General features: G+C 39.7%; 41 protein-coding genes (1 of these 41 only partly in view). 26 read left to right on the top strand and 15 right to left on the bottom strand.

Annotated features, from left to right (window positions below):
• Positions 1-377 precede the first annotated feature (377 nt).
• From MLE13_RS12915 to MLE13_RS12905, 3 genes are read right to left on the bottom strand one after another with little or no spacing between them, the layout of a single operon-like run.
• Positions 378-830, bottom strand: a complete 453-nt coding sequence (locus MLE13_RS12915) for a hypothetical protein (RefSeq protein WP_240750090.1) — start codon at positions 828-830, stop codon at positions 378-380.
• Complete coding sequence (locus MLE13_RS12910; RefSeq protein WP_240750089.1) at positions 814-1,641, bottom strand: DUF3100 domain-containing protein; 828 nt, start codon at positions 1,639-1,641, stop codon at positions 814-816. The genes MLE13_RS12915 and MLE13_RS12910 overlap by 17 nt, the downstream gene beginning before the upstream one ends.
• 46 nt (positions 1,642-1,687) lie before the next feature.
• Positions 1,688-2,884: a M20 family metallopeptidase gene (locus tag MLE13_RS12905; RefSeq protein WP_346429170.1), complete on the bottom strand. Its 1,197-nt coding sequence runs from the start codon at positions 2,882-2,884 to the stop codon at positions 1,688-1,690.
• A 216-nt stretch (positions 2,885-3,100) separates the two neighbouring features.
• Here MLE13_RS12905 and MLE13_RS12900 point away from each other — a divergent pair, with 216 nt between their 5' ends.
• From MLE13_RS12900 to MLE13_RS12890, 3 genes are all read left to right on the top strand, one after another.
• Positions 3,101-5,770 (top strand): HAD-IC family P-type ATPase, encoded by a 2,670-nt coding sequence (locus MLE13_RS12900; protein WP_240750087.1) that lies wholly within the window; start codon positions 3,101-3,103, stop codon positions 5,768-5,770.
• 49 nt (positions 5,771-5,819) lie between these two features.
• Positions 5,820-6,317 (top strand): VOC family protein, encoded by a 498-nt coding sequence (locus MLE13_RS12895; protein WP_240750086.1) that lies wholly within the window; start codon positions 5,820-5,822, stop codon positions 6,315-6,317.
• A 158-nt stretch (positions 6,318-6,475) separates the two neighbouring features.
• The gene (locus MLE13_RS12890) at positions 6,476-7,528 is read left to right on the top strand and encodes a C45 family autoproteolytic acyltransferase/hydolase (RefSeq protein WP_240750085.1); all 1,053 of its coding nucleotides are present in this window, start codon (positions 6,476-6,478) and stop codon (positions 7,526-7,528) included.
• 39 nt (positions 7,529-7,567) lie between these two features.
• On the opposite strand, the gene MLE13_RS12885 is transcribed toward MLE13_RS12890, so the two are convergent.
• Together MLE13_RS12885 and MLE13_RS12880 are read right to left on the bottom strand one after the other, a co-directional pair.
• Entirely contained in the window at positions 7,568-8,611 is a 1,044-nt protein-coding gene (locus tag MLE13_RS12885; RefSeq protein WP_240750084.1) for a C45 family autoproteolytic acyltransferase/hydolase, read from the bottom strand.
• A gap of 171 nt (positions 8,612-8,782) precedes the next feature.
• Positions 8,783-9,445 carry a B3/B4 domain-containing protein gene (locus MLE13_RS12880; protein ID WP_240750083.1) on the bottom strand — a complete coding sequence of 221 codons (663 nt, stop codon included), beginning with the start codon at positions 9,443-9,445 and terminating at the stop codon, positions 8,783-8,785.
• A gap of 64 nt (positions 9,446-9,509) precedes the next feature.
• Between MLE13_RS12880 and queG the strand changes: the two genes are divergently transcribed.
• From queG to MLE13_RS12865, 3 genes are all read left to right on the top strand, one after another.
• Positions 9,510-10,655 (top strand): tRNA epoxyqueuosine(34) reductase QueG, encoded by a 1,146-nt coding sequence (gene queG / locus MLE13_RS12875; RefSeq protein WP_240750082.1) that lies wholly within the window; start codon positions 9,510-9,512, stop codon positions 10,653-10,655.
• Between the two features lie 9 nt (positions 10,656-10,664).
• The gene (trmL, locus tag MLE13_RS12870) at positions 10,665-11,138 is read left to right on the top strand and encodes a tRNA (uridine(34)/cytosine(34)/5-carboxymethylaminomethyluridine(34)-2'-O)-methyltransferase TrmL (protein ID WP_240750081.1); all 474 of its coding nucleotides are present in this window, start codon (positions 10,665-10,667) and stop codon (positions 11,136-11,138) included.
• Positions 11,139-11,447: 309 nt separating this feature from the next.
• Positions 11,448-11,750 (top strand): hypothetical protein, encoded by a 303-nt coding sequence (locus MLE13_RS12865; RefSeq protein WP_240750080.1) that lies wholly within the window; start codon positions 11,448-11,450, stop codon positions 11,748-11,750.
• Positions 11,751-11,791: 41 nt separating this feature from the next.
• On the opposite strand, the gene MLE13_RS12860 is transcribed toward MLE13_RS12865, so the two are convergent.
• Positions 11,792-13,093, bottom strand: coding sequence for an NCS2 family permease (locus tag MLE13_RS12860; protein WP_240750079.1), 1,302 nt, complete (start codon positions 13,091-13,093; stop codon positions 11,792-11,794).
• A 152-nt stretch (positions 13,094-13,245) separates the two neighbouring features.
• Between MLE13_RS12860 and MLE13_RS12855 the strand changes: the two genes are divergently transcribed.
• Positions 13,246-14,076 (top strand): aldo/keto reductase, encoded by an 831-nt coding sequence (locus tag MLE13_RS12855; RefSeq protein ID WP_240750078.1) that lies wholly within the window; start codon positions 13,246-13,248, stop codon positions 14,074-14,076.
• Between the two features lie 119 nt (positions 14,077-14,195).
• Here MLE13_RS12855 and MLE13_RS12850 read toward each other — a convergent pair whose 3' ends face one another.
• The 3 genes from MLE13_RS12850 to MLE13_RS12840 are packed head-to-tail and all read right to left on the bottom strand — an operon-like array spanning position 14,196 to position 15,993.
• A complete protein-coding gene (locus MLE13_RS12850) occupies positions 14,196-15,041 on the bottom strand; it encodes an RluA family pseudouridine synthase (protein WP_058385976.1) in 846 nt (281 codons plus the stop codon).
• 54 nt (positions 15,042-15,095) lie between these two features.
• Positions 15,096-15,566 carry a thioredoxin family protein gene (locus MLE13_RS12845; protein ID WP_240750077.1) on the bottom strand — a complete coding sequence of 157 codons (471 nt, stop codon included), beginning with the start codon at positions 15,564-15,566 and terminating at the stop codon, positions 15,096-15,098.
• A 1-nt stretch (position 15,567) separates the two neighbouring features.
• Positions 15,568-15,993, bottom strand: coding sequence for a disulfide oxidoreductase (locus MLE13_RS12840; protein WP_240750076.1), 426 nt, complete (start codon positions 15,991-15,993; stop codon positions 15,568-15,570).
• Positions 15,994-16,125: 132 nt separating this feature from the next.
• Here MLE13_RS12840 and MLE13_RS12835 point away from each other — a divergent pair, with 132 nt between their 5' ends.
• The 4 genes from MLE13_RS12835 (at position 16,126) to MLE13_RS12820 (ending at position 22,090) form a co-directional block, all read left to right on the top strand.
• Positions 16,126-17,670 (top strand): carbon-nitrogen hydrolase family protein, encoded by a 1,545-nt coding sequence (locus MLE13_RS12835; RefSeq protein WP_008495983.1) that lies wholly within the window; start codon positions 16,126-16,128, stop codon positions 17,668-17,670.
• 201 nt (positions 17,671-17,871) lie between these two features.
• A complete protein-coding gene (locus MLE13_RS12830) occupies positions 17,872-19,572 on the top strand; it encodes a phospho-sugar mutase (RefSeq protein ID WP_240750075.1) in 1,701 nt (566 codons plus the stop codon).
• 750 nt (positions 19,573-20,322) lie between these two features.
• Positions 20,323-21,432: a GAF domain-containing sensor histidine kinase gene (locus tag MLE13_RS12825; RefSeq protein ID WP_346429169.1), complete on the top strand. Its 1,110-nt coding sequence runs from the start codon at positions 20,323-20,325 to the stop codon at positions 21,430-21,432.
• A gap of 16 nt (positions 21,433-21,448) precedes the next feature.
• The gene (locus MLE13_RS12820) at positions 21,449-22,090 is read left to right on the top strand and encodes a response regulator (RefSeq protein WP_240750074.1); all 642 of its coding nucleotides are present in this window, start codon (positions 21,449-21,451) and stop codon (positions 22,088-22,090) included.
• 36 nt (positions 22,091-22,126) lie between these two features.
• Here the strand turns inward: MLE13_RS12820 and rsgA are convergent, their stop codons facing one another.
• The gene (gene rsgA, locus MLE13_RS12815) at positions 22,127-23,182 is read right to left on the bottom strand and encodes a ribosome small subunit-dependent GTPase A (RefSeq protein ID WP_240750073.1); all 1,056 of its coding nucleotides are present in this window, start codon (positions 23,180-23,182) and stop codon (positions 22,127-22,129) included.
• Positions 23,183-23,526: 344 nt separating this feature from the next.
• On the opposite strand from rsgA, the gene MLE13_RS12810 reads away from it, so the two are divergent.
• The 3 genes from MLE13_RS12810 (at position 23,527) to MLE13_RS12800 (ending at position 27,183) form a co-directional block, all read left to right on the top strand.
• Complete coding sequence (locus MLE13_RS12810) at positions 23,527-24,594, top strand: phosphotransferase family protein (RefSeq protein ID WP_240750072.1); 1,068 nt, start codon at positions 23,527-23,529, stop codon at positions 24,592-24,594.
• 197 nt (positions 24,595-24,791) lie between these two features.
• Positions 24,792-26,081: a DUF2254 domain-containing protein gene (locus tag MLE13_RS12805; RefSeq protein ID WP_240750071.1), complete on the top strand. Its 1,290-nt coding sequence runs from the start codon at positions 24,792-24,794 to the stop codon at positions 26,079-26,081.
• Between the two features lie 49 nt (positions 26,082-26,130).
• Positions 26,131-27,183 carry a mechanosensitive ion channel family protein gene (locus MLE13_RS12800; RefSeq protein WP_240750070.1) on the top strand — a complete coding sequence of 351 codons (1,053 nt, stop codon included), beginning with the start codon at positions 26,131-26,133 and terminating at the stop codon, positions 27,181-27,183.
• A 42-nt stretch (positions 27,184-27,225) separates the two neighbouring features.
• On the opposite strand, the gene MLE13_RS12795 is transcribed toward MLE13_RS12800, so the two are convergent.
• Positions 27,226-28,119 (bottom strand): cation diffusion facilitator family transporter, encoded by an 894-nt coding sequence (locus MLE13_RS12795; RefSeq protein ID WP_240750069.1) that lies wholly within the window; start codon positions 28,117-28,119, stop codon positions 27,226-27,228.
• A gap of 334 nt (positions 28,120-28,453) precedes the next feature.
• Here MLE13_RS12795 and chrA point away from each other — a divergent pair, with 334 nt between their 5' ends.
• The 3 genes from chrA to kynB are packed head-to-tail and all read left to right on the top strand — an operon-like array spanning position 28,454 to position 31,520.
• A complete protein-coding gene (chrA, locus tag MLE13_RS12790) occupies positions 28,454-29,626 on the top strand; it encodes a chromate efflux transporter (RefSeq protein WP_240750068.1) in 1,173 nt (390 codons plus the stop codon).
• A 19-nt stretch (positions 29,627-29,645) separates the two neighbouring features.
• Complete coding sequence (gene kynU / locus MLE13_RS12785; RefSeq protein ID WP_240750067.1) at positions 29,646-30,896, top strand: kynureninase; 1,251 nt, start codon at positions 29,646-29,648, stop codon at positions 30,894-30,896.
• Positions 30,897-30,899: 3 nt separating this feature from the next.
• On the top strand, positions 30,900-31,520 hold the full coding sequence (kynB, locus tag MLE13_RS12780; protein ID WP_240750066.1) for an arylformamidase: 621 nt from the start codon (positions 30,900-30,902) through the stop codon (positions 31,518-31,520).
• Positions 31,521-31,567: 47 nt separating this feature from the next.
• Here kynB and MLE13_RS12775 read toward each other — a convergent pair whose 3' ends face one another.
• Together MLE13_RS12775 and MLE13_RS12770 are read right to left on the bottom strand one after the other, a co-directional pair.
• Positions 31,568-32,011 (bottom strand): low molecular weight phosphatase family protein, encoded by a 444-nt coding sequence (locus tag MLE13_RS12775; protein ID WP_240750065.1) that lies wholly within the window; start codon positions 32,009-32,011, stop codon positions 31,568-31,570.
• Positions 32,012-32,180: 169 nt separating this feature from the next.
• A complete protein-coding gene (locus MLE13_RS12770) occupies positions 32,181-32,699 on the bottom strand; it encodes a universal stress protein (RefSeq protein ID WP_008430646.1) in 519 nt (172 codons plus the stop codon).
• Between the two features lie 404 nt (positions 32,700-33,103).
• Here MLE13_RS12770 and MLE13_RS12765 point away from each other — a divergent pair, with 404 nt between their 5' ends.
• Both MLE13_RS12765 and MLE13_RS12760 read left to right on the top strand, forming a co-directional pair.
• Complete coding sequence (locus MLE13_RS12765) at positions 33,104-34,840, top strand: ABC transporter ATP-binding protein (protein ID WP_240750064.1); 1,737 nt, start codon at positions 33,104-33,106, stop codon at positions 34,838-34,840.
• A 2-nt stretch (positions 34,841-34,842) separates the two neighbouring features.
• On the top strand, positions 34,843-36,597 hold the full coding sequence (locus MLE13_RS12760) for an ABC transporter ATP-binding protein (protein ID WP_240750063.1): 1,755 nt from the start codon (positions 34,843-34,845) through the stop codon (positions 36,595-36,597).
• A 107-nt stretch (positions 36,598-36,704) separates the two neighbouring features.
• Here the strand turns inward: MLE13_RS12760 and MLE13_RS12755 are convergent, their stop codons facing one another.
• The gene (locus MLE13_RS12755; protein WP_240750062.1) at positions 36,705-36,908 is read right to left on the bottom strand and encodes a YheE family protein; all 204 of its coding nucleotides are present in this window, start codon (positions 36,906-36,908) and stop codon (positions 36,705-36,707) included.
• Between the two features lie 82 nt (positions 36,909-36,990).
• On the opposite strand from MLE13_RS12755, the gene MLE13_RS12750 reads away from it, so the two are divergent.
• The 3 genes from MLE13_RS12750 to MLE13_RS12740 all read left to right on the top strand — a co-directional run bounded on the left by MLE13_RS12750 (position 36,991) and on the right by MLE13_RS12740 (position 39,370).
• The gene (locus MLE13_RS12750; protein WP_240750061.1) at positions 36,991-38,133 is read left to right on the top strand and encodes a DUF445 domain-containing protein; all 1,143 of its coding nucleotides are present in this window, start codon (positions 36,991-36,993) and stop codon (positions 38,131-38,133) included.
• A 21-nt stretch (positions 38,134-38,154) separates the two neighbouring features.
• Entirely contained in the window at positions 38,155-38,502 is a 348-nt protein-coding gene (locus tag MLE13_RS12745) for a YlbF family regulator (RefSeq protein WP_240750060.1), read from the top strand.
• 88 nt (positions 38,503-38,590) lie between these two features.
• Positions 38,591-39,370: an enoyl-CoA hydratase gene (locus MLE13_RS12740; RefSeq protein WP_240750059.1), complete on the top strand. Its 780-nt coding sequence runs from the start codon at positions 38,591-38,593 to the stop codon at positions 39,368-39,370.
• 39 nt (positions 39,371-39,409) lie between these two features.
• Here MLE13_RS12740 and MLE13_RS12735 read toward each other — a convergent pair whose 3' ends face one another.
• A complete protein-coding gene (locus MLE13_RS12735) occupies positions 39,410-39,595 on the bottom strand; it encodes a YhzD family protein (RefSeq protein WP_240750058.1) in 186 nt (61 codons plus the stop codon).
• A 127-nt stretch (positions 39,596-39,722) separates the two neighbouring features.
• Here MLE13_RS12735 and MLE13_RS12730 point away from each other — a divergent pair, with 127 nt between their 5' ends.
• The 4 genes from MLE13_RS12730 to MLE13_RS12715 form a co-directional block, all read left to right on the top strand.
• Positions 39,723-40,622 carry an ABC transporter ATP-binding protein gene (locus MLE13_RS12730; protein WP_240750057.1) on the top strand — a complete coding sequence of 300 codons (900 nt, stop codon included), beginning with the start codon at positions 39,723-39,725 and terminating at the stop codon, positions 40,620-40,622.
• Entirely contained in the window at positions 40,615-41,865 is a 1,251-nt protein-coding gene (locus tag MLE13_RS12725; protein WP_240750056.1) for an ABC transporter permease, read from the top strand. The genes MLE13_RS12730 and MLE13_RS12725 overlap by 8 nt, the downstream gene beginning before the upstream one ends.
• A gap of 117 nt (positions 41,866-41,982) precedes the next feature.
• Positions 41,983-43,200, top strand: coding sequence for a metallophosphoesterase family protein (locus tag MLE13_RS12720; protein ID WP_240750055.1), 1,218 nt, complete (start codon positions 41,983-41,985; stop codon positions 43,198-43,200).
• A 4-nt stretch (positions 43,201-43,204) separates the two neighbouring features.
• Positions 43,205-45,953, top strand: partial view of an ATP-binding protein gene (locus MLE13_RS12715; RefSeq protein WP_240750054.1) — the 5' portion only. 92 nt of this gene lie beyond the right edge of the window; the window shows 2,749 of its 2,841 coding nt (coding positions 1-2,749); it begins with the start codon at positions 43,205-43,207; its stop codon lies off the right edge, out of view.

The raw sequence follows: 45,953 nt of genomic DNA, 5'->3' as shown, positions 1-45,953 counted from the left end.
GACGTCGATGTTACGGTACTTCTTAATGGATTTTTTGCTCATAGCTAACTGTTTCTCAATACTGTACTTTTGATCTCCTTTGTCGTGATCATGTGGATGGGCACTCACACTGGACAGGGCAGAAAGACTGAGAAATACAATCATGACAAAGATGAAAATTTTCTTCATTTCGCTTCCTCCTTATTATATTTTTGTTCTATGTATTAATAATCTGTTTTTTTACAAAACCTATTATACACTCATTTTTCAGAAATGCAATATAAAAAACTGAATAATTAGATATTTATGAAAAAATATTATTTGAACCAATATTCTGAAACCACAAAAAAGACCGCATCAAATTGAAAGCTTTTGATGCGGTCTTTGAACAGATTAAGTTAAATAATTCCTTGGAAACGTAAAATGATTTCGGCAATAACTGCTGAGCCCAGAAATGTTCCGAATAGAACGAGCATACCAATGACAATGGTTTTCCATCCTAATTGTACAAAATCAAACCATGAACGGCCGATAGATACACCTGCATACGCTAAAATGGGTGTCGCGATAGCCAATAAATTAACTTCCGTTGTATAAGCGGCAATTTGAGCGGAACCTGGCATACCGGGAATTGTTAAAATAAGTCCGATAATACCAATGTAAGCGATACTAGGCAATTGAAAAGGCAATAGGCGATGAATGATTAATCCGGTCAAACTAATACCTATCAGGATTGCTATTCCAGGAAGCGCAGTCCATGGGAGTACATCATAGCCAATCCAATTTCCAATCAGCATGATTACGCCGATGATCATAAAGACTGCTATCCATTCTTTAATGCTTTTTAACATATTCCACGCTTCCTTTCATTGCTTTTTTCTCTTTATTTTTCGACAATATTTCATACATTTTCACAGTTAATGGAAGTCCGACAAAAATACTCATGTACAGACCAGTTACAGAAGAGATTAAATTACTGACACCTGAAAAGGCAGTCAGTGTTTCACTCATTTCAGGAAATGCTGCGATTAATGGTCCAAGAGAAGCGGCTGCCATACTCCCACTGCCAACACCTGTGGCCATTGCAAAAGAAATCGGGTGCAAAGGAGTCACAGTTGCTAAGAAACCAGAAATCATTCCGATAAATATAGAGCCAAAGACTGTTCCAAAAATATACATGGCCATAACGCCGCGGCCTTCTGGTGAAGACAAACCATATTTATCAGTAATCAAAGCGAGATTGGCTTCACGCCCGATTGAATGCGTCATACCAATACTTTCTCTTTTCATACCGAGAAATACTGCTAACGGTAAGGCTAAAAAGATTGTTCCTAAGTTCCCGAACTCTTGTAATAGTAGAGCAGGTCCTGCTTCAATAATCTGTGGAAGTGCGGGTCCAGCTTGAACACCAAATTTTGCAATCAGTATTGAAACCGAAAGAAACACTAAAGGTTCAGCATTAATTGATTGTTTGTCGTTTATCAAAGGGGTAAAGTACAGGGCTAATCCAATTACAACTGCATAAAGCATCGGTAGTAACAGAATGCTACCTGGACCAAGAGGGATTTTGAAGATGCCGATTGATTCGGTAATCGCTACAATACCTAATACAATGACATGTAACCGCCAATCTTTCCATAACGCTAAAGCTTTCTCACTCATTTCACAACGACTCCTTCTATGTAAGAGAATATTTCTCTATGGATACTTAATTTGCGCTAAAAGAGAGCTTATTGTTTTTGGCATATTTTAATGCCGCACTACCTAACACTTTTGCAGCGATCAATAATGCGCGTTCATCAATGTCGAATTTTGGATGGTGATGTGGATAAGTTTCTGTGCTTTCTGGATTTTTGGCGCCTGTAAAGAAAAAAGTTCCTTTTATTTGCTGAAGATAATAGGAGAAATCTTCGCCTCCCATAATGGGTTCTGTTTCTCTCACGTTTGTTACACCAGGGACAGAAGGAGCAAGAGTTGCAACAAAATTCGTTTCGGCTTCATGGTTGACGGTCGTTGGATAGCCGCGTGAATAAGTGTATTCATAATCTGCACCAGAAACGAGGCAAGTTCCTTTAATAACACGGTCAATTTCTTCTTCGATAAAATTACGTATATCTTCTTTAAATGTTCGAACAGTTCCAGTCATTTCAGCCGTATCTGCAATTACATTATAAGGATTTTTTGCTTCGAAATTGCATATAGAGACAACAGCAGATTCAAGAGGATCGATTCGACGGCTGACAATTTGTTGCAAATTGTTGATCAATTGTGCACCTATTACAATACTGTCTTTCGTCTCGTGTGGGCTTGCGCCATGTCCACCTTTTCCGATAATTTTAATGTCGAAGCGATCAGGAGCAGCTTGCAGTGGGCCCGACCGATAACCGATTTCTCCAAGAGGTGTTTGAGCTTGTAGATGTGTTCCGAAAATAACATCGACCCCTTCAAGACAACCATCTTCAATCATGGCAATTGCTCCACCAGGCGGCAATTCTTCTGCATGTTGATGCAAAAATACAATTGTGCCTTCAATTTCTGCCTGCATACTGTTTAATGCTTTCGCCAGACCAAGCAAACTTGCAGTGTGACCATCATGTCCACAAGCATGCATCACTCCATCATTTTTGGATTTATACGGTACATCCGTTTGTTCTTGAATCGGTAATGCGTCAAAATCAGCACGTAAAGCGATTGTAGGACCAGGTTTACCGCCTATTAAATAGGCAAGTACGCCATTACCACCCACATTAGTCTGCACTTTATGTCCGAGGTTTTCATGGAACTGAGCAATGTATTTTGCTGTTTCGACTTCTTCAAAAGACAGTTCAGGGTACTCATGAAGAAACCTTCTAATGCCGACTATTTCATTATATAATTCATCAAGCTTATTAAATAATTGCTCCACAACATAACCTCCTGAGAAATAATATTCTAATCCTATCATAATTATTCATATACAACTATAAGACTTTATACGGAATACAAAAAAAATTCTGATATTTAAACCTATAGTATATGGAAAAAAGGTAGTTCTGTATCAGCAGAGTTTTAGTTAGATGTTATAATAGTTTGAATAATAACTTAATTTATTGTCAATCTGTAGTTGAAAAGAGGAACAATGATGCAAGCGAAAAATTGGTATGGAATAGATACGGTTAACTTGCTGAAAGTACTTGAAACAGATGCAGAAGTTGGATTAAGTGAAGAAAAGGCCAAAAAACGTCATGAGGAATATGGAGCGAATGAGCTGCCAGAACCTAAAAGAGAGCCTAAGCTGATCAAGTTTTTTAAACATTTTAATGATGTATTAATCTATGTATTACTTGCAGCTGCAGTAATTACGTTATTGTTAGGGCATTTAATAGATACGGCTGTGATTTTAATGGTCGTTATAATCAATGCAGTTATTGGTTATATCCAACAAAGCAAAGCGGAAAAGGCATTGGAAAGTATTAAAAAGATGCTGTCATTAAAAGCGATAGTACTGCGGGATTCAGTTAGAAGAGAAGTGCGCTCTGCTGAACTGGTACCTGGAGATCTAGTGGTGCTGTCTGCCGGTGAAAAAAATTCAGCAGATATTCGAATTTTGAAGGCTGCCAATTTAAAAGTGGAGGAGTCCTCTTTGACAGGTGAATCGGAAGCAGTGGAAAAAAATTCAGCAGTATTGCCAAATGATACGGTATTGGGTGATCGATTAAACATGGTGTTTGCAGGAACAACGATAGCCTCTGGTTCAGGAATAGGAGTAGTTGTTGCCATTGGATCAGCTACAGAGCTTGGGCAAATTAGCTCATCAATAGAAGAAGTCGATCGATTACAGACGCCATTATTAAAACAAACAGCAGCTTTTGGTAAAGTAATATCTTTGACCATTATCATTAGCTCTTTTGTCATATTCACCATTGGTTATTTGTTTCATGATTATGCAACAGCTGAATTACTGCTGGCGATTATCGGACTAGCAGTAGCTGCGATTCCAGAAGGCCTACCAGCTGTTCTATCAATCATTTTGGCGATTGGAGTTCAGCGCATGGCAGGACAAAATGCCATTGTCCGCAATTTGCCTTCTGTTGAAACTCTTGGAGCCGTTACTGTAATTTGTTCGGATAAAACAGGGACATTGACTAAGAATGAAATGACCGTTACTTCGGTGATATTAGAAGAAAAAGAATTAACTGTAACTGGAACTGGTTATGCACCAGTGGGCTCTGTTTTTTACAATAAGCAACCGGTTAATCTTGTAGAATATCCAGATTTCAAGGAGTTTCTCACAGCTATTAAAACGGTCAATGAAGCTCATTTGAGATGTGATGAAAAAGGGAATTGGGTCATTAGTGGAGATGCTACGGAAGGTTGCCTTATTACGCTAGCTGAAAAAATGAACGAAGAGGTTCAAAGATTACCAATCTTATCGAAAATTCCTTTTGATTCGGATTATAAGTACATGGCAGCGCTAGTAGAAAAAGAGCAGAGTAAATGGATTTATGTGAAAGGTGCACCTGAAAGTTTATTGGGAATGACCGGTTTGTCAACTTCATATGGAGAAGGGGCTTACTGGCATGAAAAGATGTTTCAACATGCCAATAAAGGCGAGCGGTTGATTGCAGTTGCGACAAAGCAAGTTAGATCTTCTACTTGCTTTATTAATCATGAGGATATGGAATCGGGATTTGGGTTAATCGGTCTGGCAGGAATTATTGATCCTCCAAGGGAAGAAGTCATAGATGCAATTAAACAATGTCGCAAGGCGGGAATCATTGTAAAAATGATTACGGGTGATCATAAAGATACAGCAGTCGCCATAGGTGCCCAAATGGGAATCGGTGATGGGAAACGAGTTCTTGAAGGCAAAGATTTAGATCGAATGGATGAAAAGGAGCTAGCCCAGGCGGCAGTGAATTACGACGTCTTTGCTCGTACTAGTCCGAACAATAAGCTTCAGTTGGTCCAAGCATTACAAGCCGAACAGCATATTTGTGCCATGACTGGAGATGGCGTCAACGATGCGCCAGCACTTAAGCGTGCGGATATTGGTGTAGCGATGGGGATAAAAGGGACGGAAGTATCTAAGGAAGCAGCTGGAATGGTTTTGGTAGACGATAACTTTAGCACAATTGTAAATGCGGTAAAAGAAGGCAGGCGCGTTTATGATAATTTGAAAAAGACCATATTGTTTATTTTGCCAACAAATATATCAGAAGGTGCTTTGATTTTTGTTAGTATTTTGTTTGGTACAGCAATGCCTTTAACAACAGTCCAGATTCTTTGGGTTAACATGATTTCCGCAGTTACTATCTCATTGGCCATTGCTTTTGAAAAATTGGAACCGGGTGCTATGAAGCGGCCCCCGAGAAAGCCAAATGCCAAATTGCTGAGCCCTTATTATATTTTTCGAATCTTTTTTGTTTCATTTATCATCTGCGGTGGAATTCTATTAATGAATATGCTTTTGACTGAACAGCAAATAGATCCATCCATCATTAATACGATGACGTTACAAGCATTGGTAATGGCACAATTGATGTATTTATTTAATTGTCGCAGTGAGACCGAGTTTGCATTAAACCGAAATTTTTTCTCGAATAAAATTGCGTTCATCGTCTCCTTCATTTTAGTTAGTGGGCAGCTTGCGGTGACGTATATGCCATTTATGAATATGTTACTTGGCACCGTGCCATTAAAAGCAGAGGATTGGATATGGCCATTAGCAATCGGTGTGTTGGTATTTGTTATTGTGGAATTTGAGAAATGGATTGTTCGTCGCATTAAAACATCTAAGAAGTTTCGTTAACTTATGATACATAGCCATTGCCTTTTTTTGTAGGAAGAAGGAGGATAATATGGATCGTGTCATTCAAAAAATAACGACGAATTTATGGTTTGATATGAATGCTGAAGAAGCAGTAGAATTCTATACGTCAGTTTTCAATAACTCAAAAGTCGGACGAGTGACATACTATAGTGGTGTAGGTAATGAAAGTCATAATCTTAATGCAGGAAAAGTCATGACAATTGAGTTTCAGATTGAAGGTCAGGAGTTTTTAGCTTTAAATGGTAGCCCAGCGTTTCCATATACCGAAGCAATTTCGTTCATCATCAATTGTGAATCTCAAGAGGAAGTGGATTATTATTGGGATAAACTGACTCAAGGCAGCGATGTAAAAACGCAAATGTGTGGTTGGTTAAAGGATCGGTTTGGAATTACCTGGCAAGTGATTCCGGTCGAATTAAGTAATATGCTGATTGATGGTGAAGCAAAAAAAGTAGAGCGGTTAACAAATGCATTACTGAAAATGAAGAAATTAGATTTAAATGAATTGCGTAGTGCGTATGAATAATAGTAGAGAGCAGTGGCTGTTCCTGCCTTATGGATTTCATAAGGTGGGATTTTTTTCATTAGATTTTTTGAGTTTTCAAATCGGAGTTTTTGAACTTCGTATACGAAATGTGTAAGCTAAAACATATTCGGTAATTTTGCAGTATAAAGGAGAATTAGATGAAAGATATACATAGTGATATTTTAGAATTTAGAGGCAGCCATTATGATTTTGGTGTTAGGCAAGGAGAACTTTTAAAAGATAGTGTGATATTGGATAATCGGAGAAAGCAATGGAAAGCGAAAAGACCAAGATTTGAAATAAACGTGCAGGAGACAGAAGAGGTCTATCGTGAGTTTGCACCAAAAATATGGGACGAATTATTGGGGCTGCAAGAAAGTCTCGGTTTGCCAATGGAAGAAGTGATTCGTGACTTTGGTGGCTACCGAATTGATGCAATGCCTTCCGGTTGTTCAATTGTGACAGGCAAAGATTTTATGGTTCGTAATTATGATTTCCACCCACAAACCTACGAAGGACGCTTTAGTTTGTTTCAGCCGACTGATGGAGGGTATGCCATAATCGGACCAACGTCACGGATTCTTGGACGGATGGACGGGATGAATGAGAAAGGCTTAGCGATGGGCTATAATTTTACACACCGGAAAAAGCCTGGAAATGGCTTTGTTTGCTATTTGATTGGGCGTATTATTTTAGAAACTTGTGCTACGGTAAATGAAGCTGTAGAACTACTGACGAAAATTCCTCACCGAGGATCATTTAGTTATATTGTGACAGATACCAGTGGAGAAACACGTATTATTGAAGCAAGCCCACGTGCAGTTGATGTTCGAATCGGGAATGTTTGTACCAATCATTTCGAGATTCAACAGCACGAAAACCGTAACTATTTGAAAGACTCATTTGATCGACTAGAAGCGGTTCAAACCCAAGAACAGCAAATAAAAGATGTGATGAGTGCGTTCCGTTTATTTAACGACGTGGATAAAGGTGTTTTTTCAACTCTTTATAAAAGTTGGGCAGGAACAATTCACACATCTGCTTATTTACCGAAAGAAAAACAGGTGTGGTTTGCGCTTGGTGGAAACCAACAACCGGTTGTTTTTGACTTTAATAGCTGGCTGCAAGGCAAAAATTTAGCTATTCAAACGATACATGGAGCTGTAGATACCGACATTGGTTTTGCGCATGTTGATAAACAATTTGTATGAAATAAAAACAAGAGCCAGCTAAATGCTGGCTCTTGTTTTTTAAAGTTCTGCCATATGAACAAATGGCAAATGTGTATCTATTTTTCCGTTAATTCGTTTAGCGTATAAGCGCTCGCCTTGCAGCCATTTATCAAAATCTAGCATCAGCGGTAAGCGATCTGGGCCGATAGCAAATCCAACTTTTAAGCTATGTTGGAAGTAAGAAGCGGTGTGAAGAGTGCCTGAAGCTGTGCTGTATTTTTTCGAAAAAACCCCTTTGTCAGAGTCATTTAATAGACGAAAAGCATTGTATGCATCGATTTTTTTATGTTGTTGCAACATCATTTGTTCTCTTCGACGAGAGTCATCGGTTTGGTAGCGGTTTTCTTCAACTAGTAACTCAAAATGATTGGTGGAAACTGCAGATTCACGAACCACTACAGACCGCGGCGATGCTTCGACTACTACTGATTTTCCGGTACGGTCTAATAGTACGTAACTAAAAGAGCGGCGATGAGGCAGTTCTTCTAGCAACGCTACAGCGTCATCAATAGTCGCACAGTTTTCTAAAATCAAACGGCCGATCATATTGCAGATAAACCCATCTTCTGAGTTACGGCGGTTAATAAAATTATAGCCCATGACTAAGCCTTTTTCGTTCATCCCATCTGTGCGTCCAGTAATTTGCATGGTAGGTCCGATTGTCGCAAATCCTCCATCAGTTGGTTGATACAAAGCAAGTCGACCTTCATACCCTTGTGGTGAACTATCGTAATTGCGTACCATGAATTCGGACTCGGTATAAATCGAGCAGCCGCTACGTGTGTATTCCAAGTAATAGCCACCGAATTCTCGAATCGCCTCATGCATTGACCAGTCGAGAGCGTCGGCTAAGCCAGTGATTTCATCCCATACTCTTGGAGCTAAGGTTAATAATATATTTTTTGCGCGTTGTTCATCAATAATTAAATGACGGCTAGAAGCTTTTCTTTGCTTTTGGCGGTTTGGAAGTATCAATGATTCTTTTAGCAATTCTCCTTGCATTCGACCAAATTCATAATGGCTTCCGCGAAATTGAACAATATCGCTATGCACTCGTTTCATGTAAGAATCCCTCTTTTACTTTTCAGTGTAAGAAGAGTTTACTGCAATCATGCAGGAATGGAAAAGAATATGCTTAACATGGAAAACAAAGAGATATAAGTATGAGGTTTCAAAAAACTGGGCAAAAAAATGTGGATGCCTATTTTGAGCATCCACATTTTTATTCGTTTATTACACTACATAAATCTCAGCGTCTCCACCGTTAATGCCAGTAAACATATTCGAAGCAGCGGTGAGAAGTTGCAAAGCTGTATCTTTTTCCATCGAAGGACGTAGATAAAAAATATGCACAGCATTTTTGGTCTGTTCCGTAATAGCAGTCCGTTTAGAATCCACGTAAGGGCTGCCAAAGGCGCCTTGAGCATCTTTGGATACAAGAATGCCAGTTAAGGTGTTGATGCGATTATTCAAGCCTTCGTAGCGGTCTGCGTTAGTCCCGACTGCAATTTCAATATCGCCTTCAACTTTGTCGGCGTCATATAAACCAAGCGGAATTTCGTATTGTAGCGACAAAAAGCTATTCATGTCGACAGCGGAATCGACGACTGATAAATAATTTTGCTTTTTAATACGACGATACAATGCTTCAGCAGATGGTCGGTAACGGCTAGGGTCAGCCCCTAATGCTTTCCAAATTAATTGCCATTCAAGCAGCCCAGGGAAATCTGTAAATTCTTTATCTTCCAACTCAAAGTACAATTGTTCTTGAAAAAGTTGAAGACGGCCTTTTAACATTTGAGGTGAATCGGAAACGGTGATATTGTTATAATGAATGACACCAATTTTAAAGTCACTTAGTGTTTCTTTTATTTGAGGATCGATTGTCAGTTTCATTGCAATCTTCCTTTCATTAGGAGTTTTTATTATCGTATCATAGAATTGAGTGAGGGGTTACGACATGAATCTTGATCAATTTCAAAAAGAACTTGTTGCGTATGCCTCGGATATCGGAATTGATAAAATCGGTTTTGCCTCTGCAGAACCTTTTTATAGCTTAAAGCATCAATTGATTCGCCAGCAACAGTTAAATTACCAGTCTGGATTTGAAGAATCGGACGTGGAAAAGCGTACGCGACCTGAATTATTGTTGAATGAAGCCGTTAGCATTATTTCCATCGCTATCGCTTATCCATCACGGATGACAGATGCACCGCAAGGAGTAAAAGGTGCACGGCGAGGTATATTTTCCAGGTCCTCTTGGGGCAAAGACTACCATGCGGCACTTAGAGAGCGGCTGACGCTGTTAGAAGCGTTTATCGCGTCGCGTTACCCAGAAGCGAGAATGCGGTCAATGGTGGATACCGGTGAGCTGTCTGACCGTGCAGTAGCAGAACGTGCTGGAATAGGCTGGAGTGCCAAAAACACCAATATTATTACACCGGAATTTGGTTCGTATGTGTATTTAGGCGAAATGATAACCAATATTCCGTTTCGATTTGATGAACCGATGGAAGATCAATGCGGCGATTGTCGCTTGTGCATTGATAGCTGTCCGACCGGGGCGATTGTCGAAGGTGGACAGTTAAACGCTCAGCGCTGCATTTCGTTTTTGACGCAAACAAAAGGATTTTTGCCAGATGAGTTTCGTGGTAAAATTGGTAACCGGTTGTATGGTTGTGACACGTGTCAAACGGTGTGTCCAAAAAACAAACGTAAAGCCAATCAAATCCATGCAGAATTCGAACCAGATCCGGAAATTGCCAAACCGTTATTGTTGCCATTATTAACGATTTCCAACAGGGAATTCAAGGATAAGTTTGGATATGTGTCCGGATCGTGGCGAGGCAAAAAGCCGATTCAGCGAAATGCCATTTTGGCGTTAGCACATTTTAAAGAAACGGCTGCTGTACCTGTGTTGATTGGGTTGCTCGAAAGTGATGAGCGGCCAGTCATACGAGGAACCGCGGCATGGGCACTTGGCAAAATCGGAACAGTAGAAGGTTTAGCTGCTCTGCAGCAAGCAGAAGAAAATGAAAAAGAAGTAGAAGTACAAGAGGAAATTCAAAAAGGATTGGCATTTTTTGCTGAAAGATCGAAAGGATAAGTGAAAGATTTGGCTATTCATATTGTGTTGTACCAACCGCTGATTCCAGCAAATACAGGGAATATCGCGCGTTCATGCGCAGGAACAGGTGTGAAATTGCACTTAATACGTCCGCTAGGCTTTTCGACAGATGATAAAATGTTAAAACGTGCTGGACTCGATTATTGGGAGCATGTCGATATTCATTATTACGATGGCTTGCAAGAGTTGTTTGACCGATACAAAGACGGGGCATTCTACTATATTACGAAGTTTGGGGCAAAAACACATACTTCTTACGATTATTCCGATCGAGACAAAGATCATTTCTTTGTTTTTGGACAAGAAACTAAAGGATTGCCAAAAGAATTGATTGAACAAAATCCGGATCATTGTTTACGGATTCCGATGAACGACAATATCCGTTCGCTCAATTTATCAAATACGGCATCAATTTTAATGTACGAAGCGTTACGCCAACAAGATTATCCAGGGTTAGAATAAAAAAAGGACAGCGAATTTCGCTGTCCTTTTAAACTATTCTCTTTCGTTTGTTCCAGGCTTGTCATCGTATCCAGCAGTGAAAATAGCTACTAAGAACGAAACACAAATACCTAAAATAAGGATTAAGTTCATAATAATGACCTCCTTGAAATGTGCATCTTTGTTTAGTATAGCTTACAAGCGGAAAAAATGAAATATACAACATGGCTTGAAATGTGGATAATTTCTGACGGTCTGCAAAAAATGAAACCTTTTCAACACTCAAACGTATAAATAAGACAACAACAGTTATAGAAGGGATGAAATTATATGAAAATGAAAATTTCTGTCGCATTGCTTTGGTTTACAGGACTTGCCGAAGCATTTCTTGCGATTCCGTTAATTGGCGGGGGCTTTGTCATTAGCACAGGCTACTCAGCTTTAGGCATCATGTTCGTGCTTCATGCAATTACGTTGTTCTTTTGCTTCCGTGAATATGCACCAAAAACAGGGTCGATTCTCGGAATTATTACTAGTACCATTGCTTGGATTCCAGGAGTCGGCTGGATATTCCACTTGATCACCGCAGTTGTTTTATTACTGTCAGCAACATTTACAAGAAACCGAGTATAACTAAAAAAACCGCCAAACGGCGGTTTTTTTATGTCTATTCATCAATGAGGTGCGATTAACAATTGAATGGCAAACAAGATAGCAAAGATATAAAGAATCGGATGCACGGATTTACCTTGTCCTTTAAAAACTTTCATCAGTGGATAAGAAATAAATCCGAAAGCAATACCTGTTGCAATACTAGAGGTTAAGGGCATAGCAAGGACAATCAGAAAGGCAGGAAAAGCTTCGTCGAATTTTTCCCATTCAATTTGTTTAACAGAGCCAATCATTAAACTTCCGACGATAATTAGGGCTGGTGCTGTGATAGCTGCGACACTTGATAAAGAACCAACTAATGGTCCAAAAAATGCTGCAACAATAAATAAAATAGCAACCGTTAAACTTGTCAGACCAGTACGTCCTCCAGCTGCCACACCTGCAGAAGATTCTACATAGGCAGAAGTTGGGCTTGTCCCAACCATTGCACCTGCTGTAGCTGCGATTGAATCAGCTAACAAAGCTTGTCGCATTCTCGGCATTTTATTGTCTTTCATAAGACCGGCTTGCTTAGCAACGCCGATCATGGTGCCAGTGGTATCAAATAAAGTAACAAGTAAAAATGAGAAAACGACACCATATAAGCCGAACTCAATAACTAATTGAAGAGCTTCTAAAGGGTTCCAGATAAGAATTCCTTCTGGCAAAGAAGGGAGCTTCATCAGTCCGGCATCGAATTTTAATTGGCCTGTGAAAAAGGCAACGATTCCAGTAATGATCATGCCGTAAAAAATACCACCATGAATGTTTAAGGACATAAAGATTACGGTAATTAGTAAACCGAGTAGCGTTAGTGCGACTAATGGAGACGTTAAATCACCCAATCCGACCAAATTAGCATCATTAGCTACAATCAACCCACTGAGTCTCATACCGATAAAAGCGATAAATAAACCAATTCCCGCTGTAATCGCATGCTTTAAGTTTTCAGGAATGGCTTGAATCAATACTTTTCTCAACGAAGTTAACGACAGTATAATGAAAATGAGACCTGCCACAAACACCGCTGCAAAGGCAGTTACATAGTCGATGGCACCATCTGAACCGAGAACCATCGAAGTGAAATAAGCGTTTAAGCCCATGCCTGGTGCGATGGCGATAGGGTAATTGGCAGCTAAGCCCATCCATAAAGTTCCGATGACAGCGGCGATAATGGTAGCCAAAAACACTTGGTCAAACGGTACACCTGCTGCCCCTAAAATAACGGGATTGACGATGACAATATAAGCCATAGTTAAGAAAGTCGTCATACCGGCAGTGATTTCCGTCTTTATCGTAGAATTATTTTCTTTTAAATGAAACATAGAAAGCTCCTCCTAAAAACACGAACAATTTTAAACAACATGATATATATTATTCGTTTTAATACAAGAGTGCAAGAGGTGGAATCGAAATCCTAAAAGTCGAATTAATCTAATATTATTTGTACAATAGAAAGATGAAAGGATGATGATAAATGGATTTAACAATCAACGCAACAAAACAATTACATAATGGCGTAGAAATGCCACGCTTTGGTCTTGGCGTATACAAAATGACTGATAAAGAAGCGGCAGTAGAAGCGATGATCACAGCGATTGGAGAAGGCTATAAAGCGATTGATACGGCAACTATTTACGATAACGAAGCAGAAGTAGGAGAAGCGGTTCGTAATTCTAGCGTGAAGCGTGAAGACTTATTTATCACGTCGAAAGTTTGGAATACAGATCAAGGCTATGATGAAACATTGCGTGCTTTTGAAGCTTCGTTAAAACGTATCGACTTTGATTATTTAGACCTTTATTTGACTCATTGGGCAATCGAAGGAAAGTACGTAGATACGTATCGGGCGATTCAACGTCTTTACGATGAAAAGCTAATTCGTTCGATTGGTGTCTCGAATCATCATGAACATCACCTAGAGAAAATTTTAGCTACTGCTAATACAAAACCAATGGTCAATCAAATTGAATTACATCCACAACTAACACAAGTGCCATTGCGAAATTATTGTGAGACGAATGACATTGCCGTAACTTCGTGGTCGCCACTCGCTAGAGGTCGTCTTTTAGAAGACCCGGTGTTATCAAAAATCGCAAACCAGCATAACAAGTCAATTGCCCAAGTGATTATTCGCTGGCATTTGCAAAGTGATTTAATCGTTATTCCAAAGTCAGTGACGCCATCACGCATTCAAGAAAATGCTCACGTATTCGATTTTTCATTAACGCAAGAAGAAATGAAGATGATTGATGAGCTAAACCAAGATTGGCGGAGCGGAACAAATCCAGATGACATTACGGTTTAATAAAATCATCTACTGAATTAGATGAAATCAAAAAAGAACGAAGAAAAGGGGATCCTTTTCTTCGTTCTTTTTTGTAATTCCTAAATTCGCTGCAATGGAAATCAGCCACTAGTTTTCTATTATCTTGCAGTATCTTCAACCACTACTTTTTCGTTGGTGAAAGGGTGGATAAATGACATGCGGAATGCGTGTAAATGATAAGCACCATCTTGTGTTGGCGGTCCGTCGTATAATGTATCTCCAACAATCGGATGACCGATATGAGAAAGATGTGTACGAATTTGGTGCGTGCGACCTGTTTCAAGTGTTAAATGAAGCAAAGATTTGCCTTCCATTAATTTTAACACGCGGTAATGAGTAACAGCACTTTGACCAGTTTGTGAAACCATGCGACGCGTTGGGTGATGGCGATCGCGACCAATTGCGAAATCAATTGTGCCGGATTTATTATGAACTTTGCCTTTCACGACAGCTTCGTAATCACGCACTAATTGTTTTTGTTCTAACATGCGGTCTAACACGTTTTTAGCAACAGGGTGTTTAGCAACCATTAACAATCCAGAAGTTCCTTGGTCTAATCGGTGTACATGCTCCCCGTATGATCCACCATTGCGGATAATGTGACCCAGAATGGCATTGATAAACGTATCTGTTTGGCCAACTTCGTTCGGGTGAGTCGCCATACCTTTTGGTTTGCGAGCCACGATAAAGTGATCGTCTTCAAAAAGTACAGGTAACTCAACATCGTGTTTTGGTTCGTAAGGTGAGTCTGCGGGAGGTAAGTCAAATTGCAAGACAGTTCCTTTTGGTAATGGTTCTTTCCAAACTACTTCTTGGAATTTATCATTTTTAACACTTTTAGCCATTCGCATTTGATGAACGACTTTCTTGCCAAGACCCCATTCAGTTCTTAGTAATTCTTCTACGGTCATACCTTCGTCTTTAATTTCGTAACTCCACGTCATTTGATTTCCTCCATAAAAAAGGATCATGCGCAAGGCACATGATCCTTTTGTCAGTTATTTTTTAACTACATCATTGAAAAATAGTTCAATATTTTCTTTCGGCTGTGCGCCGACCCAACGAGAAATTTCTTTACCATCTTCATAGTGAACCAAAGTTGGCGTTGCTTCAATCTGGTATGGTGCAGCTTCTTCTTCATACTCTAACAGATTATACTGCAACACGTCTACATCCATATCTTCAGCAACGGGCATCAAAATTGGAGTAGTTTCTTTGCAATAGCCACATAATGGGCTATAAAAATAAACCGTAGTTGGCTCTCCACTAGCAATTTGCTTTTCTAAATCAGCAGGTAAGACAAGGTTCTGATAATTCTCATCATCTAATTGATCAATGGTTGCTTGATTTAAATCGTCTGTATCGTAAGGGTTGTTCGCTAGTTTAGTGTCGTTCGCTTGGTTAGTTAATAAAATAATACCTGCGAAAATGACAACGACAATTCCTGCGATGATTAATAATTTTTTCATTTTACTTTTCCTCCTTAAGGGTCTTCAATAAAAAAATGCTCATTCCAGCGATTAAAATAAATGCGGTTAATGCCAAAAAAGGAATGGTGATAAATCCGAGGAGATTGATGTATTCTCCGGTACATGGAACGAGTCCGCATGAAGGTGCGCTGTCCGCTAAGAAATCGAGCTTTTGCAAGCTATAGTGGTAGATAGAGATTCCACCGCCAATAATTGATAAAACCAATGCAGTCGTTGCAATTCGAACATTTTTCTGGATAAAAGCGATGCCGAGAACAATGACGAGTGGATACATGAAGATGCGTTGAATCCAGCAAAGTTCGCACGGAGCATAGCCGCGAATTTCAGAAAAATAAAGTGAACCTGCCGTAGCAATGAGCGCTACAATCCACATGGACAGCAAAACATTTTCCTGGCGTTTAGTCATTTTGTGGCCCCTCTTTTCAAAAATTGTTTCCATAGAATTATAATTGTAATCAGGAGACATGTAAAATAATATCAACCTGAGCGACTATCCGATATAATAAAGTATGAAACTTTTGTGAAGGAGAGCTGTGCTGTGTCAGAACAATTCGATTTATCCCATTTTGAAAAAAGCATGATCATTCGCGAAATGACTTATGCCGATATAAATCCCATCTTGGAAATGCAGCGTTTATGCTTTCCCGGTATGGATCCATGGAAAGAAGAACAATTAAGAAGCCATTTAGGCGTATTTCCACAAGGCCAGCTTGTAGCTGAGCTAGATGGCACAGTGATTGGTTCATGTTCAAGTTTACTTATTAACTTTGACGAATACGATGACCGCCACACGTGGGATGATGTAACAGATGCTGGTTACATAACCAATCATAATCCCGATGGTTACAATATGTACGGAATTGAAGTAATGGTTCATCCAGAATACCGCCGGATGAAAGTCGGACAACGTTTATACGAAGCCCGAAAAGAGCTAGCACGCGAATTAAACTTAAAATCGATTATCATCGGTGGACGCATTCCAAATTACCATAAACATGCGGATGAAATGTCTCCACGTGAATATGTAGATTCTGTTTCACGTCATAAGATTTATGATCCTGTTTTAACATTCCAGTTAATGAACAATTTCCAATTGATGCGCATTAACCCGAACTATTTGCAAGATGATGTAGCGTCAGGCAAATACGCAACCTTAATGGAATGGAATAACGTTGATTACAAACCTATTTCTAAACGGCATTTTAAAACAAGTTTACCGGTTCGTATTTGTGTTGTGCAGTATTTAATGCGTGCCATTACATCATTCGATGACTTGGCTAACCAAGTTGAATATTTTGTAGATGTTGCTTCAGATGCACATTCAGATTTTGTCGTATTCCCTGAAATTTTCACGACGCAGTTAATGTCGTTCTTGAACGAGCCATCGCCAAGTCAAGCTGTACGTAAACTGACAGAGTATACGCCACAATATATCGAGTTGTTTACAGACTTAGCAGTCCGCTACAACATCAATATTATTGGAGGCTCTCATTTCGTTAAAGAAGAAGACGATGAAATTTACAACATTGCTTATTTATTCCGCCGTGACGGTTCAATCGACAAGCAATACAAAATTCATATCACACCAAATGAACGTAAATGGTGGGGGATCTCTGCAGGAGATTCTGTTCGCGTATTCGATACAGATTGTGGGAAAATCGCTATCCAAATTTGTTACGATATCGAATTCCCAGAACTGGCACGTATTGCGACAGACATGGGCGCCAATATTATTTTCACGCCGTTCTGTACAGAAGATCGTCAAGGCTATTTGCGTGTACGTTATTGTGCACAAGCACGTGCTGTGGAAAACCAAATTTACACAGTTATTTCTGGTACGGTCGGAAACTTGCCACAAACTGAAAATATGGATATCCAATATGCACAGTCCGGTATTTTTGCACCATCCGATTTCGAGTTTGCGCGTGACGGTATTGTCGGAGAAACCAATCCAAACCTTGAAATGGTCTTGATTGGTGATGTTGATTTAGAAATCTTGCGTCGTCAACGTCAAAACGGAACGGTTAAGCAATTAAAAGACCGTCGTCACGATGTTTATCGTGTAGAATATAAAAAAGATTAAAGACAACCGCTTCCAAAAATGGGAGCGGTTTTTCTTCTGGATATTTGGTAAACTGAAATTTATCTTGAAAAATTGCTTTTTCGTCTTATTTCAATTACTTTACGACCATTTTATGAAGGAAAGCGAATGCGTCTTGTAGAATGTTATTAATAGGTGAGAAGTAGTAGGTAAACTATTATCAATATGAATGGAGGAATACATATGTCATGGAAAGAACGCATTCAACGTTGGTTGGATCATCAAGCGCTTGATGAAGAAACGCGTCAATCATTGAACATTTTAAAAGAAGATGAAAAATCAGCCGAAGATGCCTTTTATCAAGATTTAGTTTTTGGTACGGGAGGTATGCGCGGCGAAATCGGACCTGGGACAAACCGGATGAATGTTTATACAGTTCGAAAAGCTTCGCAAGGAATTGCCGACTACATAAAAGAAAATGGCGAATTGGCGATGTCTCGCGGCATGGTCATTGCTTATGATAGTCGACGTATGTCTCCAGAGTTTGCAGAAGAAGCAGCACGGACATTTGCAGCAAACGGAATTCATACGTATTTATACAGTGGACCAAGAACGACACCCCAACTATCGTTTAGTGTTCGCTATTTAAATGCATTTATGGGAATTGTTATTACAGCTAGCCACAATCCACCAGAATACAACGGTTATAAAGTATACGGAGAAGACGGTGCACAACTAAATCTTGAAGATGCCGATCGTGTAATTGATTATGTCGGTCGTGTTGAAGACGAATTGTCTATTGAAAACGCCAAGTTCGATAACTCTTTGCTCGTTCGAATTGATGAAAAAATGGATGAGGCTTATCTTAGCAATGCATTAACCGTACAAGAGCATTCCGCAAGTCCGATTCAAGCAGTCTTCACGCCACTTCACGGTGCATCAGGTGCAACGGTCAAACGTCTACTCGACAAAGCAGGTTATGATCAAATTACGTATGTCACTGAACAAATGCAACCAGATGGTGAATTCCCGACAGTCACTTCTCCGAACCCGGAAGAAGGATCTGCATTTGAACTAGCAAAAGAATACGGTAAAAAATCAGGAGCTGATTTGTTAATTGCTGTCGATCCGGATGGTGACCGCGTCGGAATTGCTGTTTGGAGTGGTAGCCATTATGAGTTGTTAAGTGGAAACCAAACAGGAGCTATTTTAATCGAGTATTTATTAAGTCAAAAACAACAAAAAGGAACGCTTCCAGAAAACGGTCGTATTTTCAAAACCATCGTCACTTCGGAATTTGGTCGTGTTGTCGCAGAATCTTACGGTGTAAGTTCTGAAGATGTATTAACCGGCTTTAAATTTATCGGAGAAAAATTAAAGCATAACGATGAGAACCCGGAATTTAAGTTTTTATTCGGATATGAAGAAAGTTATGGCTACTTGATCCGTGATTTCGCACGCGACAAAGACGCTGTGCAATCGGTATTATTGCTTGTTGAAGCAGCAGCGTTTTACAAAAAGCAAGGCAAAAATCTGCATGACGTCTTGATCGAATTGTATAATAAATTTGGTTGGTACCGTGAATCGCTCGTGTCCATTACAAAAAAAGGCATCGATGGGGCACGAGAAATTGCTGCCTTGCTTGAGAACTTGCGCAAACAGCCAGTAGAAGCAATTGCTGGGATTCCTGTCGTTTCTATAGAAGATTATGAAACGCAAAACCGTAGCTTTGTTACGTTAAGCACTAACGAAAAAATTGACTTGCCTCAGTCTAACGTCATCAAATATTTCTTAGAAGATGGCTCATGGGTATGTGTGCGACCAAGTGGTACAGAACCGAAAGTGAAATATTATTTCGGTATCACTGCCGAAACGCAACAAGAAAGCGATGAAAAAATGGAGTTGCTAAAAGAATCATTTGTTGAAGAAGTAAATAACCGCTAAAGAGCAAAGCCCCCTCATAAAGGGGGCTTCAGACTGTAGACAAAGTCTTATGAAACTGAATAGTGATGCGTACACTTCAACTGGGCTGGCCACTTCGCTTTCCGTGGGCTCAGCTTCAGCCTCCTCGTCACTAACGTTCCTGCGGGGTCTTCAGCTTTCGTCGCTACGCTGCTCCCACAGGAGTCTTCGTGGACCAGCCCAGTTGAAAGCTTCTTGCTACGAACAAAGTGAGATTCTTTAGTGCGCTTCCCCGTATAAATAAGATGTTAAAAGATTTTTCCCGACTCACTCTAGGATTCGGAGCACCTAGTGGCGACTCCAGCGGAAAAACGAAGTGGTGAGACCCCGCAGGAGCTTGCGACGAGGAGGCTCAGCGCTTCGTCCGCGGAAAGCGTCCACTAGGTGTGGAGAATCCCACATGTATACAAAGAAATGAGTAACTATTCTTTTGTCTACAAGCTGAAGCCCCCTCATAAAGGGGGCTTTTGTTTTCTTCGTTACATAGATATCTGTGTAGCTTATGCCCGTCGAATCTACACGATTGCTTGCGCTTTTCTTTGTCTAGACTCTAGCGCCCAGCTCTTTGGGTCATAAGTCAGTCCGACTGTGCGGCAAAAGACGCCGCTTCGCCGGTCTGCCTTATGCCCGGCAGAGCTACACGGGCGCTACCACTTTTCTAAGACAAAAGTACGAGTGAGCTTTTTTGTGGAAACGTGTATGGTTAAATTAGGTTGAGCGAGGTGAACAGAGGTGGAAGAACCTTCAAATATTACTTTATTAAAAGAAATTGCCGAATTGCTAAATGAAGAAATGGACATGTCCCGTATGCTTGACGGCGCAATCCGAAAATTATTAAGTGGTTCAACGTTTGAAACCGCTTGGATCTTTTTCATAAATGAAAAAGGAAAACATCAATTGGTGGCTCATGCGAATTTGCCAACAGCGTTGGAAGACAATGATTGTCGACATTTGCAAAAAGGTGGTTGCTGGTGCGTCAAACGTTATCAAGATGGAGATCTTGAAAAGGCATCGAATATCATTGCCTGCCAACGAATTGAAAATGCCATGCCGGAAAATTCGCGTCAACAAGGCAATATCACCCATCATGCGACAGTACCTTTGCAATCTGGAGAAGAGAAATTCGGTCTGTTAAACATTGCTGCGCCAGATACTGTCGAGTTTTCAAAAGATGAACTCGCACTTTTGGAGTCGGTCGCTTTTCAAATTGGTTCGGCGATCAAGCGGATTGGTTTAACAAAACAAGAGCAGGAGCTAGCTCTTGTTAAAGAGCGAAACCGTTTAGCAAGAGATCTTCATGACTCGGTCAACCAGCTACTTTTTTCTGTAACCTTGACTGCGCGTGGTGGAGTTGAGATGTCTGAAGATGTTGCTGTTCAAAGTACGTTCCGTGACATTCAGCATTTAACGCAAGAAGCTTTAAATGAAATGAGAGCATTGATTTGGCAATTGCGTCCAAAAGGACTTGAAAGTGGGTTGCTTGAGGCAATAAAAGGTTATGGGGAAATGCTCGGGATAACAGTTGAAACAAAAGTGACGGGTGTTATTCAATTGCCTTCTCGTATTGAAGAAACCTTATTTCGAATTGCACAAGAGTCTTTAAATAACGTTCGGAAGCACGCAGATGTTAATAAAGTCGAATTGTATTTGTCAGTTACAGCAACTGATGTATTATTGGTTTTAAAAGATGAAGGTCTCGGATTCGCATTTGACCTTAGCGTAAATCTGCCTTCTATCGGGATCCAAAGTATACAAGACCGAGCAAAAGCAGAAGGTGGAACAGCTGATTGGTCGAGTGAAATTGGTAGAGGAACAGAAATTTTAGTGCGGATTCCGTATTGATAGAGAGGTGCAGATAATGGTGAAAGTTTTAATTGCAGACGACCATCACGTTGTTCGAAGAGGGTTGCTATTCTTTTTGAAAACACAAAAAGACATAGAAGTAGTAGGAGAAGCTGTAAATGGTAAAGAAGCTGTAGAAATGGCAGCGACTCTTCAGCCAGATATTGTATTAATGGATTTGGTCATGCCGGTTATGGATGGCATTCAAGCAACGCGCATGATCAAAGAGCAATTTCCTCATATCATCGTTTTGATGTTGACTAGTTTTTCTGATCAAGATCATGTCGTACCAGCAATTGAAGCAGGAGCAGCGGGCTACCAATTAAAAGACATTGAGCCTGATGAGCTTGTCGCTTCATTGCGTAGTTTGATGCGAGGGGAAAATACGCTTCACCCGAAAGCTTCATCAGAACTGCTAAAAGCGCCAGCTGAACCCGCTCCACATACCATAAACCAACTAACGCCACGAGAACAAGAAGTGCTAGCTGAATTGACAAAAGGCAAAAGCAACCGAGAAATCGCATCGGCATTGTTTGTAACGGAAAAAACAGTAAAGACCCACATCTCCAATATCTTTATCAAACTGGCTGTCCAAGACCGGACGCAAGCAGCGTTATATGCGGTTAAGCATGGGCTAACAGAAGTCGGAAGAAACTAAAACGAGTGCAACGGAATTTTCCGTTGCACTCGTTTTTTATCGCTTTTTCACGGGGCGTTTTCGGTAGTCTTTGGTCAATTGCTTCCATTTATTTCGTTCTGTTTTTTGGGCAGCAGCATCACTTTTTCGTTCCATATGAGCGAGTTCGCGTTTAAGTTTTAAATAACTTTGGTAACGCGCTGCATCTAATTCGCCATTTTGAAGCGCTTCTTGAACGCGACAACCTGGTTCATCGTGATGAGCACAATCACGGAACCGACAAGCAAGTGCCAAATCTTCCACATCACTAAATCCTGTTTCAATACCTTCTGAGTAATCACCAAGCTGAAATTCACGCATTCCCGGTGTATCTATCATTAAACCACCACTAGGTAATAGAATCATTTCCCGGTGAGTCGTTGTGTGACGGCCTTTGCTGTCATCTTCTCGGATGGTTTGCACAGTCATTTGTTCAGTACCGACCATAGCATTGATTAATGATGATTTTCCAACTCCTGAAGAACCAAGTAAAGCACCCGTTTTTGATCCCACCAGTTGATTTTGCAGTTCTTCAATGCCTTCGCCAGTAATAACAGATACGGTAAAAACAGGAACACCGAATGCTACACCTTCAACTTGTTGGATAAACGGTTCGCTATCTGAACATTGGTCTTTTTTTGTCAAAACAATGATTGGATTGGCACCAGAATCCCATGCCGCCAATAAATATCGTTCTAAACGCCGGATATTAAAATCATCATTTAAAGACATGGCCAAAAAGACAAAGTCGACGTTAACCGCAATCAATTGGATATTCGTTGTTTCGCCTGCGCCTTTTCTAGAAAACTGGGAAGTCCGAGGGAGAACTTGGTGGATAATGCCTTTTTTTTCACCGGGCATTTGTTCAACGATGACCCAATCACCGACGCATGGGAATTCGGTGCCGCTATGGAGATGTCTGTATTTTCCTGATAACGAACAAAGCCATTCGCCGTGATTTGTTACGACACGGTATACGTTCTTATGTTCAAGAGTTACACGGCCAGGTGTACCATTCACCGATATTTTTTCTTGCCAGCTGTCGTTCCAGCCGTATTGTTCAATTTTCGTCAAAGGTATTTCCTCCTAATTATGCAAAATAAAAAACCACGGATGCGCGCAATTCGCAGTCCGTGGTCTCCAGGCATAATGGAAGAAGCATATCGTTAACGATACACAGAAGGAGACACTATAGACTGGAATTGCGTATTCAAAAATAAAATAGCCATAATGCCTCACCTCTTTCTTCAAGTTAAGTTAACAATAAATCAGTTTCCATTTTTCGTCAAGAAAAAATTTAGATAATTGCAAAAGAATTCACTTCAGCTTGCAATCAATAAATGACAACGCTAACATTAAGTAATTATTCCGATTACTTTTATGTGGTGATAAGGACTGATAGTAGATGAGGTGAAAACATGGGAGAGCATGAAAATGGGATTATTCCAGTAAGAGCCGGTGAAGAGCTTGATAAAGACCGTCTTCAGCAGTTTTTGCAAAAGGAAATAAAAGGATTACCGAACGGTCAACTTAAAGTTCAACAATTTGGAACAGGACATTCTAATTTGACCTATGCGTTGCAAATAGGGGACTGGGAAGCAGTTCTAAGAAGACCACCTCTAGGACCTGTGGCACCTAAAGCGCATGACATGGAGCGGGAATACAAAATTTTATCCGCCTTACATCCGCTCTTTAATACAGCTCCAAAGCCTTTCGTTTTTTCTGATGATCTATCAATCGTAGGAAGTCCTTTTTTTGTAATGGAGAGGCGCTATGGCTATGTATTAGATAGTGATTTTCCTGAAGGTGTGGAGCCGACTCCTGAGTTAGGACGCAAAATATCGGAAAAAATGGTCGACCTATTAGTTGAACTGCATTCACTCGATTATCAAAAAACTGCTTTAGCAGAGATGGCAAGACCGGAAGGCTTTATGCAACGACAAGTTGAAGGTTGGATAGGTCGCTATAAACGTGCGCAAACAGATCAACTAGAAGGGGTAGAACGTTTAGCTGAATGGATGCGAGCAAATATCCCAGTTTCACAAGCACCAGCAATCATTCATTATGATTTTAAATTGAATAATGCCTTGTTTTCAGAAGACTTCTCAGAAATAACAGGATTGTTTGATTGGGAAATGACAACAGTTGGCGACCCACTAGCAGACTTAGGTGCTGCCATGAGCTATTGGATTCAAGCGGATGATCCTGAACTATTAAAAGAAGGCTTAGGAAACGCGCCAGTCACAGTAATGGAAGGCTTTTACAGCCGAGAAGAATTTATCGCAAGTTACGGTAAAAAAAGCGGGCGAGATGTATCGGATATGAATTTCTATTTGACCTTTGCTTATTTCAAACTAGCGGTCATTGTTCAGCAAATTTACTATCGTTATAAAAAAGGACAGACACAAGATCCACGATTTGCACATTTCGACCAGTACGTAGCGAGCCTGATGGCGCATGCATTGTCAACTGCTTTAGAGGAATAACGTTCATCTGAACCAATAAATAAGACACGAAGTAGAAAAGAGGAAATTTCAGGTGGAAGAAAGCGATGGGAATTTAGATTCGACTGTTTGAAATGCACTTTCCAAAAGGGCAGGCCAGTAGTCAACCTTTTGGTTTGTCTAAAAGCCGTAAAGGGAAAACAAAGGCATAAATGTCGATGAGAAAGGAGTACGAATAAATGAAAAAACTATCAATATTGCTAAAGGAAAAAATATGGATCACTCCTGCATTGTACATTGTGATTGCTGTTTCCCTTTCAATCGCTTTTTACTATGTCGACCTTTTCTATATTGAGGAATTAAAGCCATTTATCCCATCAATTCTACTGACAAATGTTGATTTAGCCAAGACCATCATGGGGAGTTTAGCCGGTGCTCTTTTGACAATGACTATTTTTACTTTTTCAACAATTTTAGTAGTGCTTACTATGTACTCATCTCAATTCTCACCTAGAACATTGACGAACTTTATCCAAGATAAAATTGTCTGGCGGGTATTAGGGATTTTTCTTAGTGGTTTTATCTTTAATACGCTGTCGTTGTTGTTTATGAGAGCGGATTTGTATGAAACTGACGTGATTACCACTTTCGCTGGAATCGTAATCGCATTTTTCTGCCTTGCCACTTTTTCCTATTTTATTCATTATATCGCAACTAGTGTTCAAGTTGGTGAACTAGTCAATAATCTCATTACGGAATCAGAAGAGGCTATCTCGAAATTTGAGGAGTTGCAAGAAAACGAAGCTAGCGAAGAAAAAGATTGGAGTCCAATTGGTATTAAAGAAAGTCACCGAGCTGAAAAAGAAGGGTATATCCACTATTTGTCTTTCAAAAAACTTGTAGATTATGCAGAGGAGCAGGAGCTGAAAATTGAAATCCTGGTTAATCCTGGAGACTACGTATACGAAGGTAAAGCAATTTTTAATGTTTTCGGCGTCAATAAAGCCGAAAAGTCTATCAACAATTTTTACTCTCTTGGGGCTTCCAGAACGTCGGAGCAGGATCTTGATTTTGCCATTCAAAAAATGGTGGAAGTGGCGCTTCGTGCCATATCACCAGGGATTAATGATCCAAATACAGCCAATGATATCATCGTTCGATTAGGGCGCCTTCTTGGTCGATTGGGAAGACTCAAAACGGGCACGTTCTTGTTAGGCGAAGAACAAGTTCTGTATCGTTTCCCTTCTTATAAAAAAACATTATACAAAACCTTCCACCAACTGTCACATTACGGGAAAGAGGATATCTCCGTTTTAATCGCTATTCTTGACTCTTTGAAAATAGCTGCAGAAGTAGGTCCTAATCGACATCATTTGGAGTTGTGGGAGACCCATATTTATGTTTTTGACGGTGTGGATATTCAGGGGTTGAAAACATTAGACCAGGAAACTCTTCAAGAGAAACTCGACGAATTGGCTAAAGCCACAAATCAGCATTCCTATAACATTGCTAGAGAAAAGGGGAACTGAGAACGCTTTTTTTGGAGCTTGATATGCCGAGCGACAGAGGAGGTGAATTATGCAGAATCATCAGCTGTTTGAAGGAATGACTTTTTTAAAGGATTTATCAATTTCAGAATTTCTGCTGTTTTTTGTATATTTGGCTATTATTCTTGTTGTGAAATTTATTGTGTTATTGCTATTGAGAAAGCTTGTTCCTTCTAAAGATTTCAAGCTGCGCATTTATCCAGTAATTGAAGATATCTCAAATTGGCTTGTCTTATATGGCGGCATACTATTCTTTGTATTTTATTTTTCAAAAGAACAATGGTTAACTTCTGCTTTTTATGAAACAGAAGGTGTTGAAATATCTGTATTGCTAATTATTGTCGCCGTATTGATTGTGACTTTTGCAAACCGCATTACAAAAGCACTTACTCGTTATGTTATGCCATTTGTTTATGAACAATTTGATGTCGATATTGGCATAAGCTATACCATCAATCGGTTATTGTATTATTTAGTCATGTTTTTAGCTTTAGCAATCAGTTTTACAACAGTTGGATTGGATTTAACAGCACTTGGTGTCATTTTTAGTGTTCTCGGTATCGGAATCGGATTTGGTGTCCGCAATATTGCCGCCAACTTCGTATCAGGCATCATCATTTTGTTTGAACGCCCCATGGAAGTTGGAGAAATGGTAGAGATCGACGGGAAAATTGGACGCATTACCAAAATCAAACTTAGATCAACTGTAATAGAGACATTGAAAGAAGGGACACTCGTTGTTCCCAATCAGTATTTTATCGAGCAGATCGTTAGAAATCGATCCAGTGCTCAATTGTATGCAAGAGTTATGGTCAGCGTGCAATATGGCAGTGATACAAAAAAAATTGAACAACTTCTCAACGATTCGGCGTTAAAAACAATTAGTTTACTGGAAGAAACATCAGAAAAAAATGTAGAAGTTCAATTTATTGATTTTCGAAATTCTGCATTAGATTTTCAAGTAGAAGTACAAGTAGTTGATGTAGAGATGAAAGAAAATCTCGAAAGCCAGATTCGGCATGAGATTGCGGAAGCTTTTCTCCACAATAATGTGAAGTTAGCTGAAGGAGTTTATGAAGAATAAGAAAAGGCGATGGATAACAATCCATCGCCTTTTACTATTTGTTTATTCTTTTTCATCACTATCAATATATGAAATGTCTGGCTCAATGTGTACGAGAATTACACAATTCGGCTTTACTTTTTGAATTTTCTTCTCGATTTCTTCAGTAATCCAATGACTTTCGATTACATTTAAATTAGGCGCAACGCTAACTGTCAAATCAATAAACATGACATTGCCATGATTGCGTCCTTTAAAGTCGCGTAATGTAATGACACCAGGCACTCGACGAACCAACACAGACAAAGTTTCGACTTCGTCTTCATCAAAGCCATCCGTTAAGGTCATAACAGATTCTTTGAAAATATCTAGCGCAGTTTTGATAATGATCAATCCAATAATAAAAGCTGTGACAATATCCAATATCGGTGCACCAAAAATTGCTCCGAAAATACCAATACCGGCACCAAGACTAACGAGAGCATCGGAACGATTGTCATACGCTGCGGCACGAACAGCGGAACTTTTGATTTCTTGACTGAGTTTTAAATTATAGCGATAGACGATGTACATGATAATGGCAGAGAAAAAAGCAATCCATGCAGTAATTACTGAAGGTGCTTCAGCAATCGGTTCGAAAATTGAACGGAATGCATTGGTTAAAACCTGTAAGCCAATGACGGCCATAATGAAAGAAGCCAAAAGTGAGGCGATGGTTTCAGCACGTAAATGACCATAATGATGATTTTCATCGGGGGGCTTCTGAGAAATTCTAAGTCCAACTAATACTGCAATAGAAGCGAGAATATCAGTCAAGTTATTAAAACCGTCTGCTTTTAAGGCTTCAGAAGATCCCCAAAAACCAAAGGCCAACTTAATAGAACTGAGAAATATATAAGCACCGATGCTAATCCAAGCACCTTTTTCCCCTTTGCGTAAGTTAGTATACAGGTCCATAATGTTTCCCACCTCCAAGTCGCTGAAACAAAGTGAAACGACCCTCACATGAGGGTCGTTTCACTATTATTATTTATAGTCGCGTTAATAAAATATCATTTTTAAATATAGCAAACCATATAGGTAGTAAAAAAATCTGCATACATGTTCGACCGATAAAATAGATTAACGATTGAACAGTTGATCTTTTAATAGTATCAAGCTCTTTTTAAACCTTGTCAATACTGAAAAAGATTTCGCACTATTTGTTTTAATATTTTACACAAATTTAATGTTGAAACATATAAGTGAAAGGTTATGCTTAAGTAGAATAAATTTTAAAAAGGAGAGGCCTATGACTAAGAAAAACAACTATCTCGAGATTCTAAAAGCTTCTACGAAATTAGGATTAACGTCTTTTGGAGGGCCAGCAGCTCATATAGGTTACTTCCGGGATGAGTATGTTACAAAAAGAAAGTGGCTAGACGATAAAGCTTACGCAGATATAGTGGCATTATGCCAATTCCTTCCGGGTCCTGCAAGTTCTCAAGTTGGAATCTCAATTGGTATGTTGCGCGGTGGAATATTCGGTGGCTTTTTGTCTTGGTTCGGATTTACGATGCCTTCGGTTATTTTATTGTTGTTATTCGCACTTGTAGTCACAAATGGTTCTTTTGATAGTGGCTGGATTCAAGGGTTGAAAATTGTTGCAGTTGCGGTTGTGGCACATGCTCTACTGGGGATGGGAAAAAGTTTAGCACCTGATCGTCCACGTATTGCTATAGCAGTAGGAGCCGCAATATTGATTTTGTTAATACCGGCAACTTGGGCTCAAATCGGGGTAATTATTCTTTCAGGTATTCTTGGATATGCGATTTACCGCAAAGAAGATGCACCTAAACCAGTAAATTTAGTACTTAGTTTTGGCAAGAAAACAGGAATTGTTGCTTGGGCAGTTTTTGCTACGTTATTGATTGGACTACCAGTGGTTGGTCCGTTAATAGAATCGACATCATTGGCTATTTTTGATGTGTTTTATCGTGTTGGATCGATTGTTTTCGGTGGAGGGCATGTCGTATTACCAATGTTAGAGAGAGAAATCGTACCAACCTGGATGACAGCAGACGCCTTTATCGCAGGTTATGGAGCTGCTCAAGCAGTTCCGGGTCCATTGTTTACGTTGGCTGGTTATTTAGGGCAATTAATGAACGGAGGATGGGGCGTTTTGATTGCCGTTGTTGCTATGTTTTTACCCTCTTTTTTATTGATTATTGGTACATTGCCTTTTTGGAGCATTATCCGCACAAAATCTGGCGTGCAGGCAGCACTAAAAGGAGTCAATGCAAGTGTAGTTGGAATTTTGCTTGCAGCATTATATGATCCTGTCTTCACTTCGGGAATCCGTGGTCCCGTCGACTTTGCAATTGCGATAACAGCCTTTACAATGTTAGTCTATTTTAAACTAGCTCCTTGGATTGTGGTTTTAGTAACGACTATTCTTGGTGTAATCACTTATGCGGTTTTATAACTAAAGGGGGATGGATTGAATGACAGGCAACGAGTTGGATCAACAAGATGTGCTAGCGATTTATAAACAAGAGTTTTTTGTGGAAAAAAATACGGTTTATATGGACGGGAATTCTCTTGGGTTAATGTCTAAACGGGCTGAAGCAAAATTACATAGTTTAATGGATAGTTGGAAGACGTTCGGAATTGACGGCTGGACAGAAGGAGAGCATCCTTGGTTTACTTTAGCGGAAAATATGAGTGCGCGTATTGCACCTTTAGTTGGGGCTAAGGCTCATGAAGTAATGGTAACAGGATCAATTACTTCTAATATTCATCAAATGCTATCAACCTTTTTTCAACCGACACCTGACCGTTTTACAATCCTTGTCGATGATTTAAACTTTCCATCGGACATTTATGCGGTAGATAGCCATCTTCGTTTGCGTGGACTTGATCCTGCTAAAGCAATGAAAAAAGTTGGCAGTCGAGACGGTTATACATTAAAGCTAGAAGATATCATCGAACAATTGACTGACGACGTAGCGGTATTATTATTGCCATCTGTTTTGTACAGAAGTGGACAACTGTTGCAAATTCGAGAAATTACAGAAGCCGCGCATAAAAAAGGAATTTTAGTCGGTTTTGACTTGGCGCATTCGATTGGCGCAATGCCGCATCAATTACATGATGACGGAGTAGATTTTGCTGTATGGTGTCATTACAAATACATGAACTCAGGTCCAGGTGGAACAGGCGGACTATACATTCACGAACGTCATCATCATTTATTACCAGGGAATGCAGGATGGTTTGGTTCTGATAAAACGCGTCAATTTGATATGGACCATGAATTTTCCAAAGCACAAGGTGCAGGTGCTTATCAAATCGGCACACCTCATATTTTCAGTATGGCTCCTTTACTTGGCAGTTTGGAGTTGTTTGAAGAAGCAGGGATTCAAACGATTCGCCAAAAATCACTTCAGCTAACATCGCTTTTAAGAAAGTTAGTCAGACAACAGATTCCTGAGTTGACTGACGTTACGCCTGAACAAGATGGTGAACGGGGTGGACATATTGCTTTAGCTCATCCGGAAGCTGCAAGAATTTGTAAAGCCTTGAAAGAAGCAAACATCATTCCCGATTTTCGCGCACCGAATATTATCCGATTAGCACCTATCGCATTTTACACGTCGTTCAGTGATGTCGAACAAGTAGTGACGAAACTGCAAGACATTATGGAAAACGAAACCTACAAAAATTTCAGCAATGAACGAAATGTGGTGGCGTAAGTCATGACTAGAAAAATCATCGATATTTCCATGGAATTGAACGACATGACGCCGGAGTGGCCAGGAGATATCCCGTTTAGCTATGAGCTATCTGTAACGAAAGAGCAAAGTGGATCCGTCAATATTGGTAAGCTGCAAACGAGCACTCATATAGGTACGCATATCGATGCTCCATTTCATTACAATGAGCAAGGATTGAAGACGCATGAGCTGCCACTAGATGTCTATTTAACGCAAGCACAAGTAATGGATGTTAGTGGCTTAGAAAAGATTGCTCTTTCGGATTTAAAGCCGCTCGAAAAAAATGTTGAAGCAGTATTACTGAAAACTGTTTCTTGGCAAGACCGTAGCAAATTTCCAGAGAAATGGCCCATCTTTGATGAGTCTATTGCTAAATGGATGGCTGACAATGGTATAAGATTGCTAGGAGTGGACGTGCCATCTGTTGATCCTGAAACAAGCAAAGACCTGCCCATGCATCAAGCTATGAATCAACAACAGCGATTTATTTTAGAAGGCATTGTACTAGATGAAGTATCAGAAGGTGTTTATCAATTAGTGGCATTGCCGCTAAAGATAAAAGGCGGGGAAGGAAGTCCAGTAAGGGCAATTCTTCATACGTAATTGTTCAAAGACAAATAAAACCTTCACCCGTTTTTCAGGTGAAGGTTTTATACGTAGTCTGCACGGAAATAAGGTTCCATATTTTTTATATTCATCGCGATTTCATCGCAAATCTCTTGATAAAGCGCCCATTGTTCCGTACTGTCGTTACTTCGCAATTCGGGATTGCGGATATTCCAACGCAATAATTTTTGGCTGGGCAAATCCGATGGAATATCTCCATCTTCAAACTCGCCATCGTGTAAAGCGATGATTAAATCCGCTTTTCCTACTTCTTGTGGATTGTAAGAGCGTGCTTCAACTGAAGGTAAATCCAAGATGATTTCTTTCATTATTTCTAAAGGCATTTCGTTAAAGTCAGGTTGAGAACCTTGCGACCATGCAGCACTACGTATTTCCCAATCAGGAAGCATTAGCCGATTGGCCCAGATTTCTGCCATTAATCCACGATGTTGGTGAGGAGAGATAAAATATACTGTTTGTCTTGACACGGGAAACCCCTTCTTCCTATAGAACAAACCGTTTCTTCTATTAGTAATGTTTACCCACTAAGAACAAAATAAAACTATTAAATTTATGACTAAATAGTGATTTTAATGCGGTATGTCGAAAATCCGGATTTGTGAACTAAGAAACTCCTAGTCCGCAAATCCGGATTATTTATTTCACTACTAATATAGAACATGAAGAATCCTGGATTAACTTTTTACTAACAGATCCAACAAAGAATTTTTGCAAACCTGATTTACCACTATTGCCGATAATCAGCAAATCGATATTTTGTTCTTCGATAAAAGCTGTAATTGTTTTAGCTGCATTTCCTTCTAGTGCAAGGACAGAAGCTTTGGTGTCATGCGTATCAAGCTGTCGTTGAATAGATTGCTGAATATGCTTCGAGTATTCAGCTGCTCCGTCGTCATAATCTTTTTCGTGAGAAATTCTTTCGTCACCAATCCCATAAGGCATATACTGTGCATAATTGCTATCGACATTCGCAGATACTACAGGAGCCGAAGCAGTTCCTGCATCCATATAGCCAACACTTTCCCGGTAATCTTCGTTTACGTATATTACCGAAAGTTTAGCATTGGGCAATACGTTAACTAGTTCAATTGCTTTTTCAAATGCCATTCGACTACCATCGGAGCCATCATAAGCCATTGCGATATTCGTATACATTCCTTTCACCTCGCCTTATTACTCTTATTTGTAAATTACCCTTCACTACTTAAATGAAACCTCTGTTAGTTTCAAGAAAAAATTTTCGAAAAAAGTTGACAATTCAAAAAAGTTTTTGCTATTCTAGAATTAACTAATAAAAGGGAATGGAGGTAATGATGATGAAAAAAATGGAAATGAACATTCAATTCAATTTAATATCACCATCAGACCTTCCTATAGTTATTCTCTGACTTTATTTCGAGAATAGAATTATTCAGGACAAGTCTGTAAAACTGTCCTGTTTCCATGAGCGTGCGCCCATAAACTAGGCGTGCGCTTTTTTGTGTTTGTTCTCAAAAGAAATTTAGTCAGCAATAGGAAATTGTAAATAGGGGTCGGGAATTAGAAAGTGGGTGGAAAAAATGTTTGACGTGTTATGGAAATTAAAATGGTTTTTTAAAGAAAATTGGTTACGTTATACGACAGCGGTTGTTTTGTTGTTTGTTGCAAATATTTTAGAGATTATCCCGCCTTGGCTTATTGGTAAGGCAATCGATTCAATTGCACAAGGACAATTAACTTCGTCTATAATGTGGCAGTATGTAGTGGTTCTTTTTATAGCTCTCGTATTGGCATATTTGATTAACTTTGTGTGGCAATATCAATTATTCGGAGGCGCATATGTAATCGAGCGCCAACTTCGTTCGAGTTTAATGGGTCAATTTTTGAAAATGTCTCCTACTTTTTATGAGAAGAACCGGACTGGCGATTTGATGGCGCGATCGACTAATGATTTAAAGGCAATTTCAGAAACAGCAGGATTTGGTATTTTAACGTTAATCGATTCGACCTTGTATATGGCGACCATCATCGTAGCGATGGGAATTCTTGTTTCCTGGGAACTGACTTTCTTTGCGATGTTGCCATTGCCGATATTAGCAATCATCGTTCAAGTATTAGGTAAGAAAATTCATGTGCGCTATATGGAAGCTCAGGAAGCATTCGGCGATTTAAATGATAGCGTATTAGAGTCAGTAGGTGGCGTGCGAGTTATTCGAGCATACGTTCAAGAGCGTGCTTCCGAAAGTAGTTTTGCTGAAATGACAGAAGATGTTTACGAAAAAAACATGGCAGTAGAACGAATAGATGCGTTGTTTGCACCGGTAACGAAAGTGCTGACGTCGATTAGTTATATGATTGGACTCGGCTATGGCGCATTTTTAGTTGCGGATGGAAAAATGACGTTAGGAGATTTAGTTGCTTTTAATGTATATCTAGGGATGATTGTTTGGCCCATGTTTGCCATCGGAGAAATGATCAACATTTTGCAACGTGGCAATGCTTCGTTAGATCGAGTCAATAATACGTTAGAGTATCCAGAAGATGTGACAGACCCGAAAAAGCCGAGCGTAGCTGGAAAACTAGAAAAAATCGGCTTTCAGGATTTTAACTTTACTTATCCACAGTCGAGTTCGATCAATCTTCAAGGCATTAACTTATCGATGAATAGTGGACAAACCTTAGGTGTTGTCGGCAAGACTGGTAGTGGGAAAACCACTTTTATCAAACAATTAATGAGAGAATATCCGACAGGCGAAGGTTCTATTTTAATGAACGGTATCGAATTAAAAAAACTAACAAAAGATCAATTGCGCAGTTGGATTGGATATGTACCACAAGACCATGTGTTGTTTTCAAGAACAATTCGAGAAAATATTTTGTTTGGTAAATCAAATGCAAGTGAAGAAGAGCTAATAGAAGCGCTTCGTTTATCCCATTTCGAGAAAGATTTAGCTTTATTGCCAAGTGGATTAGACACACTTGTTGGTGAAAAAGGAGTGGCATTATCAGGTGGTCAAAAGCAACGAATTTCAATTGCGCGCGCTTTGATCAAAAATCCTGAAATTTTGATATTGGATGATTCACTTTCAGCGGTCGATGCAAAAACCGAATCGCGGATTATTGAAAATATTCAAGCAGAACGTATGGGAAAAACAACGATTATTACAACGCACCGGTTGTCTGCGGTCAAACATGCAGATTGGATTGTTGTATTAGATGACGGCAAAATTATAGAAGAAGGAACTCATGATGATTTGCTTGAAAAAAACGGCTGGTACAACGAACAGTTCCTCCGTCAGCAAATTGAGGAGGTGTAAGTATGGGGACAGGAAAAAGACTATTGCAATATGCACTGAATTTTAAAGAGGTTTTAATAATTGGGTTAATCATGCTGGCTGTTGCAGTGGCTGCAGATTTAGCAGCTCCGTTAATTGCCAAAGAGATTATTGATAATCACATAGCGATTTCGGACGGTACTGTAGATTTTGAGCCAATCGCTTATTTATTAATTTTGTTCTTTATACTGGCGATTATTACGGCGATTTTCCGGTATTGGCAATCGGTTTTCTTACAAAAAGGAGCAAATCGAATTATACGCAAAATGCGGAATGATGTTTACGAACATACGCAAACTTTGCCAATTCGTTATTTTGATAATTTACCAGCAGGCAAAGTGGTCGCACGCATTACCAACGATACTGAAGCAATTCGTGATTTGTTTGTCACGGTGTTGTCTCAGTTTGCTACAAGTTTTATGTATATGGGCGGTATTTTTATCGCACTGTTTTATCTCGACTGGAAAATGGCTGCCATGACACTCGTGTTAATTCCATTGTTATACATTTGGATGTTGGTCTACCGGAAGTATGCGGCTCGCTACAATCATATTGTTCGTGAGAAAGTCAGTGAAATGAATGCCATGATTAATGAGTCGATTCAAGGAATGACGATTATTCAAGCATTCCGACGTGAACGTAAGATGAAGGATGAGTTTGAACAACTAAACGATGAGCATTATAAATACCAGAAAAAATTACTTATACTTGAAGGCGCGGCTTCTTATAATTTGGTCGGCGTGCTTCGTTCGATGACGTTTATTCTTTTTGTTTGGTATTTCGGAAGTGCATCTATATCAGAAAGTACAGTTATTACAGTAGGTGTACTGTATGCGTTTGTCGACTATATTATCCGGTTGTTTAATCCAATTAGCGGGATTGTCAATCAGTTTGGCCGATTAGAGCAAGCATTAGTAGCAGCAGAAAGAGTATTCAATTTGCTGGACCAAAAAGGAGAAGCGGTTGTCGATAAAAAAATATCACGCTATCAGGGCAATGTTAGTTTTGAGAAAGTTTGGTTTGCTTATAAGGAGAAAGAGTATGTGTTAAAAGATATCTCGTTTAAAGCAAAACAAGGAGAAACAGTGGCCTTGGTTGGTCATACGGGATCAGGAAAAAGCTCAATTATGAACTTACTGTTTCGTTTTTATGATGTCTCAAAAGGGGCCATTACCATTGATGGTGTTAATATTAGTGACATGTCGAGACAATCAGTCAGGGAGCATATGGGAATTGTTTTACAAGATCCTTATTTGTTTAGCGGTACGATCGAATCGAATATCACATTAGGTGATGAGCGGATTACGAGAGAGATGGTAAACAGTGCATTGTCAGCAGTAGGAGGCGAGCGTGTATTGAACCACTTGCCAAAAGGAATCGATGAACCAGTTGTTGAAAAAGGCAGTACTTTGTCTTCAGGACAGCGACAATTAGTATCATTTGCACGAGCATTAGCATTTGATCCAGCGATTTTAATACTAGATGAGGCTACTTCCAATATTGATACAGAGACAGAAGAAATTATCCAACACGCAATGGATGTTTTGAAAAAAGGCAGAACGACATTTATCATTGCCCATCGCTTATCGACGATTAAAAATGCCAATCGTATACTTGTACTGGAAAAAGGCGAAATTGCTGAGGCAGGCAGTCACGATGAATTAATGAAGCTTGGTGGTATCTATTATCAGATGTATAAAATTCAATCAGGAATGTCCCAAACCCAATCTACTGGGTAAGGGGGGCATTCCTTTTTTCTAGTGAAAGATGCTATCGCTGTTAAATTCAGCTAGCCTTCCTTATAATTAAAAGAGCGTACAAAAAAACGCTGGAACATTCCAGCGCCTTAATCGTATACATGATAGAGCATCAGCTCGTGAATCATTGTTTTAATGGTTTCCTCATCTTGAGGAGTCTTTGACTTCCAAACGATGCTGCCATCGGGATGGTATTCTCCAGTTATGCGTTCGTTTTTATAAAAGAAGGAAATGTCCCACCCTGGTAATTGATTGTTTTCAAACATTGGCTTAAATTTAAAATGCTGAAGCATGTAAATCCTCCTTTGCGTTCTTCTTTTCATTATAGGGGAATACAAGGAATACACAAAGCAGAAAAAGAAAAGAGTGACAAAAGTGAATATAATAGTGACGTTAGTTTTTATGGCAATTGTTGGGGCGTTAATTGGTGGAGTGACCAATCACTTAGCGATTAAAATGCTCTTTTGGCCTTATGAGCCTAAATATATTGGTAAATGGCGAGTGCCATTGACGCCCGGACTCATACCCAAGCGGCGTGATGAATTATCCCGTCAACTTGGTAGGACGGTTGTCGAGCATTTATTAACACCCGACACATTTAAGAAAAGGTTTTTTAATCAGGAAATGCGGACAAAATCCGAAAAATGGATGAACCGTCAGTTAAATAAGCATTTGTTTGATTCACCTAAAACATTTAATGATTGGCTGCAAGCAGCTGGTCAAACAGGAATGGATGCGAAAATTGAAGCGAAGCTGGATGAACTGGTTGAACTTCAAAAAGAAGCTTTGCAACATTATATTGCAGGGAAAACGATTCGTGAATTGATGCCCGACAATTGGAAAGCTGAAGTGGAGACGAAATTATTTGAAGGGGTTCAATATGCGCTAGATCAAGGAATCGACTATTTTGAATCAGCACATGGTAGACAAACCATCAAGTCGTTATTGGATGAGTTTTTAGAGTCGCGTGGTCGTTTTGGCCATATGCTGCATTCCTTGCTCGGCGAATCCAAACCATTGGTCGACCGTATTCAACCCGAAATTATTAAGTTTCTTAACTCTCCAAAAACCTTTGAACTTGTTGGAACTTTAGCTTATAGCGAATGGGATAAAGTTCAAGACCGAAGAGTCGATGAGCTGTTAAAAGAGTTTGATTTTGAGACAGCAATGGGGTCAGTAAAACAATATGTTCGTGAAAAAGCAGCGATTTCTACACGTTTAAACACAACACTTGCAGAGACTTGGCCTGGAGGGTTAGAATGGACAAGTGTCAATATTACGCCACTTGTGACGGACTTTGTCTTCGAGCAAGGAGAGCATAAACTGGAAGAAACCATATTGAAAATTGATATGGAAGGTATGGTAAAACAGCAAGTCGATTCTCTGCCACTCAGCCGTCTAGAAGAATTGGTGCTTGGGATTTCACGGAGAGAATTTAAAATGATTACCGTATTGGGCGCATTTCTCGGAGGCTTTATTGGCGTCTTCCAAGGAATTTTCGTCATGATACTAAACTAAAATTAGAGGAGATGGATGAACATGACAGTAAACATTTATGACGACATTAACAAATTAGAAAGTACATTCCGTTCAACAGATGAATTCAAAAAATTAGAGGAAGCTGTTGCACTAGTAACTGCTGACCAACAAGCAAATGAATTGTTCAAGACTTTCCGCGATTTGCAAATTTCGCTTCAACAAAAACAAACACAAGGTGAAGAAATCACTGAAGAAGAAATGATGAACGCACAAAGCACAGCACAAGAAGCTCAACAAAACGAAAAAATTCTTGCTATGCTAGAAGCTGAAATGGGCTTAAGCCAAATGATCGAAGAAGTTAACCGTGTCTTGATCAAGCCTGTACAATCTTTATACGAAAGCATGTAATTTTACAAAAATAAAGGAATAGTGAAGAGAGACACCGAATACGTAAAGGTGAATGACAATTCATCTTTACGAAGGGGTGTCTCTTTTTATGTTTGAAACTATCGAATTAACAAAACGTGGGCGAATCGGTCAATTAGTTTTGAATCGTCCAAACTCAATGAACGCCATGAACGGTAAAATGATGAAAGAGCTGGCGGATTGCTTTGAATCACTCCAGCAAGATAGTACTGTGCAAGTGCTAATCATTCGAGGCGAAGGAAGAGCATTTTCAGCTGGTGGAGACATTAAAGAAATGATGAATCCGGATAATCCAATGGATATTGATGTGGTGATGAAGGATGTTAGTCGTTTGGCAAAAGCGTTGTACACATTGCCTCAAATTACGATTGCTGTCATTCATGGCGCTTCAGCAGGACTTGCTTTTAGCATGGCGTTAGCTTGTGATCATGTCATTGCAGAGGAAAATAGCAAATTAGCGATGAATTTTATCGGCATTGGTTTAGTACCAGATGGCGGAGGACATTTCTTTATGAAAGAACGTATCGGGGTACCAAAAGCGAAACAAATCATTTGGGCTGGTCAAACCTTAAAAGCGCACGATGCACTTTCAAAAGGCTTGATCGAGGAAGTGACAGCAGAAGGACGTGGACTTGAGCATGCTGAAATTTACGCTGCAGTCGCAATTGCATCTCCAATTAAAGCCAAATTAGCAACGAAACACATTCTTCATCAAACAAAAGTTGATGAATTGGTGAAAGTATTAGAAATGGAAGCCGCCGCACAGTCTACAATGCGAAAATCATCGGACCATTTAGAAGGCATTCAAGCTTTTGTCGAAAAAAGAAAGCCTCACTTTACAGGTCAATAAAAAGCATGGCGGAAAAATTCCGCCATGCTTTTCTCATGCTCATGAATGGAAAAGAAGGAGTTTGCCAGCAGGTGATGCTAAACGGTGAGTGAGTTGAATCATCTCTTTTTCTTCTAGCATCGCCTGTCCTTTACCGCGTGCTTCTTCATCGTTTTCAGCAGTAAATGTTTCGTCTAATAGCTGTTTGCCTGTTTTTTCGAATACAGTCAGTTTGTAAGTTCTCAATTCAAATCAATCCTTTCTGAATGGATATTCATTTCAAGTATAAAGGGTTTCTTTTAAAAAGTCCTGTAATTATTGAAACATTTAGGCAGCTGTTTCGTAGTAAGTAGAAAGAAAGGGGCGAATAAGAATGGCTTTGCATGTTGACCAAGTAACAAAAAAGTTTGGAGATTTTACAGCAGTAGACAATCTTTCGCTGTCGATAGAAGAAGGGGGAATGCACGGGTTTCTTGGAGCGAACGGAGCTGGGAAGACGACGACATTCCGAATGATTTTAGGTTTGTTAGATCCGACAGAAGGGTCAGTCCGTTGGAAAGGAAAACCCATTACATATGCGAGTAGTCCAGAAATTGGCTATTTGCCAGAAGAACGAGGACTTTACCCGAAAATGAAAGTAGAAGAGCAATTGGTTTACTTGGCACAATTACGCAATATGTCTAAAGGAGATGCAAGGCGTGAAACAGCTGCTTGGTTAGAGCGTTTTGAAGTGCCACATTATGGTCAGAAAAAAGTAGAAGAATTATCAAAAGGCAATCAACAAAAGATCCAATTGATTGCATCACTCCTACATAAACCATCGCTATTAATACTAGATGAACCGTTTTCAGGACTAGATCCAGTAAACGTCGAAATGTTAAAAAAAGCCATACTAGACTTTCAAAAACAAGGAGCCACGATTGTGTTTTCTAGTCATCGCATGGACCATGTCGAGGAATTATGTGATGATATGAGCATTTTAGATCGAGGAAAAATAGTGGTTGGTGGATCGATTAAAAGCGTGAAACGATCATTTGGTAAACAAAATGTTCGATTAAATATGGATGCGGATCTTAGTCATTTATGTAAAATAGCAGGAGTCGACAATTTTACAAAAACAAAAGATGGGGCTGTTTTTCAAATTACTGATGAAAAGGTTGCGCAGATTTTGTTGGCTGAAGCGATGAAACTCGGCACACTTCGTCACTTTGCAGTAGAAGAACCTTCTTTAGAAGAAATCTTTATCGCGAAGGTGGGAAAATCGCATGCATAGTTTTTGGATTATTTTTAAGCAAGCATTTATAACAAAAGCCAGAACAAAATCGTTTCTTATCACAACGGGTGTCGTTGTTGCGGCTTTTTTCTTGTTAGCCAATGTATCGAATATTATCGCCATTTTTAATGGAGACGAGAATGAAGAAAACACCTTGCATGTAGTTAGTGAAAATCCAGCACTTCTGGAAAATTTTCAAGCACAATTGGTATTGATGAATAGTGAAATTGAAGCTGTGCCGACGTACTTAACAGAAGCAGAATTGCAAAAAAGTATTACGGAAGGTACCATTGATGATTATTTAGTGTTAATGCTAGATGGGCAATTGAGTGCTCGTTATGTATCTGAATCTGCAAATGAAATGGGCGGAGGGGCTGAAATTGAAAATGCAGTCCAAGCAATACATACAACTATTACTGCCGAATCACTCGGGCTAAATGACAGCCAGGTAGGGCAATTATTCATGCCCGTTGAATTTGAAAGACAAGCGGTATCTGAATCTTCTAAATCACAAGAAGAGTTGAGTCAGGCAAGAGGTCTCGTTTATGTACTGATTATGTTGATTTATGTCGCAGTTATTTATTATCCAAATATGATTGCGATGGAAGTCGCAACGGAAAAATCATCGCGTGTCATGGAAATTTTAATCTCCAGTGTCTCACCTGTTAAGCATATGTTTGCAAAAATTGCTGGTATTGGCAGTCTTGGTATTTTGCAAATGATGATTTTTGGATTAGCCGGTTATTTTGCCATCCAAACAGCTGGTACAGATTTAACCGAAGGCGTATTTAGTGTCATGGGTTTTTCAGAAGTGAAAATCAGTACATTCTTGTTTGCCATACTCTTTTTCCTACTCGGATATTTCCTCTATGCGGTACTCGCGGCGTTACTTGGGTCGTTGGTTAGCCGAACAGAGGACGTACAGCAGCTCATGTTGCCCATGATGATTTTGATCATTATCGGGTCATTGATTGCTTTCTCTGGAATTTCAGTGCCTGAAGCTAGTTATGTTACTATTTCTTCTTATATTCCTTTTTTTGCCCCGTTGGTTATGTTCTTGCGCGTAGGTATGCTCGATTTACCGATATGGGAGCCGTTATTATCAATTGGAATTATGCTTTTGACCATCGGCATTCTCGGTTGGTTTGGCGCACGCGTATACCGCGGAGGCGTATTAATGTACGGCTCTTCACAATCATTAAAAGATATTCGCAAAGCCATTCATTTAGGCAATAAAAAATAAAAAATATTGATTTGGGCTATTCGACTGTTTGCGGGAAACTTTCTGCAAACAGTTTTTAAAATGACGCTGTCATGGTAAAATAAGAACAAATATTCGGTAGCTAAAAGGGGATTATTCATGGAGTCGATTCGATTTATCCACACAGCAGATTTGCATTTAGGAAGCCCTTTTATCGGCATGAAGGATTTGCAAAAAGAGCAGTGGAAACAATTAAAAGATAGCACATTAGCAGCATTTGATCGACTGATTCAATATGCGTTAAAAACCCATCCAGATTTTGTGTGTATTGTGGGCGATATTTATGACGGGGAAGATCGAAATATTCGGGCACAAGCGCGTTTTCAAAAAGGGATGCAACAACTCTCCGAGAAAAACATTCCCGTTGTTATATGCTTTGGCAATCACGATCACTTGAGTGGTAAGTGGACACGTTTTGAACTTCCACAGAATGTATATGTGTTTGATGAAACGGTTTCACAGTTCACGCTAAATACAGCTGCTGGCCCTGTCATCTTTACAGGTTTTAGCTATGGCAAGCGTCACGTGAGTGAATCCATGGTTGAGCATTACCCAGTGGCACAAAGTTTAGACAGCTATCATATTGGTCTTCTTCACGGCAGTCTTGAAGGAGACGCTACACACGCTGTGTATGCGCCTTTTAAAAAAGAACAGCTACTCAGTAAGCAATATGATTATTGGGCGTTAGGGCATATCCACAAGCGCCAAGAGCTCTACCTTGAGCCTGCGATGGTGTACCCCGGAAATATTCAAGGTCGACACCTGAAAGAATCAGGTGAAAAAGGCTTTTATGAAGTGACGTTATCAAAAGTAACGACACAATTAGAATTTATTCCAACGTCTGTTGTTCAATTCGACCAAGTAGTGGTCTCTGGTAAAGGCATTTTTCATATGAACGAAGTAATTGAGCTGTGCCAAAAACAACTAAGTCTTTTTAGTGAAACAGTAGGAACAGCTATTATTGAATTGGTACTTACAGAATTGGATCAAGATAGTTTCGGTTTACTTGCTGAAGTTCCAGAGAGTGAATTACTAGAGATGCTAAGAGAATCGGTGGAGGAATTAGATTGTTTTGTTTGGATTCAAGCGATACATTTGCAGCAAACAGATGAAGATGCTGAACTTTCTCCGTTAGGTGCAACATTAATCGATACAATGGCAAGCTGGGAAACGGACGATTGGAAAGTGGTGCTACAGGATTTGTATCGACATCCGAAAAGCAGTCGTTTTTTAGAGCCAGTAGAAAAACAAACCATTAGAGAGCTTCAACTAGCAGCCGTCCAAAAAATTCGGCGTACGATGCAGGTGGGAGAGTGACGACATGAAAATCGAAAAATTAGTGATTTATGGATTTGGCAAGCATGAAAACAGAACCATCGAATTAGGACAACAAATGGTGTTGTTTTATGGACCGAATGAAGCAGGAAAAACGACAGTTCAACAATTTATCATTCAAGTTCTTTTTGGGTTTCCAGCACGTAATCAAACACAATTGCGCTATGAGCCGAAAAATGGTGGTAAATATGGTGGCCAGCTTTACTTAACAGATCCGCAATATGGCAAGCTGGTCATTGAACGGATCAAAGGGAAATCGGCTGGAGATGTTACGGTACTTTTTGAAGATGGTCGACGAGGTGGAGAGACTGAATTGAAGCAAGTGTTGCGAAATTACGATCGCGCTTCTTTTGAAGCGGTTTTTTCGTTTTCGGTTCATGAATTACAAGGACTTGATCAATTAAGTGAAACCGAACTCAGTCGCACATTACTTGCTTCTGGTACGACAGGCATTGATGCCTTGACTCATTTAGAAAGTCAGCTGGAAAAACAAATGGCTGAGCTATTTAAAAAGAGTGGCCGTAAACCGCTAATAAATGCACTAGCTGAAGAACTTCGGGAAATGGAAAAAGAGTTAAAAGACTACCGACAGCGAGCAGAACTTTATAGTCCTTCAATTGAACGATTACAGGCCATTGGACAGCGTCTACAGGATATAGAAGATGAAGAAACGGCAAAAGAACAGGACCTTAAAAAAATCACGAAATGGCAACAAGCAGCGCCTTTATTTGCGAACAAATTGAAATTGACCAATCAGTTAGAAAGAGTGGAAATCCATCAGTTTCCAGCTGAAGGCAGAAGACAAATGGACCGCTTAGTAGATCAACTGACGCAAACCAAAGCAGACGTGGAATATATAAGCAATCAGCTTAATCGTTTAAACAATCCCGACGAAGTGGATTCAATAGAGTTTATTGAGAATTTGTTAAATCGTGAATCTGATTGGCATCAATTAAACGTTCAATTGGTTCAAAAGCAAAACGAGGCAATCGACTTAACTGAAGAACGCGAAGAACTATTATCTCTTCTTGGACTTACTGAACAACAAGCGATGGCAGTAGATGTTTCTTTAAGCCAAGAAGAGCAGTTAGCCGAGCGATTAAAAGAGTTAGATTTAGAAGAAGAAAATCAGCGTTTCAATCAACGTAGTTTGCAGGAAGAAAAAAGCAATTTGGCGCGTGCAGAACAAAATCTAGCAAAATTTCTAGCTCAAGAACCAAACGAAAAGGAACGACTAGCTGCAGAAGAGTGGCCGATAGTTTCAGCTCAGTTAGCAGAAGCTAAGGCTGCTTCTAAGTTTCAAAAAGACAATACGAAACAAGACCGACTCGTCAAATTTGCGTTAATAGGTGTCGGGTTAGTTGTTGCAGCTTATGGCTTTATACAAGCTACTGTTTTACTTATAGTAATTGGGCTAGCAGCAATGGGTGCGGGTCTCTGGCTTTTCATGAAAGCGAGAAAATCCGATGAGTTGCCAGACAACTATTCTGAGGTGCTCAAAAAATATGGAGGTAAAGAACAGGAGTACGAAACGATTGCGAAAAAAGTGGCAGAGTTTGACTTACAGCTAGATGCACTGATGAACAATATCGAGGCAAGCAAAAAGAATGTAGCTAGTTACGCATCTATCAAATCAAGTTCTCAAACTGAAACAGCTTATCAGCAATTGTTACGAGAAATCGGTTTAAGTCCATCTGTTCGTCGTACAATGGCAATGGAGCTTTTTGGAAAGTTACGCAAAGTTCATGCTGCTTCTTCACGTCTACTGCGCATTAATGGCGAGATTGAGAAACTAAAAGCCCAGCAACAAGAGTGGGTAGACAAAGCACAACAAGCATGTGGGAAAGAAGTAGCAACCGAAGGGTTGATTGCTTCATTGCGCTCTGAACTATCGATACGAAAAGAAAAGCAAGAACACTGGCATAAAGTCAGAAATGAACGATCTAATTTGCAAGAAAAACATGATCAGTTACTAGCACTCCAAAAACAACTTGAAAAAGAACAACAGACTTTATTGACATACGCTCAAGCGGAAGAAGTTTTTGATTTTTACCGATTAGCTGACGAGTGGGAAAAGAAACAGGAAGTGGAACGAGCACTCCAATTGACCCAAGAACAATTACAATCAATCGGAGGCGTGGAGTTGCGACCAAACTGGGCGCCTGAAGATGCACAGCTGGCAATTGAACAAATTCAAGTAGAATTGAATCAATTAAAAGCGGAGCGAAATGAGTTGTTGAAAGAACAAGCGGACAAACAGCAACTAACACAAATGTTAGTGTCAGATACTTCGTACGAAGAAAAGCTCCAGCAATTTGAAGAAAAAAAAGCAAGTTTTGTTGATTTAGCGAAACAATGGTCAGTCAACAAAGCGATAGTCGAAGCGATCAACCAAACGATGAACGAACTTAAAGAGAAAAAGCTTCCTGCTGTATTGGCAAATGCCCAGCGTTATTTTAGTAAGCTAACGAATGGTGCTTACCACGAACTGGACATGAATCGAACGGGTTATTTTGAAGCAAAGCGTCAAGATGGCACTTATTTCCCGGTTGCGGAACTGAGTCAAGCAACAAAAGAACAAGCTTATTTGGCATTAAGACTGTCGTTAGCTGTATCAATGAAAGAAAGTCATCCGTTTCCAATTATTATGGATGATGCTTTTGTCCATTTTGATCGCAGTCGGTTGCAGCAAATGATAAACTTAGTTAAAGAGTTGCAAGAAGAGTATCAATTTA

The organism is Planococcus halocryophilus, assembly GCF_022489025.1.
GTDB lineage: Bacteria > Bacillota > Bacilli > Bacillales_A > Planococcaceae > Planococcus > Planococcus halocryophilus_A.
The sequence above is the reverse complement of the archived record's forward strand: the minus strand, read 5'-3'. Positions and strand labels throughout refer to the sequence as shown.

What these genes read in the sequence shown, in the direction of transcription:
- MLE13_RS12915 (WP_240750090.1), bottom strand. Translation starts at nt 830, where the DNA reads ATGTTAAAAAGCATTAAAGAATGGATAGCAGTCTTTATGATCATCGGC.
- MLE13_RS12910 (WP_240750089.1), bottom strand. Translation starts at nt 1,641, where the DNA reads ATGAGTGAGAAAGCTTTAGCGTTATGGAAAGATTGGCGGTTACATGTC.
- MLE13_RS12900 (WP_240750087.1), top strand. Translation starts at nt 3,101, where the DNA reads ATGCAAGCGAAAAATTGGTATGGAATAGATACGGTTAACTTGCTGAAA.
- MLE13_RS12895 (WP_240750086.1), top strand. Translation starts at nt 5,820, where the DNA reads ATGGATCGTGTCATTCAAAAAATAACGACGAATTTATGGTTTGATATG.
- MLE13_RS12890 (WP_240750085.1), top strand. Translation starts at nt 6,476, where the DNA reads ATGAAAGATATACATAGTGATATTTTAGAATTTAGAGGCAGCCATTAT.
- MLE13_RS12885 (WP_240750084.1), bottom strand. Translation starts at nt 8,611, where the DNA reads ATGAAACGAGTGCATAGCGATATTGTTCAATTTCGCGGAAGCCATTAT.
- MLE13_RS12880 (WP_240750083.1), bottom strand. Translation starts at nt 9,445, where the DNA reads ATGAAACTGACAATCGATCCTCAAATAAAAGAAACACTAAGTGACTTT.
- queG (WP_240750082.1), top strand. Translation starts at nt 9,510, where the DNA reads ATGAATCTTGATCAATTTCAAAAAGAACTTGTTGCGTATGCCTCGGAT.
- MLE13_RS12865 (WP_240750080.1), top strand. Translation starts at nt 11,448, where the DNA reads ATGAAAATGAAAATTTCTGTCGCATTGCTTTGGTTTACAGGACTTGCC.
- MLE13_RS12860 (WP_240750079.1), bottom strand. Translation starts at nt 13,093, where the DNA reads ATGTTTCATTTAAAAGAAAATAATTCTACGATAAAGACGGAAATCACT.
- MLE13_RS12855 (WP_240750078.1), top strand. Translation starts at nt 13,246, where the DNA reads ATGGATTTAACAATCAACGCAACAAAACAATTACATAATGGCGTAGAA.
- MLE13_RS12850 (WP_058385976.1), bottom strand. Translation starts at nt 15,041, where the DNA reads ATGACGTGGAGTTACGAAATTAAAGACGAAGGTATGACCGTAGAAGAA.
- MLE13_RS12845 (WP_240750077.1), bottom strand. Translation starts at nt 15,566, where the DNA reads ATGAAAAAATTATTAATCATCGCAGGAATTGTCGTTGTCATTTTCGCA.
- MLE13_RS12840 (WP_240750076.1), bottom strand. Translation starts at nt 15,993, where the DNA reads ATGACTAAACGCCAGGAAAATGTTTTGCTGTCCATGTGGATTGTAGCG.
- MLE13_RS12830 (WP_240750075.1), top strand. Translation starts at nt 17,872, where the DNA reads ATGTCATGGAAAGAACGCATTCAACGTTGGTTGGATCATCAAGCGCTT.
- MLE13_RS12820 (WP_240750074.1), top strand. Translation starts at nt 21,449, where the DNA reads ATGGTGAAAGTTTTAATTGCAGACGACCATCACGTTGTTCGAAGAGGG.
- MLE13_RS12810 (WP_240750072.1), top strand. Translation starts at nt 23,527, where the DNA reads ATGGGAGAGCATGAAAATGGGATTATTCCAGTAAGAGCCGGTGAAGAG.
- MLE13_RS12805 (WP_240750071.1), top strand. Translation starts at nt 24,792, where the DNA reads ATGAAAAAACTATCAATATTGCTAAAGGAAAAAATATGGATCACTCCT.
- MLE13_RS12800 (WP_240750070.1), top strand. Translation starts at nt 26,131, where the DNA reads ATGCAGAATCATCAGCTGTTTGAAGGAATGACTTTTTTAAAGGATTTA.
- MLE13_RS12795 (WP_240750069.1), bottom strand. Translation starts at nt 28,119, where the DNA reads ATGGACCTGTATACTAACTTACGCAAAGGGGAAAAAGGTGCTTGGATT.
- chrA (WP_240750068.1), top strand. Translation starts at nt 28,454, where the DNA reads ATGACTAAGAAAAACAACTATCTCGAGATTCTAAAAGCTTCTACGAAA.
- kynU (WP_240750067.1), top strand. Translation starts at nt 29,646, where the DNA reads ATGACAGGCAACGAGTTGGATCAACAAGATGTGCTAGCGATTTATAAA.
- kynB (WP_240750066.1), top strand. Translation starts at nt 30,900, where the DNA reads ATGACTAGAAAAATCATCGATATTTCCATGGAATTGAACGACATGACG.
- MLE13_RS12770 (WP_008430646.1), bottom strand. Translation starts at nt 32,699, where the DNA reads ATGTATACGAATATCGCAATGGCTTATGATGGCTCCGATGGTAGTCGA.
- MLE13_RS12765 (WP_240750064.1), top strand. Translation starts at nt 33,104, where the DNA reads ATGTTTGACGTGTTATGGAAATTAAAATGGTTTTTTAAAGAAAATTGG.
- MLE13_RS12760 (WP_240750063.1), top strand. Translation starts at nt 34,843, where the DNA reads ATGGGGACAGGAAAAAGACTATTGCAATATGCACTGAATTTTAAAGAG.
- MLE13_RS12755 (WP_240750062.1), bottom strand. Translation starts at nt 36,908, where the DNA reads ATGCTTCAGCATTTTAAATTTAAGCCAATGTTTGAAAACAATCAATTA.
- MLE13_RS12745 (WP_240750060.1), top strand. Translation starts at nt 38,155, where the DNA reads ATGACAGTAAACATTTATGACGACATTAACAAATTAGAAAGTACATTC.
- MLE13_RS12740 (WP_240750059.1), top strand. Translation starts at nt 38,591, where the DNA reads ATGTTTGAAACTATCGAATTAACAAAACGTGGGCGAATCGGTCAATTA.
- MLE13_RS12730 (WP_240750057.1), top strand. Translation starts at nt 39,723, where the DNA reads ATGGCTTTGCATGTTGACCAAGTAACAAAAAAGTTTGGAGATTTTACA.
- MLE13_RS12725 (WP_240750056.1), top strand. Translation starts at nt 40,615, where the DNA reads ATGCATAGTTTTTGGATTATTTTTAAGCAAGCATTTATAACAAAAGCC.
- MLE13_RS12720 (WP_240750055.1), top strand. Translation starts at nt 41,983, where the DNA reads ATGGAGTCGATTCGATTTATCCACACAGCAGATTTGCATTTAGGAAGC.